This window comes from Burkholderia sp. AU18528, from assembly GCF_002223215.2.
Taxonomy (GTDB): Bacteria; Pseudomonadota; Gammaproteobacteria; order Burkholderiales; family Burkholderiaceae; genus Burkholderia; species Burkholderia semiarida.
On record NZ_NKFC02000004.1, the window covers coordinates 788,845 to 846,515 of the forward strand.

The 57,671-nt window shown below is 65.4% G+C and carries 49 protein-coding genes, 2 tRNA genes and 1 pseudogene (2 of these 52 only partly in view); 35 read left to right on the forward strand and 17 right to left on the reverse strand.

Going from position 1 to position 57,671, the window contains the following annotated elements; all coding sequences use genetic code 11:
• Positions 1–719 carry the end of an exopolyphosphatase gene (ppx, locus tag CFB52_RS06445; RefSeq protein WP_060011517.1) on the forward strand. Its footprint begins 796 nt before the window's first position, so the window shows 719 of its 1,515 coding nt (coding positions 797–1,515); the start codon falls outside the window, past its left edge; its stop codon occupies positions 717–719.
• A 103-nt stretch (positions 720–822) separates the two neighbouring features.
• Here ppx and CFB52_RS06450 read toward each other — a convergent pair whose 3' ends face one another.
• On the reverse strand, positions 823–1,260 hold the full coding sequence (locus CFB52_RS06450) for a hypothetical protein (protein WP_099316271.1): 438 nt from the start codon (positions 1,258–1,260) through the stop codon (positions 823–825).
• 927 nt (positions 1,261–2,187) lie between these two features.
• Between CFB52_RS06450 and CFB52_RS06455 the strand changes: the two genes are divergently transcribed.
• The 10 genes and pseudogenes from CFB52_RS06455 to CFB52_RS06495 all read left to right on the forward strand — a co-directional run bounded on the left by CFB52_RS06455 (position 2,188) and on the right by CFB52_RS06495 (position 11,452).
• Positions 2,188–4,953, forward strand: a complete 2,766-nt coding sequence (locus CFB52_RS06455) for a type VI secretion system Vgr family protein (RefSeq protein ID WP_099316272.1) — start codon at positions 2,188–2,190, stop codon at positions 4,951–4,953.
• Between the two features lie 28 nt (positions 4,954–4,981).
• Positions 4,982–6,697, forward strand: coding sequence for a glycoside hydrolase family protein (locus CFB52_RS06460; RefSeq protein ID WP_059573859.1), 1,716 nt, complete (start codon positions 4,982–4,984; stop codon positions 6,695–6,697).
• 19 nt (positions 6,698–6,716) lie between these two features.
• Positions 6,717–7,520 carry a lysozyme inhibitor LprI family protein gene (locus CFB52_RS06465; protein WP_230951118.1) on the forward strand — a complete coding sequence of 268 codons (804 nt, stop codon included), beginning with the start codon at positions 6,717–6,719 and terminating at the stop codon, positions 7,518–7,520.
• Positions 7,521–7,583: 63 nt separating this feature from the next.
• A complete protein-coding gene (locus tag CFB52_RS06470; protein ID WP_081066583.1) occupies positions 7,584–7,865 on the forward strand; it encodes a PAAR domain-containing protein in 282 nt (93 codons plus the stop codon).
• 330 nt (positions 7,866–8,195) lie between these two features.
• Positions 8,196–9,119 (forward strand): annotated as a pseudogene (locus CFB52_RS06475) (IS66 family transposase); the annotation flags it as partial.
• 38 nt (positions 9,120–9,157) lie between these two features.
• Positions 9,158–9,754 carry a plasmid pRiA4b ORF-3 family protein gene (locus CFB52_RS06480; protein ID WP_059573857.1) on the forward strand — a complete coding sequence of 199 codons (597 nt, stop codon included), beginning with the start codon at positions 9,158–9,160 and terminating at the stop codon, positions 9,752–9,754.
• Positions 9,755–9,850: 96 nt separating this feature from the next.
• The gene (locus CFB52_RS34155) at positions 9,851–10,084 is read left to right on the forward strand and encodes a hypothetical protein (RefSeq protein ID WP_180278193.1); all 234 of its coding nucleotides are present in this window, start codon (positions 9,851–9,853) and stop codon (positions 10,082–10,084) included.
• A 10-nt stretch (positions 10,085–10,094) separates the two neighbouring features.
• Positions 10,095–10,622 carry a hypothetical protein gene (locus tag CFB52_RS06485; RefSeq protein WP_257220027.1) on the forward strand — a complete coding sequence of 176 codons (528 nt, stop codon included), beginning with the start codon at positions 10,095–10,097 and terminating at the stop codon, positions 10,620–10,622.
• A gap of 28 nt (positions 10,623–10,650) precedes the next feature.
• Positions 10,651–10,902, forward strand: a complete 252-nt coding sequence (locus tag CFB52_RS06490; protein ID WP_081066582.1) for a PAAR domain-containing protein — start codon at positions 10,651–10,653, stop codon at positions 10,900–10,902.
• Between the two features lie 160 nt (positions 10,903–11,062).
• Complete coding sequence (locus tag CFB52_RS06495) at positions 11,063–11,452, forward strand: hypothetical protein (RefSeq protein ID WP_089464671.1); 390 nt, start codon at positions 11,063–11,065, stop codon at positions 11,450–11,452.
• A 172-nt stretch (positions 11,453–11,624) separates the two neighbouring features.
• Here CFB52_RS06495 and CFB52_RS06500 read toward each other — a convergent pair.
• Positions 11,625–11,701, reverse strand: a tRNA-Pro gene (locus CFB52_RS06500).
• 161 nt (positions 11,702–11,862) lie between these two features.
• On the opposite strand from CFB52_RS06500, the gene sixA reads away from it, so the two are divergent.
• Positions 11,863–12,324: a phosphohistidine phosphatase SixA gene (sixA, locus tag CFB52_RS06505; protein ID WP_059644263.1), complete on the forward strand. Its 462-nt coding sequence runs from the start codon at positions 11,863–11,865 to the stop codon at positions 12,322–12,324.
• Between the two features lie 170 nt (positions 12,325–12,494).
• On the forward strand, positions 12,495–13,301 hold the full coding sequence (locus CFB52_RS06510) for a GNAT family N-acetyltransferase (protein ID WP_059644266.1): 807 nt from the start codon (positions 12,495–12,497) through the stop codon (positions 13,299–13,301).
• Between the two features lie 201 nt (positions 13,302–13,502).
• On the opposite strand, the gene CFB52_RS34165 is transcribed toward CFB52_RS06510, so the two are convergent.
• Positions 13,503–13,673, reverse strand: a complete 171-nt coding sequence (locus CFB52_RS34165) for a hypothetical protein (protein WP_167351607.1) — start codon at positions 13,671–13,673, stop codon at positions 13,503–13,505.
• A 136-nt stretch (positions 13,674–13,809) separates the two neighbouring features.
• On the opposite strand from CFB52_RS34165, the gene CFB52_RS34560 reads away from it, so the two are divergent.
• Positions 13,810–13,986, forward strand: coding sequence for a hypothetical protein (locus CFB52_RS34560; RefSeq protein WP_089464674.1), 177 nt, complete (start codon positions 13,810–13,812; stop codon positions 13,984–13,986).
• A gap of 18 nt (positions 13,987–14,004) precedes the next feature.
• Here the strand turns inward: CFB52_RS34560 and CFB52_RS06520 are convergent, their stop codons facing one another.
• The 5 genes from CFB52_RS06520 to CFB52_RS06540 form a co-directional block, all read right to left on the reverse strand.
• Positions 14,005–15,384, reverse strand: coding sequence for an MATE family efflux transporter (locus tag CFB52_RS06520; RefSeq protein WP_099316273.1), 1,380 nt, complete (start codon positions 15,382–15,384; stop codon positions 14,005–14,007).
• A 10-nt stretch (positions 15,385–15,394) separates the two neighbouring features.
• Complete coding sequence (locus CFB52_RS06525; protein WP_089464676.1) at positions 15,395–15,718, reverse strand: DUF2288 domain-containing protein; 324 nt, start codon at positions 15,716–15,718, stop codon at positions 15,395–15,397.
• Between the two features lie 72 nt (positions 15,719–15,790).
• Positions 15,791–17,410, reverse strand: a complete 1,620-nt coding sequence (locus CFB52_RS06530; RefSeq protein WP_099316274.1) for an acyl-CoA synthetase — start codon at positions 17,408–17,410, stop codon at positions 15,791–15,793.
• 368 nt (positions 17,411–17,778) lie between these two features.
• Entirely contained in the window at positions 17,779–18,480 is a 702-nt protein-coding gene (locus CFB52_RS06535) for a peptidoglycan DD-metalloendopeptidase family protein (RefSeq protein ID WP_059573851.1), read from the reverse strand.
• Positions 18,481–18,613: 133 nt separating this feature from the next.
• Positions 18,614–19,525 carry an aldose epimerase gene (locus tag CFB52_RS06540; RefSeq protein WP_099316275.1) on the reverse strand — a complete coding sequence of 304 codons (912 nt, stop codon included), beginning with the start codon at positions 19,523–19,525 and terminating at the stop codon, positions 18,614–18,616.
• A gap of 479 nt (positions 19,526–20,004) precedes the next feature.
• Here CFB52_RS06540 and CFB52_RS06545 point away from each other — a divergent pair, with 479 nt between their 5' ends.
• The 18 genes from CFB52_RS06545 to CFB52_RS06635 all read left to right on the forward strand — a co-directional run bounded on the left by CFB52_RS06545 (position 20,005) and on the right by CFB52_RS06635 (position 41,567).
• Positions 20,005–20,835: an undecaprenyl-diphosphate phosphatase gene (locus CFB52_RS06545; RefSeq protein WP_060318093.1), complete on the forward strand. Its 831-nt coding sequence runs from the start codon at positions 20,005–20,007 to the stop codon at positions 20,833–20,835.
• 191 nt (positions 20,836–21,026) lie between these two features.
• Positions 21,027–21,103 (forward strand) — tRNA-Arg (locus CFB52_RS06550).
• Between the two features lie 565 nt (positions 21,104–21,668).
• Positions 21,669–22,031: an aegerolysin family protein gene (locus tag CFB52_RS06560; RefSeq protein WP_059574313.1), complete on the forward strand. Its 363-nt coding sequence runs from the start codon at positions 21,669–21,671 to the stop codon at positions 22,029–22,031.
• 799 nt (positions 22,032–22,830) lie between these two features.
• Positions 22,831–24,054: an ABC transporter substrate-binding protein gene (locus CFB52_RS06565; protein ID WP_257220030.1), complete on the forward strand. Its 1,224-nt coding sequence runs from the start codon at positions 22,831–22,833 to the stop codon at positions 24,052–24,054.
• A 43-nt stretch (positions 24,055–24,097) separates the two neighbouring features.
• Positions 24,098–27,787 (forward strand): response regulator, encoded by a 3,690-nt coding sequence (locus CFB52_RS06570; RefSeq protein ID WP_099316277.1) that lies wholly within the window; start codon positions 24,098–24,100, stop codon positions 27,785–27,787.
• 56 nt (positions 27,788–27,843) lie between these two features.
• On the forward strand, positions 27,844–30,423 hold the full coding sequence (locus tag CFB52_RS06575) for an EAL domain-containing protein (RefSeq protein WP_099316618.1): 2,580 nt from the start codon (positions 27,844–27,846) through the stop codon (positions 30,421–30,423).
• Between the two features lie 614 nt (positions 30,424–31,037).
• Positions 31,038–31,220, forward strand: coding sequence for a Flp family type IVb pilin (locus tag CFB52_RS06580; RefSeq protein ID WP_059573845.1), 183 nt, complete (start codon positions 31,038–31,040; stop codon positions 31,218–31,220).
• 87 nt (positions 31,221–31,307) lie between these two features.
• Positions 31,308–31,790 (forward strand): prepilin peptidase, encoded by a 483-nt coding sequence (locus CFB52_RS06585; RefSeq protein WP_059573844.1) that lies wholly within the window; start codon positions 31,308–31,310, stop codon positions 31,788–31,790.
• 17 nt (positions 31,791–31,807) lie between these two features.
• Positions 31,808–32,836, forward strand: a complete 1,029-nt coding sequence (gene cpaB / locus CFB52_RS06590) for a Flp pilus assembly protein CpaB (RefSeq protein WP_059573843.1) — start codon at positions 31,808–31,810, stop codon at positions 32,834–32,836.
• A 63-nt stretch (positions 32,837–32,899) separates the two neighbouring features.
• On the forward strand, positions 32,900–34,282 hold the full coding sequence (locus CFB52_RS06595; RefSeq protein ID WP_059573842.1) for a type II and III secretion system protein family protein: 1,383 nt from the start codon (positions 32,900–32,902) through the stop codon (positions 34,280–34,282).
• 14 nt (positions 34,283–34,296) lie between these two features.
• Entirely contained in the window at positions 34,297–34,680 is a 384-nt protein-coding gene (locus CFB52_RS06600; RefSeq protein ID WP_099316278.1) for a CpaD family pilus assembly lipoprotein, read from the forward strand.
• Between the two features lie 21 nt (positions 34,681–34,701).
• Complete coding sequence (locus CFB52_RS06605; RefSeq protein WP_099316279.1) at positions 34,702–35,925, forward strand: AAA family ATPase; 1,224 nt, start codon at positions 34,702–34,704, stop codon at positions 35,923–35,925.
• Positions 35,922–37,340, forward strand: a complete 1,419-nt coding sequence (locus CFB52_RS06610) for a CpaF family protein (protein ID WP_099316619.1) — start codon at positions 35,922–35,924, stop codon at positions 37,338–37,340. The genes CFB52_RS06605 and CFB52_RS06610 overlap by 4 nt, the downstream gene beginning before the upstream one ends.
• Complete coding sequence (locus CFB52_RS06615) at positions 37,337–38,314, forward strand: type II secretion system F family protein (RefSeq protein ID WP_099316280.1); 978 nt, start codon at positions 37,337–37,339, stop codon at positions 38,312–38,314. The genes CFB52_RS06610 and CFB52_RS06615 overlap by 4 nt, the downstream gene beginning before the upstream one ends.
• Positions 38,311–39,255 carry a type II secretion system F family protein gene (locus CFB52_RS06620; RefSeq protein ID WP_099316281.1) on the forward strand — a complete coding sequence of 315 codons (945 nt, stop codon included), beginning with the start codon at positions 38,311–38,313 and terminating at the stop codon, positions 39,253–39,255. The genes CFB52_RS06615 and CFB52_RS06620 overlap by 4 nt, the downstream gene beginning before the upstream one ends.
• Positions 39,252–40,109, forward strand: coding sequence for a lipopolysaccharide assembly protein LapB (locus tag CFB52_RS06625; protein WP_059573837.1), 858 nt, complete (start codon positions 39,252–39,254; stop codon positions 40,107–40,109). Before CFB52_RS06620 ends, CFB52_RS06625 begins: the two co-directional genes overlap by 4 nt.
• Positions 40,106–40,534, forward strand: a complete 429-nt coding sequence (locus CFB52_RS06630; protein ID WP_059573836.1) for a TadE/TadG family type IV pilus assembly protein — start codon at positions 40,106–40,108, stop codon at positions 40,532–40,534. Before CFB52_RS06625 ends, CFB52_RS06630 begins: the two co-directional genes overlap by 4 nt.
• Positions 40,527–41,567, forward strand: coding sequence for a TadG family pilus assembly protein (locus CFB52_RS06635; protein ID WP_059573835.1), 1,041 nt, complete (start codon positions 40,527–40,529; stop codon positions 41,565–41,567). The genes CFB52_RS06630 and CFB52_RS06635 overlap by 8 nt, the downstream gene beginning before the upstream one ends.
• Here the strand turns inward: CFB52_RS06635 and CFB52_RS06640 are convergent.
• The 9 genes from CFB52_RS06640 to CFB52_RS06680 all read right to left on the reverse strand — a co-directional run bounded on the left by CFB52_RS06640 (position 41,531) and on the right by CFB52_RS06680 (position 54,061).
• On the reverse strand, positions 41,531–42,808 hold the full coding sequence (locus CFB52_RS06640; RefSeq protein ID WP_059573834.1) for a glycosyltransferase family 87 protein: 1,278 nt from the start codon (positions 42,806–42,808) through the stop codon (positions 41,531–41,533). The two genes, CFB52_RS06635 and CFB52_RS06640, sit on opposite strands and share 37 nt — an antisense overlap.
• A gap of 16 nt (positions 42,809–42,824) precedes the next feature.
• A complete protein-coding gene (locus CFB52_RS06645) occupies positions 42,825–43,901 on the reverse strand; it encodes a glycosyltransferase family 2 protein (RefSeq protein ID WP_059573833.1) in 1,077 nt (358 codons plus the stop codon).
• Between the two features lie 256 nt (positions 43,902–44,157).
• Entirely contained in the window at positions 44,158–45,975 is a 1,818-nt protein-coding gene (gene glmS, locus CFB52_RS06650; RefSeq protein WP_060011658.1) for a glutamine--fructose-6-phosphate transaminase (isomerizing), read from the reverse strand.
• Positions 45,976–46,024: 49 nt separating this feature from the next.
• Positions 46,025–47,113, reverse strand: a complete 1,089-nt coding sequence (locus CFB52_RS06655; RefSeq protein WP_099316282.1) for a hypothetical protein — start codon at positions 47,111–47,113, stop codon at positions 46,025–46,027.
• Positions 47,114–47,205: 92 nt separating this feature from the next.
• Positions 47,206–49,353, reverse strand: coding sequence for a hypothetical protein (locus tag CFB52_RS06660; protein ID WP_099316283.1), 2,148 nt, complete (start codon positions 49,351–49,353; stop codon positions 47,206–47,208).
• Positions 49,354–49,685: 332 nt separating this feature from the next.
• The gene (locus CFB52_RS06665) at positions 49,686–50,456 is read right to left on the reverse strand and encodes a hypothetical protein (RefSeq protein ID WP_060318106.1); all 771 of its coding nucleotides are present in this window, start codon (positions 50,454–50,456) and stop codon (positions 49,686–49,688) included.
• Between the two features lie 13 nt (positions 50,457–50,469).
• Positions 50,470–51,483 (reverse strand): YaiO family outer membrane beta-barrel protein, encoded by a 1,014-nt coding sequence (locus CFB52_RS06670; RefSeq protein WP_099316284.1) that lies wholly within the window; start codon positions 51,481–51,483, stop codon positions 50,470–50,472.
• Positions 51,476–52,489 (reverse strand): polymer-forming cytoskeletal protein, encoded by a 1,014-nt coding sequence (locus CFB52_RS06675; RefSeq protein WP_060965880.1) that lies wholly within the window; start codon positions 52,487–52,489, stop codon positions 51,476–51,478. Before CFB52_RS06675 ends, CFB52_RS06670 begins: the two co-directional genes overlap by 8 nt.
• A gap of 3 nt (positions 52,490–52,492) precedes the next feature.
• Positions 52,493–54,061, reverse strand: a complete 1,569-nt coding sequence (locus tag CFB52_RS06680) for a glycosyltransferase family 2 protein (RefSeq protein ID WP_099316285.1) — start codon at positions 54,059–54,061, stop codon at positions 52,493–52,495.
• A gap of 1,123 nt (positions 54,062–55,184) precedes the next feature.
• Between CFB52_RS06680 and wecB the strand changes: the two genes are divergently transcribed.
• The 3 genes from wecB to CFB52_RS06700 all read left to right on the forward strand — a co-directional run.
• A complete protein-coding gene (gene wecB / locus CFB52_RS06690) occupies positions 55,185–56,402 on the forward strand; it encodes a non-hydrolyzing UDP-N-acetylglucosamine 2-epimerase (RefSeq protein ID WP_089464698.1) in 1,218 nt (405 codons plus the stop codon).
• A gap of 453 nt (positions 56,403–56,855) precedes the next feature.
• Complete coding sequence (locus CFB52_RS06695) at positions 56,856–57,317, forward strand: (2Fe-2S)-binding protein (protein WP_059573824.1); 462 nt, start codon at positions 56,856–56,858, stop codon at positions 57,315–57,317.
• Positions 57,314–57,671 carry the 5' end (the start) of a xanthine dehydrogenase family protein molybdopterin-binding subunit gene (locus CFB52_RS06700; RefSeq protein ID WP_099316287.1) on the forward strand. It continues 1,967 nt past the right edge of the window, so only the first 358 of its 2,325 coding nucleotides appear in the window; the start codon lies at positions 57,314–57,316; its stop codon lies off the right edge, out of view. Before CFB52_RS06695 ends, CFB52_RS06700 begins: the two co-directional genes overlap by 4 nt.

Below are 57,671 nucleotides of genomic sequence, written 5' to 3' on the forward strand. Positions count from 1 at the left end.
CGCTGAAGCCCGACCGCGTGCCGGTGCTCGCGGGCGGCCTCGCGATCATGCTGGCGGTGTTCGAGGAGCTGGGTGTCGACTACGTCGATACGACCGACGGCGCGTTGCGCCTCGGCGTGCTGTACGACCTGCTGGGCCGGACGCAGCACGAGGACATGCGGGCGGTGACCGTCGAGGGTTTCACGCGCCGCTACGGCGTCGATCGCGCGCAGGCCGAGCGGATCGGTGCGCTCGCCGTGCGTTTCTACGACGAGCTCGAGGAAGGTGACGAGGAAGCGCGCGAGGAAGGGCGGATGTTCCTCGGCTGGGCGGCCGCGTTGCACGAAATCGGCCTGTCGATCTCGCACAGCGCGTATCACAAGCATTCGGCGTATATCGCGAGCAATGCGGACATGCCGGGTTTTTCGCGTACCGACCAGGCGCGGCTCGCGGCGCTCGTGCTCGGCCATGCGGGCAAGCTCGGCAAGCTGTCGCAGGCACGCGAGGTCGAGTGGCCGCTGCTGTTCTGTCTGCGGCTCGCGGCGCTGCTGTGTCGGCGCCGGACCGATGCGGGGCTGCCCGACATCTCGGTTTCGCAGATGAAGAAGGGCGGGTACGAGGTGCGTTTGCCGAACGCATGGGTCGAGCAGAACCCGTTGACCGACTATAGCCTCAGCCAGGAGGCGGCGGAGTGGGAGAAGGTCGGTATTCCGTATCGGGTCGTGTATACCGGCGCGTGAGGGGGCGATAGCGGGCCTCGGAAGGCGCTCGAGGCCCGGTGGTCGTGGGTGATCCGCGGCGGCGCTCGTCGGGCGGGCGGGCGGGGTCGTGCTGCCGATTTGCTCAATCCGACGAGCAGACGATCGCGGTCAGGAACGGGAACGCCTGCTTGACGGTTGCGTCGCTGCCGGCCTTGCGTACGGCTTCCTCCACCGAACCCTTCGTGCCGCGTACGACGACGCCGTAGGCCCAGTCGCCGATCGGCGTGCCGTCGCCCGGACGGAAGATCGGGTCGTTCGCCTGGTAGCCGAGCACGACATAGACGCCGAAGCCGTACGCCGTCAGCGGGTGCTTCGTGCGGAAAGCATTGACCGAATTCGACTCCACGTGCATCGGCTCCGACTGGATGTCGCCGGCGGCGAGCAGCGGCGCGACGAACTTGTGCCCGGTCGAATGGCAGTCGAGCGCGTCGTCGAGCGCTTTCGCCGACGCAGTGCCGGCGGTGGTCGCAAGCACGAGCAGCGACGCACACAGGGCGGTTTCGAGAATGTTGTTTTTCATGCGCGGTTGCGGGTTGTTCACACGTATTATCGCGTGTTCCAGCAAGTTCCGTGCGCGGGCTTGGGTCGGGAGGCGCGGGCGCGTCGATGCGGCGGGTGGTCCGTGCCGGGCCCTACTGCTGCGGACACGGAAAACGGGTGTGCGATTCGAGGGCCGGCAAAAAAGCGCCCCGTCAACGTAAATGGGGCTACAGCCGGAACCCCTTGATTCCTTGGTCGGAGCGAAAGGGTTCGAACCTGTGGCTCTCTGATTCCGAGTCGAACGATGAGCGATAGCGAGAAAAAGCAGCGGGCGGGCAAGGACGCTAGTTGTCGCCCCGCCAGTGCAGCCACGGGCCGTTTATCGGTAGCGGCGAGCGGCGACCGAGTCGCATTGCGGGTCAAGCGCCACGGCATCGATCGGTGTCCGGTGCGCGTGTCCCAAGATAATCGGACGCGCCCATATTCGCGCCTTCGCGTACAGGGCGTGGCGTGCCGCGACGGATACGATTGGCATATTCCGCGATGAGCAATTACTGAATTCCCCGCCCTACGTTATTGCTGATGCTCAAGCGCGACTCAGAGAATTTCTCACTAACGATTTACTGTCGCCGATTGCGTCTAAACGCGAGCCCCCGCATCTCGAGCATCTGTCCGGTGCGGCCGCCGGAATCATGATTGCACGGACACTCGACTACATCGCGATTTGGAAATGTATATGAAAGGAAATTGTGTTGAATGAGTAATAAATGGCGGCGCTACGCGCATTAAGCCCGGCCTCTCGCAGACGAGTGTATGAATTTTTGTCAGATCATATTGTTGTTTTCACGGTCAAGATACATTCTCAAGGCCTGTCGGTATCGCTAAAATTGCGGCGACATAACGGGAAGCCGTTCCTGTGAGAGCGCAGGCCATTGGGGCTTGCAAAAAACAACAAGATGGATAACGCATGAACATGACCGAAGTGGCTCAGGCAATTCGTGGCGGCCTGATCCAGCAAGATCGCCTGCTCAAGACGAGCATCCCATCGCTGCCGGAGAATGCGCTTGTCCCGCGTCGGGCGGTGACTTACTCCGAGCTTGGCCGTGACTTCGGTGTCACGCTCGACATGGTATCCACAGCAGGTGATATTGAGCTCAAAACGCTGATTGCTCAGCCGATGACCCTTTGGTTGCAGCAAGCGAACAAGTCTTATTTACCGATCAACGGATACATTCATACAGCTCGCAGACTCGGTACTGACGGAAGCCTTTCAAGCTATCAGTTGGCCTTCGCTTCATGGATGCATTTCCTAAAGTTCCGCAGCGATATGCGGTACTGGCAGGACCAGAGCGTTGACGCCATCCTCACCGATGTATTCAATGCGCATCCACAAGCGCGGGGACAATTCGAATTCGCCTTGCTGAAGACGTTACCCTCGCGCTCGTACTGCCGTCAGAGTGAAACCGATTGGAATTTTGTCCATCGATTGATGGAAGAAGAAGGCTTGTTCGGTTTTTGGCGCCAGGACAACGAGGGGAAGTCACACAGGCTCATCGTAACCGATGACATTTACTCGCTTGATGAGGTATCTCCCAATCCAGTCGAGTTCTCCAAATCGGGCGCGACTGGCGAAACGGATGCTTTTACGCGATGGGCAGGCTCGCGGACGTTGCAGAGTACCGTACATACGACGCGTACGTTTGACTACAAGGCACCATCGTCTATTGCCAACCCGAAAGGTACGATGCTGCCGACGATGGCCGGTCAGGGAAATTTGCCGGAACAGACGGAAGTCTACGAATATACCGGCGCCTACACGTATCTGAACCGGGATCGCGGTGAACATCTCTCGAAGATTCATCTAGAGGAATGGGAATCGAGAGCGAAGAGATTTCTTGGTATGGGGGGCGTTCGGGCCATTGATGCCGGCCGCCGTTTCGTACTGACTGGCCATCCTGAGCACGATCGTGATCAAGCCGGGCACCGAGAATTCGCATCGATCAAAGTGCGTCGGTACGTCGAAAACAATCTGCCGCTATCGAATCACGAAGCGAGCTTTCCATATAGCTTGCAGAGCGAACTAGCACAGGCAAAGTTTGAGCAATCGGGTGAGATCGTCACTCATGAAGATGGCTCGGCCGGTTTTTATCTGGTCGAAGTCGAGGCGCAGCGTGTCACAGTTCCGTATCGGAGTCCCTTCGAACACAAGAAGCCGACGATGGAGTTGGAGACGGCAATCGTCGTCGGGCCGCAGGGCGAAGAGGTGTATACGGACGCATTGAACCGCGTCAAAGTCATGTTCGTGTGGGACCGCCAAAGTTCGGGGGGCGCGAATGCCTCGTGCTGGGTGAGAGTCGCACAATCGGATACGGGCGGTGGTTACGGGAGCGTACACGTTCCGAGAGTCGGAGAGGAAGTGCTGGTTGGCTATGTCGGGGGTGACTGTGACAGGCCCATCGTGCTGCATCGCGTTTACAACGGGAGCGTTCAGCCGCAATGGCACAGCAATGGCATCCTGTCGGGCTACCGATCGAAAGAGTATGCAGGTGCTGGCTACAACGAGATGGTCTTGGACGACGCTACTGCGCAGAATCGTGTTCGGCTGTTCAGTAGCAGTTCGAACACGCTTCTCCACCTCGGCTATCTCATCGATCAGGATGGTAACACCCGCGGCCCCTATCTCGGCAGCGGTTTCGATTTGAAATCGGACGCTCACGGCGCAATTCGTGCGGCGCAGGGGCTTTTCGTCTCAAGCTACGACGCATCGGTCAAACAGCCCATGGATGCGCGTCACGCGACCAGCCAGCTCGTCAATGCGGAAAGCGTTGTCCAGTCGCTTTCTGATGCAAGTGCAGGGCATCGCGCTGAGAGTCTCAGCGCAGGCTATGATGCGTTGCGTGCATTTACCGACGCGACGCAGGCAAGTGTTGCCGGTACTTCTACCGGAGGTCGCACCGCCGGTGGCGGTACCGGCAGTGCGAACGGTTTCAAGGCCCCGATCATGTTGTTCGCGAGCCCGGCCGGTATCGCGACATCAACGCAGCAGTCGACGCAGATCACGGCTGACCAGCATGTAAATATCGTCAGCGGTGAAAGCACGCATCTGGCTGCAGGGAAATCATTGATCGCAAGCGTGGCCGAAAAAGTCAGCCTATTCGTTAAGAATGCGGGGATGAAGCTATTCGCAGCAAAGGGTAAGGTAGAAATCCAGGCGCAGTCGGATAATGTCGAAATAATCGCCGATCAGGTTCTGAAACTGATCAGCGCAAAGCGTCGGATCGAGATCACCGCCGCCGAGGAAATCCTGCTCAACGCGCGCGGTAGCTATATCCGAATCAGCGGTGCAGGAATCGAGCATGGTACGCCCGCGCAATGGACCGCCTATGCAGGCAACCATGCGCTGCCGGGCCCGAAGTCGCTACCTGTCGTCGTACCCGGTTTTGACATGCCCAAAGCATTCAGCAACCGACTCGATGTCTATGATATCTACTGGCAGAGAGAATTCGGCGAGGTCGAATATACGGCGCGACGGGAGAATGGTGAGGTGGTCGCTCAGGGTACTCTCGATGAGCATGGTCGCACGCCACGCTTGACGACCGACCAACCCGAGACCCTCCAGGTACTCGTCGGCACTCAAGGGTCCTGGCTAGTCGAATCGGTAGCCCCATCGTCCAGCGATTCCGGCGAAGCTACTCCAGACGATCCGGACCATTACGTCAATCACAGCGCCTGAACGCCATTCGAGCCAATCCGGAAAAATCATGACCGCCCCGAATACCAACACTGATCCTCTGTCCGCCGTAACGGTCTATTTCAAGGATCACTTTGGCCGACCGATCCAGGATTTGAAAATCGAGATCAAGGGTATGGAAGACCGCGCGAATCAGGTCTATCACGCCGCATCGACAAATGCGGAGGGTGCCATCCGGTTCTCGGTTCAAATGGGCACTGCGCTATCTGTGCATGTGAAGCGTTGGACTAGCGATACGATGAAGGAAGTCGCGCGTTTGAACGCGTCTCTGTCCCAGGCCTACTTCAATCTGACCAGTCCGAAGACCAAGCATGAGTTGCCGACCAAAGTCGACGATACGGCGAAAGGCAATTACTGGCGCGGCACTTACGTTGTCAAGTCGCACGACAATCTGACGACAATCGCGAAGAAATATCATACGAGCGTTGATTTGCTCAAGCGGGTGAACGGACTGAAATCAGACCTCATCGTCGTAGGCCAAAAATTGAAGGTCCCCCCGGCCGAGACTCGGAAATCGGATGAGCCGACGCCAAAGAAACCAAATCCACCGGGTAGCCCACCGCAGAACGATCATCCGAACAACGATAGCGGAGCGCCGACTTCGGTACCTCGTCAGGGCGCTGCACCTATAATTTTTCCGATACAAACCCGCCCGCTAAATGACGAGGGTGGCGTATACGGAACGACGTCGTCGGACTATACATGGACCAAACCTTTACATGGCGGTGGTCATGATCAAGCAAGATTTGGTGCGAATCGCGCTGGCGGTCGGAAGCATGCGGCCCGCGACCTTTACGTGCAGGCACACACTCCGATCGTAGCGATTGCACCGGGTGTTGTTATCAAATGCGAATTTTTCTATTGCCAAACTTGGCAAATCAGTATTCATCACAAGACCTCTGATGGCCGAGAGTTTATCGCTTTGTACGGCGAAGTCGATCCATCGTCCACAAAGGTGAAAATCGGAGACACAGTAAGCCAGGGGCAAGTTCTTGCTAACAGCGGAGTGCTGTTGAAGGGCAACGGTACCCCGCTGCATGTCGTCGGAAGCGAAAATGTGTCGATGCTCCATTTCGAGACGTATTCGGGCGCTCTCGGATTCGATCCCCACTCGAAACTGAACGGATCATCGTTGGCCGCTCCGTTCCAGCGTCGCAGCGACTTGATCGATTCGCTTGCGATTCTGCAGGAGGGCTACAAGGCGACATTTCTCGATGCCCCTCCGCTCAAGCCTACTGGTCAACGGATCCCGATAGCGCAATTGAAAATTTCGGATCAAGGCAAGGCATTTATCAAGGGGTGGGAGGGTGTGCACTATGACACTGCGAAGGCAAATACTTACTATTACAACGACAGTAAGGGCTACTGCACGGTTGGCTGGGGTCACCTGATTGCCGAAAGCAGTTGTGCGGCGAACGGGTACATTGCAATGTCGAGCAAGATAACCGTTGCTGAGGCTCAGACACTTTTTGACAACGATGTCGCGGTGATCGAAGGTCGTGTCAAGAATGCGATCAGTGTACCCCTCTACCAGCACGAGTACGATGCACTGGTCTCGCTCGCCTTTAACATGGGCAGTCTGAGCAAAGCGCCAAGTCTGTGTCGTAAACTGAACAACGGTGACTACACTGGAGCACCTGTCGAATTCCTGGATATCGAAAACAAGACGCGCCGCGAACGAGAGCACGACATGTTTTGCCTTGGCACTTACAATTCAAACCATTAAACGAACGATGTCTTTTTTTATGAAGAAAATCACACTGAGCTTAATCCTCCTGATGTCGGTGGTCTTTGGGCCGGCGCATGCATCGGCCGAGGAAATATATCGAATGATAGGTGCAGCGCAGTTCGAACAAGGACATGACACACACCAGTTGCCCTTTCCGGTCAATCCCCAGACCGCAGCTTTTCTCACTTTCGATGACAGTGCGTTTGCACTTCATTACACCGGGCACAGTTGCAACGTAAAGATCGACAAGAAAATGAACTTCTATGTCGACCCGGTCATCTCTCACTCGTTCGGTTCCAGAGACAAATTCAATGCCTTTCTGAGCGCGAAGTTCCATGCGAAAGGCGCGGCGCTGACTGATACCTATATTCTGGGTGATGTCGACGCACCGCTCTGCTCGGGCCTCCGATCCGCGATGATCTATCGATCGCAGGACGAGATGGTGTTGCTCGACGGTTCTTGGGCGTACGCCTTCGCGCGTCAGACCCATGCGCCAGCAAATGCGGAGCAAAGTTTCGACTGCAGTAAAGCCGCAACGAATGTCGAACACCTTATATGCAAGAATCCAGATCTGATTAAACTCGATGCGACCGTCAATCGTGGCTACGTTGCGATGATGCTGACCAATTCGAAAGAAATTTCATACCAAGATCCAGTGAGACTGAATCAAATCAACTGGATCAGGACAGTACGGAATTCCTGTAGTGATAACGCTTGTTTGATGAAAGCATATAACGGCCGCATAGCCTACATCAAAGGTAGGATAGCAAACGCCTACCCGTCTTATCCCGACGAGGAATCCAATCAAGAAGGTGATTGATGCACGCGCACCTCTGTCCAGACAACACGCAGAAACTCGTTCTCAACTTTGTTGAGGTGCAAAATGGCACTAGCTATCATCGTGGTCGGAGATATGACATCGCATGGGGGGCGCGTGATCAGCGGCTCGGATATCCATACGATTGGAGGTAAGGCGATTGCTCGTCTGCACGATCTCGTTGACTGCCCAGAGAAATATCCCGATGGCAAATCGCACGGCATTAACAAGATCATTGAAGCACATCCAACATTGACAATTGGCGGCGAGCGTGTGGCGCTACATGGCCACCACACCGAATGCGGTTGCATGTTGATTGGCAGCACCGCTACGCAGGTCGGAGACTAGTGTCACCTCGGTGATCGACTTAGCTCGGATTTACATGCCGGATTGTGGACCGTGAGCAGGCGTGCGAGCCCGATCCGGTGTGGCGTCCGGTCTGCAGTAAGCGAGTCTCCAGCACCGTCTCGACGGCCTGACCAGAAATTGCCAAAGTAGTCCCCACCACTTCAAGTAGCGGGGACTACTTTGACAACAGAAGCACCAAAGAGGATTGGCCGCAAAGGCATCCCGAATCACCCGCTCGAATTCCGGCGCGAGATGGCCAGGCTGGCATGCGAGCCCGGCGTGTCGGTCGCGCGCCTGGCAATGGAGCACGGCCTGAATGCGAATCTGGTCCGAGAAGGCGTGGAACTGGATCGCTCGTTGCTGGCGAAATGGGTGGGGCACAGTGCCAAGCTACTGCAACCGCTGGTCGATGCGCTGCGCCTGCATGTAATGGCAGCCACGAAGCTGCACGCCGACGATACGCCAGTTCCGGTGCTCGCGCCGGGCAATGGCAAGACGAAAACCGGGCGGCTGTGGGTCTATGTGCGCGATGACCGATACTCGGGCGACAAGGCGCCACCGGCAGTCTGGTTCGCCTACACCCCTGATCGCAAAGGCGAGCATCCGCAACAGCATCTGGCCAAGTTCAAGGGGACGCTGCAGGCCGATGCCTATGGCGGCTATCAGAAGATCTACGAGACCGGCAAGGTACTTGAGGCGGCTTGCTGGGCGCATGCCCGGCGCAAGTTCTATGATCTGTACGCGGCGCGGCCCAACGCGCTGAACAAGGAAGCGCTGGAACGCATCGGCGCGCTCTACGAGGTCGAAGAAGCGATCCGGGGGAAACCGCCAGACGAGCGGCAAGCGCACCGGCAGACGAACGCCAAACCATTACTCGAACAGTTCCATGTGTGGCTAAACCCCGCGCTGGCAACACTCTCGCGCAAATCGGACACGAGTCAGGCCATCCTCTATGTCCTGAACCGGTGGGAAGCATTGACTCGCTACTGTGACGACGGACAATTGGAAATCGACAATCTGCCGGTCGAACGGGCACTGCGCGGCGTTGCCCTGGGCCGACGAAACTACCTGTTCGCCGGCGCGGATTCCGGCGGCGAACGTGCGGCCGCGATTTACAGCCTGATCGGCACGGCCAAGCTCAATGGTATCGATCCCGAGGCGTACCTGCGTCATGTCCTGGCGCGCATCGCCGCTCACCCGATCAACCGAATCGACGAACTGCTGCCCTGGACGGTGACCCCTCCCACGCCGTGAAGGGATAATGCCACTGATGCCCAGACCTCGGAGATCAGATGGCCAAGTCGTTCCAGCGCTATACCTTGCACGTGCAATTACTGTATATCCAACCGCCTATCTGGCGCCGGATCACAGTCGAAGGACCCGACTCGCTGCGCAAGTTACACCACATTCTGCAAGCAGCCTTCGGATGGGAAAGCACACACATGCACGACTTCCTGATCGACGGCAAAACCTACGCCATGTTCGATGTCGATGCGGCACTAGAGTTCATGGATCGATCGAAGACATTCGACGACCGGAAAACCAAACTGAACAAAGTCCTGCGACCTGACTCGCGCATTCTCTACCGCTATGACTTCGGAGACGGCTGGGATCACGAGATCGTGGTCGAAAGCGTTGAGACGATTGCAGACGAGTCGTGGGGCGAGTCCAGGGTGATCGATGGTGCTCGCGCTTGCCCACCGGAAGACGTCGGCGGTGCGCCAGGGTATGAAACGTTCCTGACCACGTTGCGCGACAGTCCTGACAGCGAAGAAGCGGATAACTATCGTCAATGGGTCGGCCCAGGATTCGACCCGGAGCTATTCGATTTGCGTGCTGCCAACGCCGCGTTGATGCGACTCGCGACCAATCGATGGGGTAATCGATAACTCCGTCACGACGGTGCTGGTGACGCGCTTACCAGAAGATTGGCAAAGGTTAAAGATTTCTCTCCAATTTCTCAAGATAGATATATTGTTGCGATCATGAAATACAAAAGAAATTGTCTTGATGACGTGAAAAATGCTGATTTGGAGCGAGCAATCTTCACGCATCATGCTAATAACGAGTGGGCCAGCCTGCCAGGCGATCAGTATGGTCAAGGCGGCGTCAACATGAAATCAGTGAGGGAGCATTTTGAAAAATATGTGACGGACGAGCTAGCGGGAAATAGTGATCTGGCAGTTCCTGTTGGTGGTCTTGATGATTTGATTAAATAAAAAACGAACAATGAAGAGCGATATTTTACTGAAATTTGCCATTGTAGTTGCAGCAATGAGCCATGCCTTGTGCTGGGGGCAGGATGTCGATTTCGCAAATCATCCTTCCACTCTTTATCGAGGTGCCCTCCATATACCGAAGTATTACAAAAAAACCGATTCCGGCTGGCGGGATGATGATGGCAAGCTAGTGGGGCCTCCTGTAATAAATTTCGCGGGAAAATATCACATCGGGGTCCATAGTTGCGGCATGGAGTGTCGTTACTACACTTTATCAGACATTTCGACGGGAAGGGATTTAAACTCCCTGGATATGTTTTCGTCAAACGGCAAAGCGCCTAACAAAACCCAGGATGGCAGATCATATATCACCGAATTGCTAAGCAAGGCAGAGAGCAAGATGCTTGTCGCAAAATACTATATCGACGCATCAAACGGAAAGCCTGCCGAGTGCCGGCAGCGGAAATTCATTGTCGACGACAATATTAAGATAGTCGCCATCCCAAATTCATTCTCCTCTTGCAAAACAGAAAATTAGAGTCATTTCTTCGTCACGACGAAATATCATGATAAATTTAATCCGCCTTCACGATGACACTGATCACGAAGGCAAGGTCATTACAGCCTCTTCGACAATGTCTTTTGACGGCCGTTACGTCGCGCGAAAAGGCGACTATGTGTCGTGCCCTCGGCATCCTGACGTATCACCCAACGTCATCGAAGAGGGTGGCGGATCGATGATGGATGACGGCCTTCCAATCGCGCGTCACGGCCATCGCGCCACGTGTGGCTGCCATCTGATATCGAGTCTCGTATGACCGCTACTGAACAAGGCACGGATCATTGGAGGTATCTCCGGGATGTGCGCGAACTAGGTAGCGCCGGGCGAGGATCCGGGCCAGAGCGATCAAGATCGACAGTTTTCGGGGGCCGTACCACTGCACGCCGTGGAAGCCGCAGATCCGTCAGGACTACGACGTGCCGATCGTCGGCTACGTAGACGACCAGTTCAAGCCGCTGATCGCCAACTTCGGCTTCCTGCCGCGCGCGATCCAGAGGGAGCGGATTGAAGCGGCCAGGGCGGCCGGCAAGACGCCAGGCGTCATGCGCACCGTGATGAACGTGCGGGACGACAACGTGGGGAAGTCGCGGCTATTCGCTCCAGCGTGGCGAGCCGGGGGCCGTTGTTTAATCCCAGCCAAATACGTCGGCGAGCCGTCGTATCCGGAGGCGTGTCAAGACGAGGATGGCGAAGGGGCGCTCGGGCCATGCGTGTGGCGGCACATCGGCATGATCTGCGGTCAGTATCTTTGGCGTCGCAGCCCCCGGACTGCACTCTGGTGGCAATCGGAGTTTCCGGCCCCATAAACGCTGGAATCACATCGAAAACTTGGCTGGATCGTTCCGAGAGGAGGAGAGCAGGGAGGAAATTGGCCGGGCCGAAATGGATCAATGTAGATTGACCTAGGCTGGATCGGGTTACCTAGCGTGGACCGAGTAAAGAAAAAGGGGTTAGCTTACGCTAACCCCTTGATTCCCTTGGTCGGAGCGAAAGGATTCGAACCTTCGACCCTCTGATCCCAAATCAGATGCGCTACCAGGCTGCGCTACGCTCCGACGAGCCAGAGATAATAACGTTGAACGACTGATTCGGTCAATCACGATATGCGGGTAAATGCCGCGGCGGCGAATCTGCCACGATTTGCGACAATTCCCTTGATGATCGGCCGCCCCGCAGGCATTCGCGTGCGGCCGCCTGCCGACGCAAGGAGAACATCATGATGAACCTGATCCTGTGGCGCCACGCCGAAGCCGAAGACTACGCGACGAGCGATCTCGCGCGCCAGTTGACCGTGCGCGGCCGCAAGGACGCGCAGGCGATGGCCAAATGGCTGCGCGGCCGCCTCGAGACGAATACCGTGATTCTCGCGAGCCCGGCGGCGCGCACCGTGCAGACCGTCGAGGCGCTGACCGACCAGTACCGGACCGTCGACGCGCTCGCGCCGGGCGGCAGCGTCGACGACGTGCTCACGGCGGCCGGCTGGCCGGAAGGCATCGCGCCGACGGTCGTGATCGTCGGCCACCAGCCGACGCTCGGCAGCGTCGCCGCGCAGCTCGTCGCCGGCGGCGACGACGGCTGGAGCGTCAGGAAGGGCGGAATCGTGTGGCTGGCGAGCCGCACGCGCGACGGCAGCCCGCAGGCCGTGCTGCGGGCGGTACTGACGCCCGAACTGGTGTAAAGCCCGACTGAGCAGGTTTGAAGGGATTGGTCATACGGTTTTGCAAGCTTTCTGCTAAAGTCAATTCGGCGACACGTCATTGAAAGGACACGGTCGTGCCACATAACGGTCACGGCCGGTTACTACATTGGCGGGCATGTCGTCCTATTCCTTACGATCAGGAAAGCCTAATGCGAGAACTGCCGACGCCTACGCTCCCTTTTGCCTCGCTGCCCCTCGACACGTCGCGGCGCCATCTGCCGCGCGCCAGTGAAACCGTCACATCGGAGTATCGCCTGCGCGCCGCATGGGCGCGTACGGAAGACGAATTGCGCGAAGCCCAGCGCCTTCGCTACAGCGTGTTCGCTGAAGAGATGGGTGCGCAGGTCAGCGGTCCGTCCGGTCTCGACGTCGATCCGTTCGACGCGTATTGCGATCATCTGCTGGTCCGCGATCTCGACACGCTGAAAGTCGTCGGCACGTACCGCGTGCTGCCGCCGCACCAGGCGGCGCGTGTCGGCCGCCTGTACGCGGAAGGCGAATTCGACCTGTCACGCCTTACGCATCTGCGCGGCAAGATGGTCGAGGTCGGCCGCTCGTGCGTGCACACCGACTACCGGAGCGGCGCCGTCATCATGGCGCTGTGGGGCGGCCTGGGCGCATACATGATGCAGAACGGCTACGAAACGATGCTCGGCTGCGCGAGCGTGTCGATGGCCGATGGCGGCCACTATGCGGCGAACCTGTACCAGTCGCTGTCGGCAGGCGCGCTGACGGCACCCGAGTATCGCGCGTTCCCGCACACGGCGTTGCCGGTCGACGAACTGCAGACGGGCACCGTCGTCGCGCCGCCGCCGCTGATCAAGGGTTATCTGCGTCTCGGCGCGAAGATCTGCGGCGCCCCGGCCTGGGATCCCGACTTCAACTGCGCGGATTTCCTGACGCTGTTCCGTCTGTCGGACATCAACGCGCGCTACGCCCGCCACTTCCTGGGCTGAACGGTCCGAATCGCGTCGCGCCGGTCAGGTGCGGCGCACGCAAGCGAACGCCGTCGCACGTTAGCCGCGCGACGGCGTTCGTGTGTCCGGTCCATGCATGCATGTCCGGCCCCGATAATTTCGGCGGCACGCAGCGATCACCGTGCCGCAGAGCGGCACGTTCGCGACGACCCGAGGCGGGACCGGCCGGCAGCGGCGCGCTCAGTGCTTGCGCCGCCAGTCGAGCAGGTGGTGTTCCGTCATCCAGTGGTGGATCATCCCTTCGCCTCCGTGGCTGCGCTTGTATTCGCGCGATTCGAAGTACGACAGGGCGACCAGCACCATCAGACCGATGATCAGGCCGATCAGGCCCGCAATTTCCTCAGACGACATGGCAGCCTCCTTTCGACGGCACAGCGCCATGCGTACATAGTAGGACATGCGCGGCGCAACCCCGAAACCGGATTTCCGCTAGACTCGGCGCGGTTCCGGCGCGCGATGGGCGCGCCGTTTTCCGGAGCCCTCCCTGATGACCCGTTTCCTGCTGGCCGTGCTGGCCGCATCCCTCCTTGCCGCCTGCAGCAGCGATCCTCGCCAGGCGCGCCGCGGCCACCCGCCGGAAGACCCGGCCGACTATCACGGCGTGCCGACCGACATGACGCCGCCGTCGATGCTCGACGCGCCGCCGCCGAAGCCGGTGCAGTAACGGCCGGCGGGCCCGCCGTCACGCACGGGCCGCGGAAGCGACCGCCGGGTCGGCGCCAATGCGCCGCACCAGCGCCGGCAGGTGGCGCGCGAGCGTCGCACCGCGCGCCGCCATGAACAACAGTAGCGCGAACCACAGGCCGTGATTGCCGAACGGTCCGACGGCGGCGAGCGTGGCCACGATGAAGATCGACAAGGACACGACCATCGCGCGCATCAGCGATTGCGTCTGCGTGGCGCCGATGAACACGCCATCGAGCAGGAAGCCCCAGACCGACACGATCGGCGAGATCGCGGCCCACGGCAGGTAGCGCAGCGCGACGGCGCGGATCTCGGTCTGATCGGTCAGGCGCGCGACGATCCAGCCGCCCGCCGCCCAGTAAACGAGCGCGAACAGCAGCGCGCCGAGTGCCGACCAGAACAGTGTGACGCGTACGGCTTGCCGAAATGCGCGGCGGTCGCGCGCGCCGGCCGCCGCGCCGACGAGCGCCTCGGCCGCATGCGCGAAGCCGTCGAGGCCATACGCCATGAACGTCTGGAAATTCAGCAGCAACGCGTTCGCGGCGAGCGTCGCGTCGCCCTGTTTTGCGCCGAGATGCGCGAACCACCCGAAGGCGCCGAGCAGGCACAGCGTGCGCAGGAAGATGTCGCGGTTGAGCGCGATCAGCCGCTTGAGCGCGACGCGGTCGGCAAGCGCGCGCATCGCGAGCGGCGCAAGGCCGCTCGGCCGCAGCCGCCACAGCATCCACGCGCCGAGCGCGAAGCCGCATGCGTCCGCGGTGGCGGTCGCGGCGCCGATGCCGGCGATACCCCAGCCGAAGCCGTACACGTAGAGCAGCACGGCGCCGATGTTCACCGCGTTGATGAACACCTGCGCGACGAGCGCGAGCCGCACGCGCTGCACGCCGAGCAGGTAGCCGAGCACCACGTAGTTCGCGAGCGCGAACGGCGCGCTCCAGATCCGCGCGTGGCTGTACGCGAGCGCTGTCGCGCGGACGGCATCGCTGCCGCCGAACGCGGACAGCGCGAACGACAGCAGCGGCACCTGCAGCGCAAGCACCGCGGCGCCGAGCGCGAACGCGACGATCAGCGCGCGCAGCAGGTTCAGGCGGATCCCGGCGGCGTCGCCGGCGCCATGCGCCTGCGCGACGAGCCCGGTCGTCCCCATCCGCAGGAAGCCGAAGCCCCAGAACACGAAATTGAAGAAGAGCCCGCCGAGCGCGACGCCGCCGAGATACTGCGCGCCGTCGAGGTGGCCGGCGACGGCCGTGTCGACGGCGCCGAGGATCGGCTGGGTCAGGTTCGCGACGACGATCGGGAACGCGAGCGCGAGGACGCGCCGATGCGTGACGGCGGCCGACGCGCTGCCGGCCCCGTGCGGTACCGCGGATCCGGACATGGCGGACGCGTCAGGCGCGTTCCTGCACGCACACCCACGGCGAGACGACGACCGCCCACAGCTCCGGATTGCGCGCGGCGTAGTCGGCAGCCGTTTCGGCCGGCATGCGCGCGACGAGGCCGGACGACAGCCAGCGCGTGACCTGTTCGGCATCGTCGTTGGCGACTGCTTCGGCGACGCTCACGAGATCGAGGTCGCGCGCGATCGACAGCAGCTTGCCCTGCGCGAAGAAGCGTTCGAGATCGCACCAGTCGATCTTGGCGGTTTCGCCGAGGAGTTTGGCGTAGAGCGGGCTGTGTGACGCGCCCGCGACGGGGTGTTGATCAGAGGACATCGGTTTCTTGGAAAGACTGCGTGGCGCCACTATAAACCATCCGGTCGGGAGGGCCGAGCGCGGGCGGGCGGCTCATGCGTCGCGCAGCGCGCGGCGCACGATCTTGCCGGTCGCGGTCATCGGCAGGCTGTCGACGAACGCGATCGCGCGCGGATACTCGTGCGCGGCGAGCCGCGTGCGCACATGTGCCTGCAGCGCGCTCACGAGAGCGTCGTCGCCGACGTGGCCGGGGTTCAGCACGACGAACGCCTTGACGATCTCGGTACGCGTGGCGTCGGGCACGCCGACGACGGCCGCCATCCGCACCGCCGGATGCGTGAGCAGGCAGTCCTCGATCGGCCCCGGGCCGATCCGGTAACCGGCGCTCGTGATCACGTCGTCGTCGCGGCCGACGAAGCGCACGAAGCCGTCGGCGTCGATGGTGCCCGTATCGCCGGTGAGCAGGTAGTCGCCCGCGAACTTGTCGCGCGTCGCGGCGGGGTTGCGCCAGTATTCGAGAAACATCACAGGGTCGGGGCGGCGCACCGCGATGCGGCCCTCGACGCCCGGCGGCAGCGGCGTGCCGTCCGCATCGACGATCGCGACCGTGTGACCGGGCACCGCCTTGCCGATCGCGCCGGGCTGCGCATCGAACAGCGCCGCGCACGACGACAGCACCATGTTGCACTCGGTTTGCCCGTAGAACTCGTTGATCGTCACGCCGAGCGCGTCGCGGCCCCACGCCGTCAGTTCGGTGCCGAGCGATTCGCCGCCGCTTGCGACCGATTTCAGCGACAGCGCGTAGCGTTCGCGCGGCGCCGCGACGGCACGCATCAGCTTCAGCGCGGTGGGCGGCAGGAACGCATGGGTGACACCGTGCCGCGCCATCAGCGCGAACGCGGCTTCGCCGTCGAATTTCTCGAAGCGACGTGCGAGCACCGGCACGCCGTGATGCCATGACGGCAGCAGCACGTCGAGCAGCCCGCCGATCCATGCCCAGTCGGCGGGCGTCCAGAACAGGCGTGCGTCGCGCGGGAAGCACTGCTGCGACATCTCGACGCCCGGCAAGTGGCCGAGCAGCACGCGATGCGCGTGCAGCGCGCCTTTCGGTTTGCCCGTCGTGCCGGACGTGTAGATGATCACGGCCGGATCGTCGGCGGCCGTATCCGCCGGCACGAAATCCGGCGCTTCGGCGGCGAGCGCCGCGTCGTAGCGGAGCACGCCGGGCGTGTCGGGCGCGTCGTCGCCGATGCAGTAGACGGTATGCAGCGCCGGCAGCTGCGCGCGCAGCGGCGCGATCTTCGCGTAGCCGGCCGCGTCGGTGACGAGCGCGGCCGCCTCGCTGTTCGCGAGCCGGTACTCCAGTGCGTCGACGCCGAACAGCGTGAAGAGCGGTACCGCGATCGCGCCGAACTTGTACGCGGCGAGATGGGCGACGGCCGTTTCAGGGCCTTGCGCGAGGAAGATGCCGATCCGGTCGCCGCGCCGCAGGCCCGCGCGCGCAAAGCTGTTCGCGAGCCGATTAGAAGCATGCTTCAGTTCGTCGAACGTGAGGCGGGAAACGTCGCCTTGCGCCGTTTCGTGGATCAGCGCCATGCGTCCGCTGCCGTCGGCCCATTTGTCGCACACGTCCACGCCGATGTTGTAGCGCGCCGGAATGTCCCACCGGAAGCGGGAGAGGAGCAGGTCGTAGCGGTCGGCGGCGGGCAGCATCGCATGGTCTCCTGGGTGTCGAACGTGGCGCTGGGTGAACGGCTTACATCAGGATTTCACTCGGACGCATCCACAATGGTGTTTGCTGATAGGGAATGTTCGGACTCGTCCAATAGGCGGGGCTCAGTGCACGATTCCACAATGACGCATAAGATCAAGACAAAACAGTGGTGTGATCATGGATTTGCTTCTGATAGCTGCGGGGTTCAGCCTGATTGGAATCGGCGGGCTGGTGGCGTTTGCCCGCCACGTCGATCCGTTGTCCGGCCGTTTCACCGGACGTCTGCGCAAGCGCTGACTCGATTTTTTCCGTTTTCGCCGTGACGACACGCGATGCGCACCGGTATCGTGTGTCGTCTGTCGTGCGCTCAACGCGCCGGCAGGTAGCGTGACGGATCGATCGAGCGGCCGCCATAGCGCAGTTCGAAATGCAGCGCGACGCGATCGCTGTCGCTGTTGCCCATCTCCGCGATCGATTGCCCTTGCGTGACCGACTGGCCTTCCTTCACCAGCAGCGCGCGGTTGTGCGCGTAGGCCGTCAGGTAATCGGCGTTGTGCTTCAGGATGATCAGGTTGCCGTAGCCGCGCAGCCCGTTACCGGCGTAGACCACGACGCCCGGCGCGGCCGCCACCACCGGCGTGCCCGGCGAGTTCGCGATGTCGATGCCCTTCGATTTCGAGCCATCGAACGTGCGCACCACGTTGCCGGCCGCCGGCCAGATCAGCGCAATGCTCGTGGCCGGCTTCACCGCCGATTCGACCGGCGCGGACGGAGCCGGCCGCGCGCGACCCGCGCTGCCCGTGCCGGTGGTCGACGGCGTCGATGCGGTGGCCGAGCCGGGCGGCGGCGCGACGCGCAGCACCTGCCCGACTTCGATCGCATCGGGGTTCGTCATCTGGTTCCAGCGCACGATGTTCTGGACCGACGTGCGGTTCGCGCGCGCGATCTTGTACAGCGTGTCGCCACGCTCGACGCGATAGAACCCGGGGCCGACGGGTGCGGAGCCGCACGCGACGAGCAGGGCGGCGCAGGCGGCTGCGAAGAGTCGCTTCGTTGTTGTTCCGAACATTGAACCTCGCAAAACCCTGCCGCGCGTGACGCGGCAGGCAACACAAAACGTCCGATTTTAACGGGTTCGACCCGCACGCCGCAGTTTCGGCTGCGGGCGCGGCCGTAGCGGCCCCGGTCCGATGCGTGTCGAATCAGCCGGCGAACGGGATCACGCGGATCCGCAGCGTCGCCGTTTCCGTCGCGCCCGGCGCGAGCATGCGCAGCCCGCGGCCGTTGTGGATCGCATCGGGCAGACCGAGCCACGGCTCGACGCAATAGAAGTCGGAATCCGGTTTTTCGGTCCACGTCGTGACCGCGTACCACGGGATCGAGCCCGGCAGGTCCAGCGCGATCTCGATCGTGCGGCGGCGGCCCGGCATCACGATGCGCACCGGCGTGGACGGTTCGCCGTCGAGGCAGTGGAAGCGGTCGAGGATGTCCGCATCGTCGAGACGGTAACGGGCCTCGCCCGGTTCGAGCGGGCTGATCGAGCCGTCGGCACGCTGGTGGCAACGGTGGGTGGGCGGCAATTCGAGGAGGGTCTCGGCCCGCTCGCCGTGCGGCAGCGCAAAGTAGAAATGGTGGCCGGCGTAGTAAGGCAGCGGCGTGTCGCCGCGATTGGTCGTCGTCAGCGCGACGTCGAGCGTATGCGCGTCGGCCAGCCGGTAGGTCGTTTCGAACCGGAAATCGAACGGGTAGCTCGCGCGCAGCGCGTCGTTCGCGTCGAGCGTCATCGACAGCGCGGCGCCGTCGGCCGACGGGTGTGCATCGAACGGCAGATCGCGGGCGAAACCGTGCATCGGCAGGTCGCGGACCACGCCGGCGGCATCGCGCCAGCGGCCGATTTCACCGTCGACGCGGTGGCGGCCGAGGAACGGGAACAGCAGCGGATTGCCGCCGCGCACGCGGGCGAGGTTGCTCCAGTCGGCGGTTTCCGGCCAGAAGATCACCGGTTCGCCATCGACGTGCCAGGACAGCAGGCGGCCGCCGAATTGTGGGGCGACCCGGACGAGCGACGGGCCGGCATGAAGTTCGTGAATGTCGTGTTGCTGGAAGATCGGCATGGCGAATCGGGTTGGGCGGGTGAGGGGAGCAACGTGCATTCCATTATCGGGCCGCGGGCGGTCCGGGAAAACCCTTCTCGGGAAATTGCGAGTTTTTAACGCTGTCAACCGTCGGGATAATGCCTCTAAACCGGTGATGTTGCCGGGTCATGACACTTCGTGGAGGGGGCCATGGATCTGGCAATGGCAATGGGAATCGCACTGTTCGGCATGTTTACCGGCAGCACCGTATTATTTTTCTATCAGCTCGGCCGCTGACGGCAATTTCTGCCGAAACCGACAGGCCCGCCATGCAAATGGCGGGCTTTTTGCTTTCTGAGTGCTTACAAATTGCAAGCGTTTGTGTGCATTGCCGCAATATCCTGCCAAATGCCTTGGCGCGGTAATCCTGGCTCGGCATAATCGGGGCGCGTTTTTCAGGACGCGCATCGCGTCGTCCGCCTTCCTTCCCGCTTAATCTTCACTGAAAGGACCGACGCGTGAGCCTCTGGTTTCTGGTATTCCTGAGCGTCCTGCAGGGCGTCACCGAACTCTTCCCCGTCAGCAGCCTCGGCCATACGCTGCTCGTGCCGGCGCTGTTCGGCATGCACATCGACAAGCATGCGCCGCAGCTGTTGCCATTCCTCGTCGCGCTCCACCTCGGTACCGCGTTGGCGTTGCTGTGGTACTTCCGCGCGCGGTGGATCGCGCTGATCGGCGGTTTCTTCGCGCAGCTCGGCGGTCGCAAGAACGACGACGGGCACCTGATGTGGGCGCTGATCATCGGCACGATCCCGACCGGTATCGTCGGGCTGCTGCTCGAGAAGCGCATCGAACGCGTGTTTCACGACCTGCGGATCGTTGCGATCGCGCTGATCGTCAACGGCGTGTTGCTGTGGCTCGGCGATCGCATCCAGCGTAGCCGCGCGCACCAGCCGCCCGAGAAGATGACGTTCAAGCAGGCGTTCTTCGTCGGGCTCGCGCAGATCGGCGCGCTGATTCCGGGCTTCTCGCGCAGCGGGCTGACGATGATCGCCGGCAACGCGGCCGGGCTGACGGCGGAGAAGGCGGCGGAATTCTCGTTCCTGCTCGGCACGCCGATCATCTTTGCCGCGGGCGTGCTCGAACTGCCGAAGCTGTTCCATGCGCGCGACCAGCTCGCCGATGCGCTGCTCGGCGGGGTGCTGACGGCGATCGCCGCGTACCTCAGCGTGCGGTTCCTGATGCGCTATTTCGAAGGGCGCGGCCGGCTCGCGTCGTTCGGCGTGTATTGCGTGATCGCCGGGGCGGTCTGCCTCGGCTGGTTCATGCTGCATCCGCAGCCGGTTTGATGCGGCGGGCGCCGGTATCGCGTGATCCGGCGCGATGATCGGGTATAATTTCGGGCTCGGCTTCGTGCCGGGCCCGTTTTGGTTTCGGGATTTGAGTTGTCGTGGGGCAGTGGGCGGTGTTGCTGCTGCTTCGTTACTCAGAGCCCGATGCCGAATGCCGGTCCGTGTCCGGCCGTGTCTTTTCTCCCCGACCGCCCTTAGCTCAGTTGGATAGAGCAACGGCCTTCTAAGCCGTAGGTCACACGTTCGAATCGTGTAGGGCGGGCCAATGAAATCAGCGCGTTGGCTGATGGCTTTCAAATTTCCCATCGTCGTCTGTCGGTATGCTCTTGTAGGCAGCGTGTAGATGTTTGCAGTCAGTCCGGAACACAACAAATCCATGTGAGACCGGGAAGTTTTCACTGAAAAATGCTTATTTTGATGGCGCCGTACGCCGCAATGTCGAGCCGGTCGCACGACACCACCAAGACAGGGCCGCAGATTTCGTATCCACAGGGCGGGATTGTCACGAAAGTGGAGCTGGGCCAGCCACATGCTCTCAACGCGGCGCGGTGTCGTTGTCATGAAACCGTGGTGTTTCGTGCGATTTTTAAGGAAGCAATGCGGTTAATTTTGCGAATCAAATGCTGCTCGATTCTATTTTTGTGGTTTTTACGTTGTGATTTTTGATGTCACAATTGTTTGAATAATTTCTTAAACTATTCCATAAAATTCGGCTGTCATAAGTATCAGCTTTCGGTGCTGATGTTCGCGTTCTATGTTTGAAATGCATTGCGGGGTATGCATTCAAAAACGGCTGCGATGCGTAATCACACTTTATTGTGGAGAACGAAATGTCCGCACGAAGCACTGTTGTGAAGCTGCAAAACAACTCGGGCAGCACGTTGTTTCTGGACTCGGCATCGATCAATCTGCTGCATGGCGAATGGGTCACGTACCCGCCGGAGAAGATCCCGAATGGACAAACGGGGGAATGGGAGAGCGATTCCGACGGCTTCATGACCGGAACCGAGGGGAAGCTTCAATATCAATTTGCCGACGGTGGCGGTATCGAAAACTTGCGGATCTACTGGGACAACCCGTATTACGGCGGAAACGGATACTCGATAACCGTGAGCGCTGCCGGTTACAAAGTCGGTTACGACGGAGGCTCAGGAGACAATGCGACGGTCACTTTCTACATCAAGCAGGCCTGACTTGGTGTGATCGGCTCGCGCCCATTCCGATGGGCGCGAATGACGGCCAGGAGTCTGTATCCCAGGAGTAGGCTGACGGAGTGCGGGGGAAGCCGATGATCAGTATTAAGCGGAGCGCGCGGCCTCTGAAACTTGACGCACGAGTTGAAGGATCACGGCTTGAGAGCGGGAGATTGCATCGGAAACCGATGTCATATCCAAGGTAGATGAACTCCATTGCTACCGTCGTGCCGGAAATCATCCCATCGGTCGATAGACACCGCACGGACGAACCGCATCAGCCTCGTCCATTTGTTTTGCATTCCTTTGCTTATTCCAACTGGACCGAATCGCGGCAGTCAACCCGAAACGCTGGCGCGTATTCATCCATCGTCACGGACACGGCACAGCGCACTAGTTGTCGAGGACATCGACATCGAAGTGCGCGCCCCCGAAATCCGCTTGCCGCTCGGGCGGTCCGGACACGACAAGGCCACGACGTTCACGATGCTCGCAACGCGCGAGATGATCGCCGCGCCGTGCCCTGACGCATCGATTTCCGCAACAAATCACCGCACTGACGACTGTATCGAAATGCCGGAAGGCGATCCCGCCCGATCGCGTCCACCTGCATTCCGTCGCCCCAGCGAAACGATTCGACAAACGGCGTCGATCCGCTCCTCTGGCTTGCAGTCGCAAGGGATGCCACCTATATATATGACTAATTGACTCGTACCACGGCAGCGGTGCGGCATGCGGCGGGGCGCACCATCGAATCAGAACAACCGGTGCCGAACGGGAGCCCAACATGGACGAGGGTGTGTCAGTCACACGGATGTGTTCCGGCATCTGGTTCTCGAACGTACTGCACGCGCTCGCGTGTCCCGGCGGCCGGCGCGTGCTGGTGCTGTTCGCGTGCTGCACCGCACTGAGCGGCCAGGGCGCGGGCTTTGCATCGGAACCCGGCGTGACCGACGACACGATCCGCCTGGGCATGGTCAACGCGCAGTCGGGCAATTCCGCCGGCCTCGGGCGCGGGCTGTTGATCGGTGCGCAAGCCGTATTCGACGACGCGAACGCTCACGGCGGCGTGCACGGGCGGAAAATCGATCTCGTCGTCGCCGACGACCGCTACGAACCCGACCGGACGGTGGACAACACGCTGGAAATGATCGAGCGGGGCAACGTCCTCGCGCTGTTCGGCTACGTCGGCACGCCGACAACCACCGCGGTGCTGCCGATGATCCGGGACGCCGGCATCCCGCTCGTCGGTACATTCAGCGGCGCGATGGCGCTGCGCAGGCCGGTGATTCCGGAGGTCTTCAACATCCGGGCGAGCTATGACGACGAAACGCGCGCGCTGGTCGATCATTTGATCGCGCACGACCGCGCAAAGCGTTTCGCGGTGTTCTACCAGGACGACGGCTTCGGGCTCGCGGTGCTGGCCGGCACGCAACTCGCACTGCGCCGCCATGGCCTCGACGTCGTCGCCACCGGCACGTTTCGCCGCGGCACGACGGCGGTCGACACGGGGCTCGCTGCCGTACTCGACGCGCGGCCCGACGTCGTCGTCATGGTCGGCCCGTATACGCCGGTCGCCGCATTCATTCGCGCGGCGCACCGCGAAGGCTTCGCGGCCCGTCTCGCGGCGGTGTCGTTCGTCGGTACCGACGACCTGTTGCGCCTGATCGGCGACGAAGCGAACGGCACGGTGATTTCGCAGGTCGTGCCGCTGCCGCAGAGCGAGCGCCCCGTGATCCGGGACTGTGCACGGCTGATCGCGCGGCGCTTTCCGGACGAGCACATCGGCGTGGTGCACATCGAGGGTTGTCTCGACGCGAAGGTCGCGCTGATCGGGCTGGAACGCGCGGGGCCGGCACCCACCCGGGCGACGCTGAAGCAGGCGCTCGAGTCGATCCGGCATCTCGATCTCGGCGGTCTGGTGGCCAATCTGAGCACCGACGATCACCAGGCGCTGAACGACGTGTTCCTCACCGAAATCGCGCACGGCCGCGTCACGCCGCTCGTCGTGCCGTCGCAATGAGCGGACGGATGGCCGCCGAGCCATCCCGATCCTGGAGGGCTGCATGGACATCAAGGCGAAACTCGTCACCAGCACCAGCCTGATGCTGCTGGGGGCGGTGGCGATTTCGGTGACCAGCCTGATCGCGGTGCACGGCATCGCGTCCGGCGTGCGCACGCTGACGACGGAATCGCTGCCGCTGCAGATGCGCAGCAACGAACTCCAGCGCGCCTATGCGGAACTTGCGGTGGAGTTCGGCCGGCTCCAGCACGCGCAGGATGCGTCGGAGCGACAGCAGTCGTCGTCGGAGATCGAAACGCAATTGCAGCGGATTGCCGGCATCACGGCCGCCGTGCGCGCGATCGACGGGCACGGCATCGCCGAACCGTCCACCGACCTGCGGACGATGTTCCGTTCGATGAACGAAGGGATCGACAAGCGCCTGCGCGGCGATGCGCAGCTCGTCGCCGAGCGCCGGCTGATCGAACGCCTGCAGGCACGGGGCGCCACGCTGCTGACCGAGATCGGCAAGGAAATCGAGCGGCTGGACGACGATGCCGATGCGGCGGTGAGCGGCGCGCTCGCGGCCAACACCGCCTACAACCGGACGATTCATGCACTCGATCAGGTTCGCACGAACGTCAAGGACATCATGACGATCGCCGGCCGCGTCGACGTCGCGCCGAACCGGTACCGGCTCGCGCCGCTGCGCGAGCGCATGCAGGCGTCGCTCGACGGCGCACGCAATGCGCTCGCGATCGCGGCGCCGAACCTCGATGCCGCCACCGCACAGGGGGTGACGAGCGCGCTGGGGCGCGTGGCGGCCGACATCCTCGACGGTCAGGACGGCCTCGTCGCGCTGCGCGGCGCCCTGTTCGCCGAATCCTCCGTCGCGCCCCGCTACCGCGCGAAGGAGGACAGGGTGCTGCGGTCGCTCGATGCGCTGGACGCGAAGCTCGCGGAGATCGCGGACCCGTTCGCGTTGCAGATCGTCAAGGCGCGACGGCGCCTCGACGACGCGATCGAATTCCGGCGGCGAGCCGCGCGGGTTGCATCGCTGTCGGCGGTCGTGAGCGGCGGCATCAACGCATTGGCGTTCGACCTGCGCATGATCGCGCAAAGCGACAGCGCCGACCGTCTGAAGCCCGCCGATGACGAACTGCGCAAGAGTATCGGCGCGCTGACCGCATCCGCCGGCGCGCTGCGCGAGGCGCTCGCCGCGGACGGACCGGGCAACGCGAAGCGCGCGCAGGATGTCGTCGGGCTGACCACGGCGCTCGGTGGATCCGCGCGCCGCATCCTCGCCGTGAAGTCCGACATGCTGTCCAACGACGTGGCCATGCAGCGCATCGTCGCGGACGTCGACACGACGGCCAATCGCCTCGCGGCCTACACGGAGCAGGAAGCCGTGCGCGTCGATCTTCAGCAGCGCGGCATCGTATCGGACGTCTACCGGGCCGTGGCGACCGCGATCCTGATGATCGTGGGCGTATCGTTCCTGCTCGCGATCGGCGGGCTGGTGATCAGCCATCGGCTCGGCACGTCGATCTCGCGGCCGCTGTCGAACCTGACGCGCACGATGGCCCGCATTCGCAGCGGCAGCGACCTGTCGTTGCGCATGACGCACAAAGGCAGCGACGAAGTCGCCGTGCTGATTGCCGGCTTCAACATGATGCTCGACGAAATCGAGCGCCGCGACGTCGCCTTGCAGGCGGCGATCGCCACGGCCGAAGCCGCGAATTCGGCGAAATCGGAGTTTCTCGCGCGGATGAGTCACGAGATCCGCACGCCGATGAACGGCGTGCTCGGCATGACCGAACTGCTGCAGCGCACGCGGCTGACGTCGAAGCAGCGCAAGTTCGTCGACACCGTGTATCGATCGGGCCAGACGCTGCTCGTCCTCATCGACGACATTCTGGATTTCTCGAAGATCGAGGCGGGCAAGCTGACGCTGGAGCGCATCGATTTCAATCTGCATCAATTGCTCGACGATGTCGTCGCGCTGCTGGAGCCCAACGCGCAACGCAAGGCGCTTGCGCTCGAGTTCCGGCGCGGCGACACCGTTCCGGAGTGGATGCGCGGCGACCCGGTGCGGTTGCGCCAGGTGCTCACGAACCTGCTGGGCAACGCGATCAAGTTCACCGAGCACGGGCACGTCGCGCTCGGCGCATCGTATTCGGACGACGGCCGCATCGTGTTCACGATCGCCGACAGCGGCATCGGCATCGCGCCCGAGGTGGCCGCGCAGTTGTTCCGGCCGTTCCAGCAGGCCGACAACTCGATCGCGCGCAAATACGGCGGAACCGGGCTCGGTCTGGTGATTTCCCGCCAGCTGGCCGAGATGATGGGCGGCGAGCTCACGCTCGAATCGACGCCCGGCAAGGGTTCGGTGTTTACCGTGACGACCCGGTTCGAGCCGGCATCCGGCGAGGTCGGCGTGGCAGCCGATGCGCGACCGTCGCTCGCGGGCTTGAAGGTGCTGATCGTGGACGACAGCGAGACCGATCGCAGCGTGCTGCTCGAACACGCGATCGAATGGCAGCTGTGCGTCGCAACGGCGATCGGCGGCGACGACGCACTGTCGCAGTTGCGCGCGGCGGTCGCCGACGGCGCGCCGTTCGATCTGGCGATCGTCGACGTGCGGATGCCGGGCATGGATGGCATCTCGCTCGTGCAGCACATCCGCCGCGATCCATCGTTGCGTGCGCTCAGGATCATCACGCTGACCGCGTTCGAGATGATGGACAGCGTCCTGGTCGCGCACGAACTCGACATCGCCGCCCGGCTGACGAAGCCGCTTCGTGGCGCCGATCTCCATACGGCCATCGCGTCGGCGATGCACGTGATGCCGCCGCGGCTGACTTCGCCGGAACCGCTATCCGACGACGCCGGCGCCGGCCCGGGCCGGCCGCTCGATGCGATTTCGGCGCGCGTGCTGCTGGTGGAGGACAACGTCGTGAATCAGCAGATCGCGCTCGCGATGCTGGAGGACACCGCCTATCAGGTGGCGGTGGCCGACGACGGCGAGCAGGCGCTGAATCGGCTGGCCGACGACGTATTCGACGTCGTGCTGATGGACTGCCAGATGCCGCGGCTCGACGGCTTCGAGGCGACGCGGCAGTTGCGCCGTCGCGAAGCCGAAGCCGGCGCGCCGCGCATGCCGGTCATCGCGTTGACGGCCAATGCGCTCAGCGGCGACCGCGAGCGCTGTCTGGCCGCCGGCATGGACGACTATCTCGGCAAGCCGTTTCGCCGCGATGCGTTGCTGCAGATGCTCGCGCGCCATGTCGGCGGCGCGGCGTGCGCGCCGGCTACCGGAACCGATGCGGCAACGACGGGCGGCGGCGTCGAAGCGAAGCCGGAAGCGACGGGGGGCGCCGCCATCGATCCGGATGACGAAGCAAGCGTGATCGACCATAAGGCGCTCGATGCGTTGCGCGCGCTGCAGCGGCCGGGCCGCCCCGATGTCCTGACGCGGATCATCGATCAATTCACGGCGGATGCGCCACGGCTGATCCGCGACATGCATGCGGCGGTCGAAGCGGGCGACGCCGATGCGCTGAAGCTGGCCGCCCATACGCTGAAATCGAGCAGCGCGAACGTCGGCGCGCACTTGCTGTCGGCGCGTTGCCGCGAGATCGAGCGGCTCGCGCGCGCCGCCGACGTGGACGCGGCGGTGGAACTGGTCGCCGGCACGGAAGCGGAGTTCGGGCACGCGCATGCGGCGTTGATCGCGGAGCGCGTGGACGGTTGAAGGGACGCCGGCCGATCGCCATGACGATCGCGCGGCAGTACAACAGGAGGACGGTCGTGAACGACGAGCATGCCGATGTACCGACGATTCTGATCATCGACGACGATGCAATGACGCGCCTGCTGGTCGTGGAAACGCTCGAACAGGAAGGCTTTCGCGTCGAGGAAGCGACGGGTCCGCAGGCGGGCATCGATGCGTTCCTGCGTCATCGTCCGGTCGTCGTGCTGCTCGACGTCGAAATGCCCGGCGGCGACGGATTCGACTGTTGCCGGGCGCTGCGCGCGTTGCCCGAGGGCCGCCGCGTGCCGATCGTCATGCTCACGGGCAACGACGACGACGCGTCGATCGCCAGCGCGTTCGACGCCGGCGCGACCGACTTCGTGTCCAAGCCGATGCGGTGGAAACTGCTCGGCTATCGGGTCCGTTATCTGTTGCGCGCGGCCGCGGCGGTCGAAAAGCTGGCGACGACCGAAGTCAGCCTCACGCATGCGCAGGCGCTCGCGCACCTCGGCAACTGGGAATACCAGGCGGGGCGGACCGACGGCTACTGGTCGCCGGAGCTGTACCGGATTCTCGGGCTCGACGCCGCCCACACGCCGCCGACGTTCGAACGCCTCGTGCAGGCCGTTCCGCCCGACGAGCAGCCGCTCCTCGTGCAGTCCTACGCGAGCCTGCGCACCGAAGGCGTCGCGTTCTCGATCGAGCATCGGCTGATCCATGCGGACGGCACCGAGCGCTACGTGCTGCATCAGGCGGAGTCCGGCCGCGATCCGAATCACGCGATCATCCTGCGCGGCATCGTCCAGGACATCACCGAGCGCAAGATGCAGCAGGGCCGCATCGAATACCTCGCCAATCACGACGCGCTGACCGGCCTGCCGAACCGCAACCTGCTCGGCGACCGGATGGAGCAGGCGATGTCGCAGGCGCGGCGCACCGGGCAACTGATCGCGGTGATGGTGCTCGACCTGGACCGCTTCAAGCACATCAACGACAGCTTCGGCCACTCGGCGGGCGACGGGCTGCTGCGGGTCGTCGCCGCGCGGCTCAAGAGTTCGGTGCGCGACGGCGACACGGTCGCGCGGCTTGGCGGCGACGAGTTCGTCGTGATGCTGGTCAACCTGTCGACGGCGTCGGACGCGGACGCGATCGCCCGCAAGATCCTGGACACCTTCTTCGCGCCGTTCGTGCTCGACGGCCACGACCTGCACGTGACGACGAGCGTCGGCGTCAGCCTTTACCCGACCGACGGCACCGACGCGGAGACGCTGCTGAAGACGGCCGATGCCGCGCTGTATTGCGCGAAGGAACACGGACGCAACTGCTACAGCTTCTATACGCGCGAACTGGGCGCGCGCGTCGAGGAGCACGCCATCCTCGAAAACGCGCTGCACCAGGCCGTGTCGAATGGCGAACTCGAGCTGTACTATCAGCCGAAGGTCGATCTCAAGACCGGCCAGATCAGCGGCGTCGAAGCGCTGATTCGCTGGCGACGTCCGGGAATCGGCGTGATTCCGCCCGACCGCTTCATCCCGATCGCCGAAGAAACCGGGCTGATTCTGCCGATCGGAGAATGGGTGTTGCGCACCGCGTGCGCCCAGGCCGTCGCGTGGCGCCGGGAAGGGCATCCGCCGATCCGGATTGCCGTCAACCTGTCCGCGCGCCAGTTCCGGCAGCAGGACGTGGCCCACCTGGTGCGCACCGCGCTCGCGGAAACCGGTCTCGAGCCGGACTCGCTCGAACTGGAACTGACCGAAAGCGTGTTGATGGAGGACTCCAATGCGATCGCCCATACGCTGCGCGAACTGAAGGCGCTCGGCGTCGTGCTGTCGCTGGACGATTTCGGCACCGGCTATTCGAGCCTGTCCTACCTGAAGGAATTGCCGATCGACGTCGTCAAGATCGATCGTTCGTTCCTCAGCGACGTCACCACCAGCGCGGAAGGCGCGTCGTTGACGCGCTCGATCATCGCGATGGCCGAGTCGCTGCACATGGAGACGGTGGCCGAGGGCGTGGAGACGGAAGCCCAGCTGTCGTTCCTGAACCGGCATCGCTGCCATGCGATGCAGGGCTACTACTTCAGCCATCCGGTCACCGGCGACGAGATCGCCGACATGCTGTCCGCCGGCTCGGAGCTGCCCGAGCACTGCCGGCAGCGCGAACTGCTGCACCGCACGCTGCTGCTGGTGGACGACGACCGCGCGGTGCTGCAGATGCTCCGGCAGGCGCTCGGCCGCGACGGCTACGAGATTCTCGACACCACCGATCCCGACGAAGCGCTCGACCTGCTGGCCCAGCATCGCGTCGGCGTGATCGTGTCGGACTTCCGGATGTCGAGCGTGTCCGGGCTCGACCTGCTGCAGCGGGTCAAGGCGCTGTACCCGGACATCGTGCGCATCCTGCTGTCCAGCTACGGCGACGGCGCGTCGATCGCCGACGCGTCCGGCAACGGGTCCGTTCAGAAGCTGCTGATCAAGCCATGGGACGTCGCGCTGCTGCGCAAGCACATTGCCGAGTCGTTCCAGCGGTTCGAGCACACGTCGCTGAGCGGCGGGGATCTCGGGGTGGCGCGTCTCGGCATTCGCCGGTCTCCGCCGCGGTCTCTCGACGTGGCGGAACCGCGCAATCGCCCTTGACCGGAAGGCGCCGCCGCGCGTTATTGTCCGCAGTCGTGACGGCACGTGAATGGACCTGGAAAGTGCAATCGTGGATCACGCCGTGCGACGCCGATCGAGCAGCACGTGGTGCCCGGATCGATCGCCAAGGATCGATACCCAGGTAATAAGGAGGATTGCGCGGCGGTCAAAAATTGAACAAATGCGTAAATTGTTCCCGGTTCCGGAAATCGCCCATCCGAAGCAGTAAGGATTCTTAATCGGGCTCACGATGACATCATGGAGGGCGCAGTAATTACCCCGCGCGTCGAGTTCCGGATTCACTTGTGCACGGGCATTTTCATAAATACATTTCGACGCTAAATTATTTGAAAACGCCGAAAAAATTGTCTATACCCTAGACGAATCAGGCTGATCCGCATCATGCCGATGCGGGCACGCAACAAGCGGGCGCTGGCAATGGCCGTTGCCGACGTCCGCGCGTTGCAGCGATCGAATGGATTCCGGGGGATGCGAACGGCCCGTTGCCAGGCTGTCGCATGAGTCATGAATGGGCGAACGCAGTGCGCCACCGAAGCAACACCGCGTCTTTACATTCAACGGTCGATCAACGACCCCGTCACACGGAGGTTGGCATGCTGCACTACGTCAAATCCCTGCTGCGTGATGAACGCGGCGTCAGCTCGCTCGAATACGCGGTACTCGCCGGCATCGTGGTCGTCGCGCTGGCGGCGGTCGGGGTGATCCTGAGCAGCAACACCGGTGGCCTGCCGGCCGTGTTCACGTCGCTGATGAACAAGGTCACCGCGCTGATCTGACCTCCCTGAACCCGCGCGCCGCCGACGAATACACGGATCCGCAGCGGTACCGTATCCAGCCGGGGCGCGCCGACGGACGGCTCTCCGATGCTCCATCTCGTACAGTCGGCGGCGACGCTCGTGCTGGTGTCGCTCGTGCTGCAGGACGTGCGCACGCGGCGCTTGTCGAACCGCACGGTGCTCACGTTCGCGATGCTGTATTTCGTCGCGGCCGCGCTCGCGCGCGACGGGCTCGCGCAGCTCGCCGCTCACGTGGGGACCGCGGCGGCGATGCTGCTGCTGTTCGCCGGACTGCGTCACGCCGGCTGGATCGGCGGCGGCGACGTGAAGCTGGCGGCGGCCGTCTTCCTGTGGGCCGGGCCGGGCCTCGCGCTGCCGGTGCTGACGATCGTCGGCGCGAGCGGCGCGGCGTGCGGTCTCGCCGTGCTCGCGGCCGTCGCATGGCAGCGCTGGCGCATCGCACCGGCGCGCACGATCGACACGCGCGGCGTGCCGTACGGCGTCGCGCTTTCGCTCGGCGGCGCACTGGCCGTCTGGGCGCCGTTTCCACACGCGGTTTCGCTCACCTAGCGGGGACGCACGCCGCCATGCCCAAACCTCTGAGAATGGCCGTGCTGATCATCGCTGCCGCCGTCGGTGCGTTCGTCCTGCGCCAGCTCTATGTCGCCGCGTCGACGCCGGCGGCGCCCGGCGCGGCGAGCGACGTCAACGTGCGCGTCGCGGCGGCCGACCTGCCCGAAGGGCTGCTGCTGCGCGACAACGATCTCGCGTGGAAGCGCATCCCGAGCGCGCAGGTGCCGGCCGGTGCATTCGTCGAGTCCCAGCCGGGCGCGGAGCTCAAGGGTGCGCTGCTGCGCAACCGCGTCGACGCCGGTACGCCGATCCGCGCGGACAACGTGATTCCGGCTGGCGCGCCGGACTTTCTCGCGGCCGCGCTGCAACCGGGCATGCGCGCGATCTCGGTGCCGGTCGACGACGTGTCGGGCAACGCAGGGCTGATCCAGCCGGGCGACTTCGTCGACGTCGTGCTCACGCAGCAGATCGGGGGGTCCGCGACGACACCCGGCACGTTCGAAGCGGAGACGGTCGTGCGCCGTGCTCGCGTGCTCGCCGTCGGCTCGGAATTCCAGCGCGCGAAGGCGCCCGCGAGCGCGCCCGATGCACCGGTGCGCGCGCGCACGGTCACGCTCGAGGTCGCGCCGCGCACGGCGCAGGTCGTGCTGGTCGCGACGCGCCTCGGTTCGCTGTCGCTCGCGCTGCGCAGCTTCGCGACGAGCGACCGCCGCGATGCGGCGGGCGGCGCCGAACAGGAGCCCGATACGCCGCCGGTGTGGGCCGGCGACGTATCGCGCGCGTTCCGCGACGCGGCGCGCTCGCCGTCCGCGAAAGCCGACACGGGCGCGCGGCCGGCACCGCAGGGCAATACGGTGGTGATCTATCGCGGTTCATCGGTGGATGACGGCTCGCGTGGCGGCGGCGGTGGTGTCGGTACGCCGGGCCTTCCGCCGTTGCCATCCGGCTGGCCGGGCACGCCGGTTGCGCCGGCTGCGCCCGCAGCGGGCACTGCCGCCGCCGACGCGACGGCGCAGGTGCCGCGGGCGGCGGTCGCGCAGTGACGCGATGACGAGGTGTCGATTCGGAACCGGCCGCCCGGCGGCCGGCATTTGACGGGAACACGAATGGTGCGCACGGTTCGTTGGATCGCTTTCTGGTGCGTGGCCTGCGTCGTCGCGCCGGGCGCCGCGCTCGCGCAGCGCGCGCAGGCGGCGGACGCCGTCGCGGCGCTGTCGATCGCGACCGGCAAGGGCGAGATGCTGTCGTTGCCGGAACCGGCGACCGCGATGTTCGTCGCGGACCCCAGCATCGCGGACATCCAGGTGCCGTCGCCGCGCACCGTGTTCGTGTTCGGCAAGAAGGCCGGCACGACCTCGCTGATCGCGCTCGGCGCGAATCATCGGCCGATCCTGCGCCGGACCGTGATCGTGCAGGTCGATACCGCATCGCTGCAGACGGTGCTCGACAGCCGCTTCCCGCAATTGAAGCTGTCGGTGTCCGGCGCGCCCGGCTCGCTGATGGTGTCGGGCAAGGTGCCGAGCGCGGCCGACGCGGACGCCGTGATGCAGTCGCTCGCGCCTTATGTGAGCGACAAGGAAAAGATCGTCAACCGGCTCACGCTGTCGCGCCCGATCCAGGTGAACCTGCGCGTGCGCGTGACGGAAGTGAGCCGCAACATCACGCAGCAGCTCGGCATCAACTGGAGTTCGCTCGGCGCGGCAGGCAACTTCGTCGGCGGGCTGTTCAACGGACGCACGCTGTTCGATCCGACGAACAAGCTGTTCAACCTGTCGCCGAGCGGCGCGTATTCGGTGCTCGGCGGCTTCCATACGGGGCGCTGGTCGATCGACGTCGTGCTCGATGCGCTCGACCAGGAAGGGCTGATCACGATGCTCGCGGAGCCGAACCTTACCGCGATGTCCGGGCAGACCGCGAGCTTCCTCGCGGGCGGCGAGATTCCGATTCCGGTCGCGCAGGCCGGCAACACGACCGGCGCGATCACGGTCGAGTACAAGCCGTTCGGCGTGTCGCTCGACTTCACGCCGACCGTGCTCGCCGACAACCGGATCAGCCTGAAGGTGCGCCCGGAAGTGAGCGAGGTCGATACGAGCAACAGCGTGACGACTGGCAGCATCACGGTGCCGGGGCTCTCCGTGCGGCGCGTGGAGACGACGGTCGAGCTGTCGAGCGGGCAGAGCTTCGCGATCGGCGGCCTGCTGCAGAGCCAGACCGCGGATACCGTGTCGCAGGTCCCGGGGCTCGGCCGGCTGCCGATCATCGGCCGGCTGTTTTCATCGAAGAACTTCCAGGACCACAAGACCGAGGTCGTCGTGATCGTGACGCCGTACATCGTGCAGCCGACCGGGCCGGGCCAGCTCGAGCAGGCGCTCGACACCGTCGCGCGGCCGAGCAGCGACCTCGAGTTCGCGATCCAGCGCAATCTCGGGCTGGACCTGTTGTCGGGCGACACGCCGCGTCTCGTCGGCGCCGCGGGCTTCGTGTACTGAGCCAAGGAGCGCGCATGCGAGTTCGAACCCTGTTCACCGCACCGTTGCCGCTGGCGCTCGCGGCCTGCCTGTCGGCGCCGCCGCCGATCAACCTGCCCGATGCGCGCGCGATCGGCTTCGACGGCGTGCGCGCGGTGCCGCCCGACTGCGCGAAGCTGATGCAGCCGTCGCATCTCGTCGATGCAGGGTTCGGGCGGCCCGGCGTGCCGTTCGGCTGCGCGACCTACACGAATCTCGCGACGATGCTCGCGCGGCCGGAAGACCTCGTCGCGCCCGTGCCGTACGGCGGCGCCGATGCGCAAGTGGCGGCCGACGCGGTGCGCCGCTACGTCGAGGACCGCGTGAAGCAGCCCGCGCCGGGCAAGACGCTGACGACGACCGGCTCGTCCGGTCATTGACCCACTGACGATGCGATCGCGATGCCGCCCATGAACGTCCTCGACCGCCAGAACGCCAAGCGCGCCGCCTCCGCCGGAGCGGCGGATCTCCTCGCGGTCGTGTCCGATGCCGGCAGCGAGGACGTGATCCGCCGCGTCGCGCAGGATCTGTCGATCGCGCGCGCCCACGTGCACCCGGGCGACTGCGACGACGCGATCCGGTTGCTGCAGCAGCAAGAGCGTTCGCCGCGCCAGTTGATCGTCGACGTGTCGGATTCGGTGCTGCCGGTGTCGGACCTGATGCGGCTCGCGGACGTGTGCGATCCGTCGGTGCGGGTCGTCGCGATCGGCACGCAGAACGACGTCGGGCTGTTCCGCAACCTGCTCGGCATCGGCGTGCAGGACTACATCGTCAAGCCGCTGACCGTCGAGCTGATGCGGCGCGCGCTGACCACGACGGAGTCGGTCGTGCAGGTGCGTACCGGCAAGATCGTGAGCTTCGTCGGCGCGCGCGGCGGCGTCGGCGCGACGACGATCGCGGTCAGCCTCGCGCGCTGCCTGGCGGGGGAGAAGCGGCGGCGCGTCGCGTACGTCGATCTGAACCTGCATGGCGGCGCCGCGAACTCGATGCTCGGGCTGTCGAGCAACAACGGGCTGATCGAATTGCTGAACATGGAACGGCGCCCCGACGACGCGTTGTTCGACCGCATGTTCGTCACGAAGGGCGACCGCCTGCACGTGCTGTCGGCCGAACTCGCATACGGCGAAGACGCGCTGCTGCGCGACGATGCGATCGCGCAGCTCGTCGACATGCTGAAGGACCGCTTCCATTACGTGCTGTTCGACGTCGGCTACCGCGCCGGCAAGCTGTTCGAGGATGCGCTGACGGCGTCCGATCTCGTCTATATCGTCGCCGACCGGTCGGTGCACGCCGCGTACGAGGCCGCACGGCTTGCGCGCTTCGTGAAGGAAATGCCGGGCGAGCGGCTGCTGTCGATGGTGCTGAACAATCCGCTCGAGCCGGTCAAGGGGCGCGTCGCGCAGTCGGATTTCGAGGATGCGTTCGGCGGTGTGCAACTGCGCGAGCTGCCGCACGAGGCACAGTCGCTCGCGATCGCCGAGAACCTGGGCGAGCCGATCGAACGCTCGAAACGCCGCGGCTTCCTGGACGAGATCCGGCTGCTCGCGAACGGCATCACCGGCGAATCGATGGCCGTCGCCGAGCCGTGGTATGCGCGCTTCATCAAATGGAGGAAGGGATCGTGACGTTCGGTACCCGCAAGCAGCCGACACCGGACTCTGCGCCGGCGGGTTCTCGCCCCGCGCCGCACGACACTGCGCCCGCGCCGGCCGTAAGCCCGGTGCCGGCGTCCATGTCCACGTCGGCGCGTGCGGCCGCGACGGCCGATACCCAGGAGGCGCTCATCCGCTCCGGCAAGTTCGACGCGATCCGCTCGGCGGTGTTCGCGTCGATGAACATGTCGGCCGCGCTGATGAAGACGCGCGACGAAGTGCGGGCCGGCATCGAACAGGTGGCCGCGCACACGGTCGAGCGCGAGCGCCTGAAGATCACCACGGGCGAGCAGGTGCTGATCGTCGACGCGATCCTGAACGACATGTTCGGCGTCGGGCCGATCGAGCCGCTGCTTGCCGACGACACCGTGTCCGACATCCTCGTGAACGGCCCCGACCAGGTGTACGTCGAACGCGCGGGGCGGCTCGAGCTCACGCCGCTGAAGTTTCGCGACAACGCGCACGTGACGAGCGTCGCGCAGCGGATCGCGGCGGCGGTCGGGCGCCGCGTCGACGAGAGCAGCCCGATGGTCGATGCGCGTCTTGCCGACGGCAGCCGCGTGAACGTGGTGCTGCCGCCGATCGCGATGCGCGGCGCGTCGATCTCGATCCGCAAGTTCGCGAAGCGCGACATCACGCTCGCGCGGATGGCGCATCAGGGCAACATCTCGCACGGGATGCTGCAGGTCCTGAAGATCGCATGCGCGTGCCGGCTGAACATCGTGATCTCGGGCGGCACCGGGTCGGGCAAGACGACCCTGCTCAACGCGCTGTCGCAGCACATCGAGGAGCACGAGCGGATCGTGACGATCGAGGACGCCGCCGAGCTGCAACTGCTGCAGCCGCACGTGGTGAGCCTCGAGACGCGGCCGGAGAACACGGAAGGGCTCGGCGGCATCTCGCAGCGCGATCTCGTGCGCAACGCGCTGCGGATGCGGCCCGACCGCATCATCCTCGGCGAAATCCGCGGCGCGGAGGCATTCGACGTGCTGCAGGCGATGAACACGGGCCACGACGGCTCGATGACGACGATCCATGCGAACTCGCCGCGCGACGCGATCAGCCGGCTCGAAAGCATGGTCATGATGGCGAACGCGAACCTGCAGCTGCTGTCGATCCGGCGCCAGATCGCGAGCGCCGTGCATCTGTTCGTGCAGGTCGAGCGGATGCGCGACGGCGTGCGCCGCGTGACGCGGATCACCGAGATCGTCGGGATGGAAGGCGAAGTCGTGATCACGCAGGACCTGTTCGCGTTCCGCCAGGAAGGCGACACGACGCGCGACGCGGTGAAGGGCGTGTTCGAGGCGTCGTCGCTGCGGCCCGCCTTCGCGCCGCGCGCTGCGTACTACGGCGTCGAGGACGCGCTTACCGAGGCGTTCCGGCAATGAGGACGGCGGACCTGTTCGCGCTCGGCGCCTTCGTCGTGATCCTCGCGGTGGGGCTCGGCCTGTCGGCGTTGCTGGACCGTGCGCGCCAGACGCCGGAGCAGCGCATTCGCGCGCGGATGCAGCGCATTGCGCCATCGCTGACGGGCCGGGCCGCCGGTGCGGCAGCCGGGGCCGGTGTCGCGCTGTTCAACCTGCCGCGCCGGCAGACCCGCGTGCGGGCATGGGTGCAGCGCTACGTGACGCGCGTGCGCGCGGTCGGCGGCGAGCGCGGGCTGCGGATCGTCATCGCGAGCACGATCGCCGGCGCGGTCGCGGGGATCGTCGTGGTGAAGCTCGTGGCGCTGCCGCGCGTGGTGCATCCGGCGATTTATGTCGGACTGCCGCTGATCGCGATGCGCGCGAGCTATCGCGCGCTGGTCGAGCGCTTCCGGCTGCGCTTTCTGGAGGGGTTCCCCGACGCGATCGACCTGATCGTGCGGGCGGTGCGCGCGGGCATTCCGGTCACGCAGGCGATCAGCACGGTCGGCGATAGCGCCGCCGAGCCGGTGCGCTCGACCTTCCGCACGATGGGCGACAGCCTGCGCGTCGGCGCGGATCTGAAGGACGTGCTGACGCACGCGGCGGACCGGCTGATGATCGCGGATTTCTCGTTCTTCACCGTCTATCTGCTGCTGCAGCGCGAGACCGGTGGCAGCCTCGGCGAGACGCTCGACGAGTTGTCGAGCATCATCCGCACGCGCCGCGACATCCGCCTGAAGACGCGCGCGCTGACCGCCGAGGGGCGGATCACGACGAAGATCATCTCGGCGGTGCCGTTCGTGATGATCGGCGCGCTGTTCCTCGTGAACCGCGCATACGTGATGCTGCTGTTCGATACGCATGCCGGACGCGTGATGCTGACGATCGCCGCGACGCTGCTGACGATCGGACTGGTGACGATTCGCAAGATCTCGAAACTGGATACTGCACGATGACGATGTCGATGCTGGCCGCCCGCGGCCTCGAACTGTTGCTGCTGCTCGCGTGCGTCGCGGCGGCGCTCGCGACGCCGGGCGGCGGCACGCGCCGGCGCATCGCCATGCGCGTGCAGCAGGCCGCCGGACAGCGGTCGCCCGCGCTGGGAACGGGGCGCCTGCAGCCGGGCGACGTGCGTCGTGACCTGACGCGGCGGCTCGCGCAGCTCGGCGAGCGGCTGCCCGTGCTCGATCCGATGCAGCGCGCGAAGCTCGCGCTGCAACTGGCGCGCGCGGGCTTTCGCGAACGGCGCGCGGTGTCGTCGATGATCGGCATCAAGCTCAGTTGCGGCGTGCTGTTCGCCGGCGTCGCGATGGTGTTCAGCCCGTATATTCCGCGCTTCGGCGAATACTTCGTGATCCGGGCGGTGGCGATGGTCGCCGCGTTCGTGGTCGGCGTGATCGTGCCGGAATACGTGCTCGGCGCGATGATCCGGCGGCGCCGGCGGATCATCGCCGCATGCTTTCCGGATGCGCTCGACCTGCTCGTGATCTGCACGATGGCCGGCAACAGCCTCGTGTCGGGCGTGCGGCGCGTCGCGCGCGAACTCAAGCGTATCTGCCCGCCGCTCGCCGACGAGCTGACGGTGTGCGCGGACGAGCTGACGCTGAGCGGCAACGTGTCCGAAGCGCTCACGCATTTCGCGATCCGCGTCGACTTCGCGTCGGCGCGGTCGCTCGCCACGACGCTCACGCAATCGCAGCGGTTCGGCACGCCGATCACGCAGGCGCTGCGAACGCTGTCGCGCAGCGAGCGCACCGAGCAGATCGTCGCGCTCGAGGAGCAGGCCGCGAAGCTCGCGCCGAAGATCACGCTGCCGATGATGCTGTTCATCCTGCCGACGGTCGGCCTGATCGCGGCGGGCCCGGCGGCCATCCGTTTGCTCGAGGTGTTCAAATGACAGGCCCCGCGCTCCGTGCGTTCGCCTTCGCGGCCGTGCTGCCGCTGCTCGCCGGCGGCTGCGCGCCGGGTATCCAGACGCGGCCGGCGCTGTCGCACAAGAGCGACGACCCGCAGGCCGAATTGCGCATCGCCGACAGCGCGCTGGCCGGCGGCAACGTCGATCTCGCGTCGACGCTGTACGCGAAGGTGCTGGCGCGGCATCCCGATTCGCTCGCCGCGCAACTGGGGCTTGCCGACGTGAACTATCGCGCCGGCGATCTGGAGCGCGCGCGTATTCTGTACGAGCAGGCGCGGCAGCTTGCGCCGGCCGAACTGGGCCCGCAGGTCGGGCTCGCGCGCGTCGCGTTGCGACAGCGGCGACTCGACGAGGCCGCGCGCCGCTATCGCGACTTGCTTGCCGCGCAGCCAAACCTGCCGCTCGCGGCGCAGGGGCTCGGCACGGTGCTCGATCTTCAGGGCCGCCACGAGGACGCTCAGACCGTGTACCGGGACGCGCTGAGCGCGCATCCGGACGCGCAGGGGCTGCGGGTCGACCTCGGGCTGTCGCTCGTGCTGAGCAATCGTCCGCGCGAAGGCGTGAACGTGCTGCTCGACGTGGCCGGGCTGCCCGATGCGCCGTGGCAGGCGCGCCAGAACCTCGCGTTCGCGTACGGCGTGCTCGGCAACACCGATTCGGCGAAGAAGCTGCTGTCCGCGGACCTGCCCGCGTCGGCGGTGGCCGACAATCTGCGCGTGTACCAGGCGGTGCGTACGCAGCTCGCGGCGCGTCCAGTCGGCGATGCGTCGCGGCCGTCGAAGGGCGCCGCGCTCGAGCCGCGCGCCGTGCCGCCCGCCGCGGGGGCCGTAAAATGACACGCGGGGCGACGGGCGCCCGCCACGCGCGCGGCGTCGTATCCCTCGAATTCGTATTGATGCTGCCGTTCCTGCTGATGGTGCTGATCGGCATCATCGACACGAGCCTGCTGCTATGCGACAAGGCCGTGATCACGAACGCGAGCCGCGAAGCCGCGCGGGCCGGCGTCGTGCTGCGCGTGCCGATGCTGACCCCGACGCAGATCGCCAACGTCGCGCTGAGCTATACGCAGAACAGCCTGATCACCGGCGGCACGCCGACGACGCCGACAGTGACCGTGACGCAGGCGAACGGCACGACGGCGGGCACCGCGCTGACGGTCACGGTGACCTACACGTATGCGGGGCTGGTGCTCGGTTCGGCGTTCAGCGCGCTGACCGGCCCCGTGACGATCTCGGCTACCTCGGTGATGCTCTATGAATGACGCGGCCGGCACGCGATGCATCGGCGCCGCGCGCGAACGCGGTTCCGTCGCGCTGTTCTTCCTGATGTTCCTGATCCCGCTGCTGTCGTTCGGCGCGCTGGCGATCGACATCGCGTGGATCGCCACGGTGCGCAACCAGTTGCAGAATGCGGCGGACGCGGCCGCGCTCGCCGCGGCCGACGCGATGATGTCGCCGACGGGCGGGCCGCTGAACTGGTCGCAGGCCGCGCCGGCGGCGAACGGCGTGATCGCGCTGAATTCGGCGGCGGGTGCGCGGCTCGCGAGCGGCACCGTGACGACCGGCTACTGGAACGTGACGCGCACGCCCGCATCGATGCAGCCGACCACGATCACGCCCGGCCCGTACGACGTGCCGGCGGTGCAGGTGACCGTGTCGCGCGCGCCGGGCATCAACGGCGGCTCGATTCCGCTGCTGCTCGGCGGGTTGCTCGGCATCGCCGGCGCATCCGGCGGCGCGACCGCGATCGCGGTGCTCGCCGCGCCGGGCGGCGTCGCGGCGGGCGGGCTGTTTCCGATCGCGATCGACCAGTGCGTGTACAACCAGTACTGGAACGCACAGACCAACCAGCCGCTGATCAATCCGCTCACGGGTCTGCCGTACCAGTTTTCGATCACGAACGGCCAGACGTATGGCGCGCTGTGCATGGGCGGTCAGTGGACGTCGTTCCAGTCGACCGCGACCGACACGACGACGATGGGCGGCCTGATGGTGACCGGCAACCCGACGACGCTCAATATCGGCGACAGCATCTATCTCGCGACCGGCGTGAAGGCGACGCTCTACACGTCGGTGCCGGTCGGCGCGACGGTCGTGCTGCCGGTCGTCACGCAGACGTCGAGCAGCACCTACGTGCCGATCGTCGCATTTGCCGCGTTCCACATCGACGTGTCGCTCGGCGGCGCATACAAGTACATCCAGGGGCACTTCGTCGCCGGGGTGAAGATGACCGGCGTCGCGACGGGCGTCGGGCCGTACTACGGCGTGTACGTGCCGCCGCGGCTTGCGTTGTGACTATTGCGAGCATCGTGGCGGGCGCGGCGCAGCAGCACCAGCAGCGCGAAGAGCGTCACGGCCGGGCCGATCTGCGGCAGTTGCAGCCACGGGTTCAGGTATTCGACGATCGGCAGCGCCCACATCAGCGCGATCGCGGCCTGTTCGCCGCGCAGCCAGCCGTCGCGCCAGCCGATCGACAGCATGCACGCGATCGCGATGGCGAGCCATGCGAGTTCGTAGTGCCACACGTACGGGTTCGCCACGAGCGTCGCGACCGCCAGTACGGCCGCACGCACGCGGGTGTCGCGCGACTGCATCCATACGATGCAAGCGGCGGAGATCGCGATCGCGGCGATGCACGCATGCGCGGCATACGCGGCGCCGAGCGGCACGTCCGCGAGACGAAACGCCGCGAACGGCGTGGGCGACGCGAGCCAGAACCCGACGCCATGCTCGAGGACGATCGAGCGGGCGATGCCGGCGCTGGCGACGAACAGGCGCGGCGACTCGACGCCGCAGACGAGCACGCTCGACGCGGCGAACGCGCCGGTCGCGAGCGCGGCCCACATGATCGTGCGCCATGCGCGCGCGGCGACCAGCACGAACGGGAACATCAGCGCCAGTTGCGGCTTGACCGACAGCAGCGCGATGCACAGGCCGGCATATATCGGCCGCCGATCGGCCCAGTAAACGGCCAGCGCCGCGCACGAGGCGGTCAGGAACGTGTTCTGCCCGAGCGTCGCGGTGACGAACACGCATGGCGCGGCAACCAGCGCGAATGCGCCGGCGTGCGATGCGCCGGGCATCGCGCGGAGGCCGGATACGCACCACGCGGCGAGGCCGAGCATGAGCACGCCGAACGCGACGAACAGCGGATAAGCAAGCGCGAACGGCAGCAGCGCCAGCGGCGTCACGAGCAGCAGATAGGTGGGCGGGTACAGCCACGGTGCGAAGACGTCGCGGGGAAGGGTCGGAAACAGCCCGGTCGTCAGCCGCGAGAATGCGGAAAAATCGTATGCGTGCGACGGCGTGCCGTGCAGCATCACGTACGACGCGGACCAGAACACCGAGAAGTCCGCCCCCGGGCGGGGTATGACGCCGCCGCTGCCGGACGCGTGACGAACGACCGCGATCCAGATCGACATGAACAGCGCGTACGACACCAGCATCAGCGCGCTGTACAGGACGACGCGTCGCGACGTCAGCCACGCGGCGACGGGCCGCGCCGTCGGCCGCGTCGATTGCCGGAGGATATCCAATTGACGTGGCCCGGGCTTACTTGAACGACGCCTTGCGCGCGGCGATGCCCGCGGCCGCCGGCGTCGCGGCCCGGCGGCGTGCCGGGTGCGTGCGCTTGAGCGGGAACTGCAGCAGCTTCGATGCCGGTCGCGCGGCCGCATCGCGCTCGGCGCGGTAGCGCCGCCGCACGAGATAGACGGGGCGCTGCTTCGATTCGTGATAGATGCGGCCGAGATATTCGCCGATCACGCCGATACCGATCAGCTGGATGCCGCCGACGAACAGCACGACGGAAATCAGCGACGGATAGCCGTGCACCGGGTTGCCGTACAGCAGCGTGCGCATCACGATGTACGCTCCGTAGACGAACGACAGCGCGGCGAACGCGAGGCCGACGTAGGTCCACACGCGCAGCGGCACCGTGCTGAAGCTCGTGATGCCCTCGAGCGCGAAATTCCAGCGCCGCCAGCCGGAGAACTTCGAGCGGCCGCCGCTGCGCGGCGCACGCGCGTATTCGACGATTTCGGTGCGAAAGCCGACCCACGCGAAGAGCCCCTTCATGAAGCGCCGCCGCTCGGGCAGCGCGCGCAGCGCGTCGACGACTTCGCGGTCCATCAGCCGGAAATCGCCGACGTTTTCGGGCATCTCGACTTCGGAGAGCCGGTTGTGCACGCGGTAGTAGAGCGAGGCCGCCACGCGTTGCATCAGCGGATCGCACATCCGGTCGGTGCGCTTCGCGGCGACGACCTCGGCGCCCGCGTGCCAGCGTTCGAGCATCGCGGGAATCAGGGCCGGTGGATCTTGCAGATCGGCGTCGATCAGGATCACGGCCGCGCCGGCTGCTTCGTCGATGCCGGCGGTGAGCGCCGCCTCCTTGCCGAAGCGGCGGGTGAGATCCACGACGTGCACGCGCCCGTCGCCGGCGGCGACCGAGAGCAGCCGGTCCAGCGTGCCGTCGCGGCTGCCGTCGTTGATGCAGACGATCTCGAAGCGCACCGAGCCGACCGACTCCAGAACGGGCAGCGTTTCGGCAAAGAATGCGTCGATCGTTTCTTCTTCGTCATGAAAAGGCACGACGAGCGATATCAGCGGCTTCCTGGCATGCGTCGACACGTTGCGGCCCCCGGAGAGATTCGGCCTGCGTTGCGCGGTAGGTTTCCGTTGTCGTTCGCCGAACGGGGGTTACCCGATTCGGGGCGAAGGCGGTCCCGGCCAGCCTTTCCACGGTGGACTGGCCGGCATAGGGTTTAAGTATTGTACGAAGTATTCGGGATTCGACAAGGCACGAATCGACGGCGAATCGTGCAGGGCGGGCCGGCTCGATCGGTTGGCGATCTTCACCGGCCCGCGCGCGTCGAGCAACCGCCCGTCACTCCACCGTCACCGATTTCGCCAGATTCCTCGGCTTGTCGATATCCGCGCCCCGCAAGCACGCCGCGTGATACGCGAGCAACTGCAACGGCACGACGTGCAGAATCGGCGACAACAGCCCGTAGTAATCCGGCATCCGAAGCACCGACACGCCTTCGCCGTTGTCGATCCGCGTATCGGCATCCGCGAATACGTAGAGCTGCCCGCCGCGCGCGCGCACTTCCTGCATGTTCGACTTGAGCTTTTCGAGCAGCGCATCGTTTGGCGCGATCGTGGCAACGGGCATCGTATGCGTGACGAGCGCGAGCGGCCCGTGTTTCAGCTCGCCGGCCGGATACGCTTCCGCGTGGATATACGAGATCTCCTTCAGCTTCAACGCGCCCTCGAGCGCGATCGGGTAGTGCAGCCCGCGCCCGAGAAACAGCGCGTTTTCATGCTGCGAGAATTCCGCTGCCCAGCGCGCGATCTGCGGCTCCAGCCCGAGCACGTCCTCGAGTGCGCCGGGCAGGCGCCGCAACTGCAGCGCATAGCGCGCGAGCTGCGCGTCGTCTACGTAGCCGCGCAGCCGCCCGAGCGTCACGGCGAGGATGAACAGCGCGACGAGCTGCGTCGTGAACGCCTTGGTCGACGCGACGCCGATCTCCGGGCCCGCTCGTGTCAGGAAGCGCAGGCTGGTCTGGCGCATCATCGCGCTGGTCGGCACGTTGCAGATCGCCAGCGTGTCGATGTGGCCGAGCGCCTGCGCGTACTTCAGCGCGGCGAGCGTGTCGGCGGTCTCGCCGGATTGCGACACGCTGACCACCAGCGTGTTCGGCGTCGCGAGCGCGTCGCTGTAGCGGTATTCGCTCGCGATCTCGACCTGCGCGGGGAGGCGCGCGATCGTCTCGAGCCAGCGGCGTGCGGTCAGGCCCGAGTAGTGGCTCGTGCCGCACGCGAGAATCAGCACGTTGTCGATCTGTTCGAACGCGCGCGCGGCGTCCGGGCCGAATACGGCGGGGTCGAACAGCCCGGCATCGGGAATGGTCGCGGCCACGGCCTGCGGCTGCTCGAAGATTTCCTTCTGCATGAAGTGCCGGTACGGCCCGAGCTCGACCACGCCCTGCGTGGACGAAACGGTCTGGATCGCGCGTTCGATCGGCGCGCCGTTGCGATCGAGCACCCGTACGCCGCCGGGCGTCAGCTCGACGATGTCGCCTTCCTCGAGGAAGATGAAGCGGTCGGTGATGCCGGCGAGCGCGAGCGCGTCGGACGCGAGAAAGCATTCGCCGTCCTTCACGCCGACGACGAGCGGCGAGCCGGCCCGCGCGCCGATCAGCCGTTGCGGCTCGTGCTTGCTGAACACCGCGATCGCATAAGCGCCGTGCAGTTGCGAGGTCGCGTCGCGCACGGCGGCGAGCAGGTCGCCGCGATACTTGCTGTGGATCAGGTGCGCGACCACCTCGGTGTCGGTCTGTCCGTCGAACTCGTAGTGTTCGTCGGCCAGTTGCCTGCGCAACGTTTCGTGGTTCTCGATGATGCCGTTGTGTACCAGCGCGATCTCGTCGCGCGAGAAGATCGGATGCGCGTTGCAGGTGGCCGGCGCGCCGTGCGTCGCCCAGCGCGTGTGCGCGATGCCGGTGCTGCCGGCCAGGCCGGCGCTGCGCACGTGGGCGTCGAGGTCGGCGACGCGCGACACGCTGCGCTCGCGGCGTGCCTGGCCGTTGACGACGGTCGCCACCCCGCATGAATCGTAGCCGCGATATTCAAGGCGGCGCAAACCTTCGATCAGAATCGGGACGATGTCCCGTTGCGCGACCGCGCCGACGATGCCACACATGACACGTCTCCTTCCCTGTAGATTCCCCCGGACCGTGCGCACGCGTCGATCAGCGTGACGCGGTCTCCGTTGTCGCCGCCGTCGTGAAGCCGCATTGAGCGGGCGCGACCGGGTCGGCCATCCGGCTTTCGAATGCCAGGTAAAGTGCTTCCTCCAGTACGTTCCAGTGTGCGCCGTGCCGGTACGGGCCCGATCGTGCATGCCAGCACGCGACCGTGTTCCTGTCGTTCATCTTGAGTGCGACCAGTGCGATCAAGCCCCATGGATAATCGGAGCCGGCGAGTTGCAGCCAGGTCTTGCCGTACTTCTGCATCCACTGCGCGTAGATCGTGTCGTTCGACTGTTCGGGTACCTGAATGCCGGACAGCAGCGGAAAGATCTGCGCGACTTTCGCGGGGTAGAACGTCGTGTCGCTGATGCGCTGCGTGCTCGCGCGAAAGCCGGACTGCGTGCCGCGCCAGAACACCTTCAGGATCGCGGCCGCGAGCCGGTCGGCGCGCTGGCTCCACGGGCCGGCGTGCGTGGAGTCGGCATGCCGGACGTAGTACGCCGCGAGCGCCTGGAACGCGCTGTGTACCTCGACGTTGTCCATCAGCAGCGCGACGCGCAGCGTCGACGAGATCTGATAGACGCCCGTGGGCTTGGCGAGCAGCGTGTCCAGGTGCGCACTGGCGCGATTCAGGCTGAGCTCCCATGCGGCGGGCAGGCCGTCGGGCGGCGCGAAGCGGGCGAGCAGTTCGATCCAGGTCGCCATCATCGCGTCGTCGGCATCGGCTTCGGCGCATGCGCTGTACTGGCCGCTTTTCATGCAGTAGCGATCGAAGCCGCCGTCCGGACGCTGGCGCGGCAACAGCCACGCGATCCACGCGAGCGCGGCCTGATGGGCGTCGAGCCCGGCGTCGGCGGCGGCGAGCAGCGCCTTCGACGCGAAGTAAGGATCGATGCCGGCGCCGTTCAGGCGCACGGTGATCGCGCCGTCCGGGCGTTGGTAGAGTCCGTTGAGCTGGAGTTCGGCGGCGCTCGCGTGCAGCGCGACGCCGCACGCGGCGACACAGCACGCGACGCACCACAGGCGGCATAGCCGGGCGATGGCCGTCACGCGTGCGCGTGCGGCCGGGAACAGCGCGGGCCGGTTCATGATGGGGGGCTCCTGCGCGGTGGTCCTGCGCAAATCCCGCCGGGCGCGGCGTTGGCCGCGTCGCGCGCCGGCGGGTATGTCGATGTCGCGGCTCAGTGCACCTTGGCGCTGGTGAACTTGAGACTGGTGCCGCTGTTCGCGGTCACGAGCCAGTACGTCGAGTCGGTGATGACGACGCTGCCGAAGCCTTGCGTGATGACCGGCAGTGCGAAGCCCTTCTTCGGCAGCAGCCACGTCATGTTCGCGAGGCTCGTCGGGTGGCTGGCGGCGAACGCCCAGCCGCTGCCGGTGTCGGTGGCCGACCACGTGACGTTCAGGCGTGCACGATCGAAGGTCGTGATGTCGCTCATCGTGTACCACTTGAACTGACCCGTCAGTTTCAGCGTATTGGCTTGCGAGAAGATCGCGGACAGCGTCGACGTATAGGACGACGCGCCGAGCGGGTGCGCATAGATCAGCCGGCTCGTGCGGTTCGCGACGACGAAGTTCATCAGCGATGCATACCAGTTGTTCACGTCGGCCGTCGGCACCGCGTACTGCTGGAACTCCTCGAACGTCGCGTACTTGCCGAACGGCATCACCGGGTAAGCCCACAGGCCCGGGTTCAGCAGCGCGCCGTTGCGGTATGCGCGGGTCGGCGCCGAGCCGGTGTGCCCCGTGAAGTAGTAGCCGTTGAAGCCGTTGCTTTCGAGCCAGTTGACCGACCAGGTCGGCGTGTTGCCTTCCGGCGCCGCGTACTCGACATCCGGCACGGCCGTCACGGCCTGAACGGCCTGGTGATTCATCACCAGGTACTGCGTGAACGTGCTCGCGTTCGTTTCGCTCGCATTCGCGCCCCAGTAGTCGTGAATCCAGCCGCCGTGGCTGCCGACGCGATGGCCCTTGCTCACGAAATACTTGAGGAGATTCTGCGCGGGCGGGTTGTTGGCGAGATTGAGGCCGCCACCGTCGCCGAACGCCGCTTCATCGGGGCCGGCCGTGACCACGAGCGAGAACGGCCCGTTGTTCCACACGCCGAGGCTCTTCAGGTAGAGCGCCGGCTGGAGCTGGTCGCCCGCGCAGAAGTGCCAGTTGAATACGAGGCCGGCCATCGCCTTCGGCAGCGGCGACAGCGACGGCAGGTTCAGCATCTGCGTGCCGAAATAATGCAGGTAGCCGTGGATCAGCATGCCGTCGGTCTGGCCGTCGAGGTAGGCGAGCGGCAGGTTGACGAACAGCACGCCGCCGTTGCCGTACGTGTTGTAGCCGGACACCAGCCCGAAGGTCGGCGAGGTCAGGATCGTCGTGCCGGTGTACGTGCCCTGCGTGACGAAGCTCGGATAGGTGAGGAAGCCGTACACGTAGCCGGAGATGCCTTCGAGCGTGTCGGTGGTGGTGGCCAGCGTCGACGCGAGCGTGTTGGCCGTCTTGCCGGTCGACGTGCTCAGCAGCGAATTGGCGGTGTACGTCGTGGTCTTCTTCAGCTTGCCGGTCACCGTGCCGGTCAGCTTCGGAGCCGTCTGGTTCAGCACGCCGCTGCCCGTGGATGGCGTCGCGTACTGGAACCATGCGCCGTGGTTGTAGTTGGCGAGGCCGCCCGGGTTCGACGGGCTGGCGGCCAGAAACTGTGCGGTGCCCGACGTCGAATTCGTCGACGTACCCGACGTACCCGACGTGCTCGTCGATGCGAGCGCACTCGCGGTCGTGGTGCTCGACGAAGCCGTGGTCCACGCCATCGACTTGCCGGGGGGCACCTGAAGCGTGCGCAGCCAGCTGCTCATGCCGGTCACGTTGCCGAGGCCGATCATGTTGCCGCCGTATTGGTCATACAGCACGTAGTCCACGCCCACCATGCTGCTGAAGCGCGATTTCGGGCTGACGTAGAAGCCGGCCGAATTCAGCACGCCGAAATCGTAGACGAGCATCACCTTGCCGCCGTTCAGCGCATAGTTCTGGATCGCCGTTACCAGCGTGTCGGCCGCGGTCGTATGTACCTGATCGGGCAGGATCAGGCCCGGATACTGCGACAGCGACGCGCCGGCCGCCATGAACTGGCTGTCGGTCATCACCTTGATCTGCAGCCCTTCCTCCTGCGCACTGTCGAGCCATGCGGATACGCGCGGATCGGGCAGCGTCAGCGTGTCGGGCACCAACAGCAGAAGCTGGTTGGTGGCCGCCTGAGCGCCGCCCGGACTGAATGCGAACGCGAGCGCGAACAGCGCGAACAGGATCCGCAAGAACTTGCCTGACTTTGCCAACATGGTGTGCTCCTCGCTCAAGGAATGGGGGCGTGCGGCAGCGTGATCCGCGTGCCGCCAGGTCGACCAATCCAGCCCCGTAGGTGTGTGCGGCTGTCCGGTTCGTCGGGTATCGAGCGGTGCGTGTCGACGGCAGCCGGTTGCGCACATGCGTCGGTGCGCGGCGCTGCCTTCGCCGACGAGAGGACTCGATGCGACGCATTGAAAGAAGCGAACAACGTGCCATTGGCGCAGGAGGCCCGGTCCTGCTGGCTTCCTGCGATGCACGTCGCACGGCGCGGTCGCAAACGCGGCGGATTCGTTTCATCGCTGATACGGCGCGTTTGACGGCGCTATCAGCAGACGGAATCGCGATCGCGCGTCAGTGCGCCGGGCCAGCTCGCGCAGTAGGTATAGAGCGTGACGAGCAGCCCGATCAGCAGCGGCCCGCCGAGCAGGAAATAGCAGAACGGCAGAAACAGCAGCGAGCCGTGATGGATGATCGTCGCATGCAGCAGCATCACGAACGGCAGCGCGACCACGAAGTAGCCGAGCACCAGCAGCGATGCGGCGGCCTTTTGCAGCAGCGAGAAATCGAGCGGGTAGTACAGCGCGGCCATCACCAGCGGGATCAGCGCGATCGCCGCGCCGTGCAGCACGAACATGTCGCGCAGATGCAGTTGCGGGACATACGGGAACGTGCCCGGCGCGAGCCAGAAGTACGCGCAAATCAGCAACTGGGTGAAGCTCGCGATACGTAACAGATATGCAACAGGCAGCCAGTTCGCGCGCCGGATGAACGATGCGGCGAAACCGATCGCACAGAGCGCGGCGGTGGCGGCCAGCAGCATGCCGCCCGGCAAGCGGGCCGCCACGTCGATCGACAGCAGCGGCACGCGGGGCGCGTCGGGCGGATAACCGATCACGATCACGTGAAGCGCCGGATCGATCTCGCGCGCGCCCCACGCCATGACCGCGCGCCAGTAGCGCCACGCCAGCGGCAATCCGAACCACAGCGACGCGTACAGCGCGGGCGTCAGCAGCGCGATCGACCACAGCCAGCGCTGCGGATGCGCGTGGATGCGCAGCGAACGATCGACGGGAGGACGGACGGGATGCGTGTGCACGGCGTCCGCCCGCCTACCAGCGATAGAACACGCTGAGCTCGCCGCCGATCCGCGAGTAGTACGGGTTGTGGTAGTAGGCGAATTCGAGCTGCGTTCCCCACTTGCGCGTGAACCAGTAGCGCCATTTCGCGGTGATCTCGTGGCTGCGGAAATCCGCGATCTGCGTGCCTGAGCCGGTGACCTGATACGCCTCGCGGCCGACCCCGCCGCGCAGCACGATCACGCTCTTGCCGGCTTCGCCGTAGGTGACGGCGCCGTAGTAGCCGGGCGCCTTCACCGATCCGGGCGAATCGACCGTATAGTTCGCGCCCGCCTCGAAAATCCACTTCGGCAATGCGTACCAGATCACGCCGGCGTGATAGAGCTGATCGCGGTGTCCGCTGCGGTTCCATGCGTAGCCTGCGCCGAGCGATACGACCAGCGAACGATCGGGCAACAGCTTGCGGTTGATCGACGCGTCGATGCGCGCACTCGGCAGGATCGTGCCCGACGTGGTGCCCGAAAAGCCGATCCCGCCGAACCAGTCCGGCCCGAGATCCTGCACGTAGGTGAGCGCGCCGAGCTGCGTGTTCTCGCCGAAGCGGTGCAGTTGCGCCAGTTCGCCGAGGATGGTGCGGCCGCCATCCTGATAGACGCCGCGCAGGTGGACGCCGTACCAGTCGCCGTAGCCGTGCGTCAGGTGCGCGCTCGAATAGCCGAGCGTCAGTTCGGTATGCGTTTCCCGCGGCGCCTGCACATGGGCGACGACGGCATCGGGCAGCGGCGGCCGGGTCGTATCCTCGGGCGTGAACTCGGCGAGCGGCACGCCGTCCGGTAGGCCTTCCGCGTCCACGCGCACGAACATCGACTCGTCGCGCATGCGTGGGGTGATGACGGTCGCGGGGGCCGGAGGCTGCACGGCGGGCACGGCGGTGGCATCTTCCGGCTGCTCCGCCAGCGCCGCGGGCGTGCCGAAGGCGACGCCGCACAGCATCGCGAGGGTGGCAACCGGCGCGCGCGGGCCGCGATGGCTGGGGCGATCAGACATGAGGCGCTCCTTGACGGGATGTATGGAACCAGCCGCTGCGCCACGCGACGAGGTCACCATGCACGCAGGCATGATTGACGATCGACACGTCGCGCGCGCACGCGCTGACCGGATGACCGGCGACACCGATGCGCGCACCCGTGAGCCGCAGCAGGCCGCCGGCCGACACGACGCCGTCGATGCAGCTCGCGCTGGCGAGCAACACGTCGTCGCGCGCGAACACCGCGCCGTGCAGCAACGCGTGACGTTCGAGCTCGACGCGATGCGCCTTGACGCTGCCGCGCAGCACGCAGCCTTCGCCGAGGACGAGCGTCCCGTCGACGATCAGGTTGCCTTGCACGACCGTATGCGCGGGCAGACGAACGTCGCACGGCAGCAGGTAACGACCGTGCAGGAAGCGATGCGGCAGCGACGCGAAGTGGCGGGTGAGCGAGATCGCGCGGCGCGGAGCGGCCGCCGTGTCCGCGGGCCGCGCGTCCGGCGCCGCGCCGAAGACGATCGGCTCGCCGTACAGGCACGCGAAGCCGCCGGCGCCGCGCAGGCGCACCGTGCCGCCGACCACGACGCCGCGCAGCACCGCGCCGTCGACGTCCACCAGCGGCGCATGCGCGAGCGTGCCGATCGTCGCGCCGGCGTGGATGTCGATGCGCTCGTCGGCGAATGCGTACGCGGCCCGCGCGCCGTCGTCGAGCGTGATCGTGCGATCGGCGTGGAGCACGTCGTCGCGATGCGCGTCGCGTGCGACGTGAATCGCTTCCGCATGCTGCACGGCCAGCCCGAGCGCTTGCCACGGTGGGGCGAAGGACGCATCCGCCGGCGGCGCGCCGGCCGCGTGCGCGCGCAGCGCGTCGTGCCAGCGCGCGGCGAGCAGCGCCTGATCGACGAACGGCCCGTCGCCGATCGGCAGCGCCGCGACGTCGCTGCGCCGGATCAGTTCATGCAGCAGCGGCAGGAACGGCAGGGTGAGCACGCCGGCCACCGGCACCATCACGTTGAAGGTCGTCATCGCTCATCGCTCCGGTTTCAGTTGCCGGCGAAAACGCTCGGTCTTGTCCCATTTCAGTTCGCGGCGCAACGCGGCGTCGAGCAGGAGCCCCCAGAGCGCGGAGACGACCGCCGCGATCGTCACGCAAAAGCCGACGACGTTGACCGGCACGAGCCGCAGGCGCGTCGCGCGGCCGTCGAGCCGCGCGGCGACGACGATCTCGAAGAACACGCCGAAGTTGCCGAAGGTACTGAACGAGAACAGCGCGAACAGCGACAGCAGCAAACCGAGCGCGGTCGAGTTGACGCCGTTGAACAGGTAGAGCGCGAGCGCGGCGCTCCAGGCGATCGCGAGCAGCGCGGGCATCGCGAATACGCCGAGCAGCAGCGCGCCGTCGAGCCGGCAGCGCCGCGAAATCAGCGGATTGCGCAGCACCGGCAGCAGATAGCGCAGCATCGTCTGGTTGTGGCCCTTCGCCCAGCGCGTCAGTTGCCGGGCGCGGACGGCCCAGCGCTCCGGCACTTCCTCGTAACATTCGGCGTGGTTCAGATAGACCGTGCGCCAGTCGCTGAGCAGCAGGCGGTAGGTCATGTCGGTGTCTTCGGCGAGCGTGTCGTCGCACCAGCCGCCCACGGCGTCGAGCGCGCTCTTGCGGATGCCGCCGACCGTGCCGCCATATTGCGGCACCAGATCGAGATTGTTGCGGGCTTGCTGGTTGACCTGGTAGCCGCCCGCGCGCTCGAGATCGAGCAGCCGCGCGAGCAGGTTGCTGTCGGCGTTCTGCGGCACGACGCGGCCCATCACCGCGCCGACTTCCGGGTCGAAGAACGGCGCGACGAGTTCCTTCAGCAGCCCGGGGCGCGGCAGGTAGTCGGCATCGAATACCACCATGATGTCGCCGCGGATGAAGCGCAGCGCATCCTTCAGCGCGGCCGCCTTGCCCGGCTTGCCGGTCTCGCGGTGAAACGGCTGGATCAGCTCGGGCGCGAGCGCCCGGACTTCCTCGATCAGCGCGCGCGTGTTGTCGGTCGAGCGGTCGTTGACCGGAATGATCGTCAGCCGGTCGCGCGGGTAGGTCGTGGCCAGCAGCGCCATCAGGCAATCGACGATGACGGTTTCCTCGTTGTGGGCGGCGACGAAGACCGTGAGCCGCGGCCAGTCGCCGTGGGTCATCGTCCGGTAGGGCGCATGCTGCGGCTTGAACAGGCGGTCGATGCTGAATACGTAGTGCCGTGCGGCATACGCGCACGTCAGCAGCGTGAACAGCCACAGGTAGGCAACGCACGGCATCAGCAGCAACTTGGGATCGAACGTGAGGTCCGGCGGGGTGGCGGGCGGCGGCGCGAGCGACGCATCCGGATCGGGCGACGCCTGCGCGGAGACGGACAGCGTCACGCTGTCGAGCGCGGCTCGCTCCACCGCGATCGCGATGTGTGCGGCGTTCGCGGCGTTGACAGCGGGCGCGCCGAACCGGGCGGGTTCGGCAATTGCCTGCGAGGCGGTGTCGGTATCGCGCACGATCAGCGAGCAGGCAAGCGCGATCAGCAGCAGGATGACTTGCTCGCAGAGTGACGCCGTGCGCGTTTTCTTCATGTCTGGTCCCCGGTCCCGCAACGACGACCGGTGAGCGCCGAAGCGCTGCGTGGATCGCGCGGATGTCAATGGAAAGCGGCGGCGCGTCCGTCGCGCAGGGGCCGTGGTCGGGTGCCCCGGACGGACGCGTTGCGTCGCCTCCCGGCTTCGTTGCCTTGGCGTCCCCGTCCGTCTGCTGCCGTGCGAGTGCTTCGGGACACCTGTCCGACATCAAGCAAGGCGTGAGCCATCTGCCCGGATGCCCCGTGCGGCAAGGCGCCGTACCCGGGAAGCGGATCCGGGACGCGCGTGGGCGGCGCGTTTTGATTCACTGACGAATCAGCGTGCACGGATCGCATTCAGCCCGCGCGGCGCCGGCGGCAAGCGTTGCGCATTTCGCGTGGCGGCCGGTTCGTCCCGTCCATTGGGGCGCAGGCGGCGGTATGGCGGTCGCAACGCGCGCCGGTTTCGCATGAGGAAAATGGAACGCACTCCGATGTATTTGCCGGATTCGGTGCCGCGTTACACATTCGCAACATTTCCCGCGCACCGATTCGTGTGACGCAAGCGCCGTCTCGGGCCGGAGAAATTCCGTACGCGCGACGGCGGCCGACGGCCGCGCGCGCGCCACGCGCTGCACCGACGAAAGGGGCGAATCGCGGCGACGCAACGCGCGTCGAAAGATGCGCGCGCTTCGATGCGTCACGCGTGACGACAGGCATGCGCGATTCGTCGGACGACGTCGTGTGACGGATCGCGCGTGCGTCCCGCTGTTTGTCGTTGTCGCGGGGGCCGGCGATGCGGGCGCCCGTAGCAGTTGTGAAACATTCCGCAACGCGCCGCGTGCACACGATCGCCGTGAAACGAAGCGGGCCGGGATGCGGGCCGGCTGGTTTGAATATTGCTGTAGCAGGAGGACCTGACACTCGACACGGCGAGGAGCTGCTCATGACGTGATGGATCCACCGCAACCGGCCGGTAGTACGACGATTCGCGCGGCCCGGACCGCGCGGACGAGGTGGCCCGCTCGCCCCGCAGCACCACGGCATGTCGATCGCGCGCGAGTACGGGGTGCGCCGCCCGAATACATGCTTCGCGCCACGTGCAGGATCGCCACGCGCGAAGCGGCTAAACGAGGACAACGATGAAGAAGATCTTGCTTGTGTTCGGGACTCGGCCGGAGGCCATCAAGATGGCGCCGCTGGTGCGCGCGCTGAAGGCGCAGGCGGGTGTCGACGCCCGGGTATGCGTGACCGCGCAGCATCGGCAAATGCTCGACCAGGTGCTGACGCTGTTCGACATCAAGCCCGACTACGATCTCAACCTGATGCGGCAGGGCCAGACGCTGACCGACGTGACGACCGGCATTCTTCAGGCGATCGGCATGGTCTTCGACGAATTGCGTCCGGACGTCGTGCTGGTGCACGGCGATACGACGACCACGCTCGCGGTGAGCCTCGCGGCGTTCTATCGCTATCTGCCGGTCGGGCACGTGGAGGCCGGGCTGCGCAGCGGCGACATCTGGTCGCCGTGGCCGGAGGAACTGAATCGCCGCGTGACCGATGCGGTGTCGTCATGGCATTTCGCGCCGACCGGGCAGGCACGCGACAATCTGCTGAGCGAGGGCGTGCCGGGCGGGGCGGTCTCGCTGACCGGCAATACCGTGATCGACGCGTTGCACGAGGTCAAGCGCATGCTCGATCGCACCGCCGCGCTAACGGACCGGATCGCCGCGTACTTCCCGTTTCTCGAACCGTCGCGGCGCGTCGTGCTGATCACCGGCCATCGCCGCGAAAGTTTCGGCGAACCGTTCCGGAATTTCTGCGACGCGCTCTGCACGCTGGCGAAACGCTATCCGGATGCGCAGTTCGTCTATCCGCTGCACCTGAATCCAAACGTGAGGGAGCCGGCGCGCGCGCGGCTCGGCGGCGTGCCCAACATCTACCTGATCGAGCCGCAGGAATATCTTTCGTTCGTATTCCTGATGTCGCGCGCGTATTTCATCATCACGGATTCGGGCGGCATTCAGGAAGAAGGGCCGGCGCTCGGCAAGCCGGTGCTCGTCACGCGCGAGACGACCGAACGGCCCGAGGCGATTCAGGCCGGCACCGCGCGGCTCGTCGGGACCGACCAGGACAGGATCGTGTGGGAGGCGTCGCGGCTGTTCGACAGCGAGAGCGCTTACGAGGAAATGTCCCGCGCGAGCAATCCGTATGGCGACGGCCATGCGAGCGAGCGGATCGTGCACGCGTTGATGCGAACGCCCGGCGTGCCCACGAAGACGACGAGTTTCGCGATGGGTGCCGCCGAAATGCCGTTCAACGCGCTCGCGCTCGGGTTGCAGGCGTTGCGCTCGCCGTGAGGAAGACCATGCGGTAACGCGTTTCGACGCGTTCGCGCGCATCCATCGAGCATCCGGTCCGGCCGCGAGGTCGGCCGGATGTTTGCACGTGTGCGCCCCCACACGAATCGCGCCGTTGCATTCGCCAGCCATGCCGCCGCCACGCCCCGTTCCCGGCCGTGTTTTCTTCCCGCTTGCCTAAAACTCCGAATCGCCCCAATCCGACGTCAAATCCGAAATGGTTCGATAATGCCGACGGCGATCCATGCGGACGAGCGGCCGGCCGGCGTTCGGTTGAAAGGTTGCACGGGCAACGGCCGACAGCATCGTTCGCGGCATCCGCCCGGCCGTGCCTGCACGGGACACGGCCGACGAAACGGCGCCACGCCTGCCTGATCGTTCGGAATGTGCGCCGCGCCGTTCGAATCCCCACCCGATGCCTGCCCGGCGGGCATCGCAACCAGGAGGTGAACGATGATCACGCTGACCGTCAACGGTAGCGAGCAGCACTTCGACGGCAATCCCGACATGCCGTTGCTCTGGTATCTGCGCGATGTCCTCGGCCACACCGGCACCAAGTTCGGCTGCGGCATGGCGCTGTGCGGTGCGTGCACCGTCCATCTCGACGGCGTGGCGATCCGGTCTTGCATCACGCCGGTCGCGGCGGCTTCCGGCAAGCGCGTGACGACGATCGAGGGGCTGTCGACGGACCTCACCCACCCGCTGCAGCAGGCATGGCAGGAATTGAACGTCGCGCAGTGCGGCTACTGCCAGTCCGGGCAGATCATGCAGGCCGCGTCGCTGCTGAAGACGAACCCGCATCCGAGCGACGCCGACATCGACGATGCGATGTCCGGCAACATCTGCCGCTGCGGCACCTATACGCGCATTCGCGCGGCGATCCGGCTGGCCGTGCGCCGCGGAGGTGCTGCATGAGCGCATCCGAACTCTCCGTCCACAACGAAAGCCGCCGCGCGCTGCTGCTCGGGTTCGCGTCAGGCGGGCTGCTGCTCGCGTTCGGCGTGCCGTCGCTCGCGCAGACGGCCGCGCCGGTGCAGCCGCCCGTCAGCGCGAATCCGCGGTACGGCGGCGCGGGCATGCCGCACGGCTTGCGCGACGATCCGAACCTGTTCGTTGCGATCGCAATGGACGGCACCGTCACGGTGACCTGCATCCGCTCCGAGATGGGGCAGGGCGTGCGCACGAGCGTCGCGCTCGTGGTGGCCGACGAGCTGGGCGCGGACTGGGCGCGCGTGAAGGTCGCGCAAGCGGTCGGCGACGAGGCGCGTT

Bases quoted from the DNA above. Each gene is read 5' to 3' on its own strand.
- CFB52_RS06480 (WP_059573857.1), top strand. From the start codon at position 9,158: ATGGCCAAGTCGTTCCAGCGCTATACCTTGCACGTGCAATTACTGTAT.
- CFB52_RS06520 (WP_099316273.1), bottom strand. From the start codon at position 15,384: ATGTCCGGATCCGCGGTACCGCACGGGGCCGGCAGCGCGTCGGCCGCC.
- CFB52_RS06585 (WP_059573844.1), top strand. From the start codon at position 31,308: ATGCTCCATCTCGTACAGTCGGCGGCGACGCTCGTGCTGGTGTCGCTC.
- CFB52_RS06660 (WP_099316283.1), bottom strand. From the start codon at position 49,353: ATGTTGGCAAAGTCAGGCAAGTTCTTGCGGATCCTGTTCGCGCTGTTC.
- CFB52_RS06675 (WP_060965880.1), bottom strand. From the start codon at position 52,489: ATGACGACCTTCAACGTGATGGTGCCGGTGGCCGGCGTGCTCACCCTG.
- CFB52_RS06620 (WP_099316281.1), top strand. From the start codon at position 38,311: ATGACGATGTCGATGCTGGCCGCCCGCGGCCTCGAACTGTTGCTGCTG.
- CFB52_RS06615 (WP_099316280.1), top strand. From the start codon at position 37,337: ATGAGGACGGCGGACCTGTTCGCGCTCGGCGCCTTCGTCGTGATCCTC.
- CFB52_RS06695 (WP_059573824.1), top strand. From the start codon at position 56,856: ATGATCACGCTGACCGTCAACGGTAGCGAGCAGCACTTCGACGGCAAT.
- CFB52_RS06560 (WP_059574313.1), top strand. From the start codon at position 21,669: ATGTCCGCACGAAGCACTGTTGTGAAGCTGCAAAACAACTCGGGCAGC.
- CFB52_RS06530 (WP_099316274.1), bottom strand. From the start codon at position 17,410: ATGCTGCCCGCCGCCGACCGCTACGACCTGCTCCTCTCCCGCTTCCGG.
- CFB52_RS06525 (WP_089464676.1), bottom strand. From the start codon at position 15,718: ATGTCCTCTGATCAACACCCCGTCGCGGGCGCGTCACACAGCCCGCTC.
- CFB52_RS06670 (WP_099316284.1), bottom strand. From the start codon at position 51,483: ATGTCTGATCGCCCCAGCCATCGCGGCCCGCGCGCGCCGGTTGCCACC.
- CFB52_RS34155 (WP_180278193.1), top strand. From the start codon at position 9,851: ATGAAATACAAAAGAAATTGTCTTGATGACGTGAAAAATGCTGATTTG.
- CFB52_RS34165 (WP_167351607.1), bottom strand. From the start codon at position 13,673: ATGTCGTCTGAGGAAATTGCGGGCCTGATCGGCCTGATCATCGGTCTG.
- CFB52_RS06465 (WP_230951118.1), top strand. From the start codon at position 6,717: ATGAAGAAAATCACACTGAGCTTAATCCTCCTGATGTCGGTGGTCTTT.
- CFB52_RS06595 (WP_059573842.1), top strand. From the start codon at position 32,900: ATGGTGCGCACGGTTCGTTGGATCGCTTTCTGGTGCGTGGCCTGCGTC.
- CFB52_RS06635 (WP_059573835.1), top strand. From the start codon at position 40,527: ATGAATGACGCGGCCGGCACGCGATGCATCGGCGCCGCGCGCGAACGC.
- CFB52_RS06460 (WP_059573859.1), top strand. From the start codon at position 4,982: ATGACCGCCCCGAATACCAACACTGATCCTCTGTCCGCCGTAACGGTC.
- CFB52_RS06600 (WP_099316278.1), top strand. From the start codon at position 34,297: ATGCGAGTTCGAACCCTGTTCACCGCACCGTTGCCGCTGGCGCTCGCG.
- CFB52_RS06450 (WP_099316271.1), bottom strand. From the start codon at position 1,260: ATGAAAAACAACATTCTCGAAACCGCCCTGTGTGCGTCGCTGCTCGTG.
- CFB52_RS06470 (WP_081066583.1), top strand. From the start codon at position 7,584: ATGGCACTAGCTATCATCGTGGTCGGAGATATGACATCGCATGGGGGG.
- wecB (WP_089464698.1), top strand. From the start codon at position 55,185: ATGAAGAAGATCTTGCTTGTGTTCGGGACTCGGCCGGAGGCCATCAAG.
- CFB52_RS06490 (WP_081066582.1), top strand. From the start codon at position 10,651: ATGATAAATTTAATCCGCCTTCACGATGACACTGATCACGAAGGCAAG.
- CFB52_RS06630 (WP_059573836.1), top strand. From the start codon at position 40,106: ATGACACGCGGGGCGACGGGCGCCCGCCACGCGCGCGGCGTCGTATCC.
- CFB52_RS34560 (WP_089464674.1), top strand. From the start codon at position 13,810: ATGACCCGTTTCCTGCTGGCCGTGCTGGCCGCATCCCTCCTTGCCGCC.
- CFB52_RS06605 (WP_099316279.1), top strand. From the start codon at position 34,702: ATGCCGCCCATGAACGTCCTCGACCGCCAGAACGCCAAGCGCGCCGCC.
- CFB52_RS06510 (WP_059644266.1), top strand. From the start codon at position 12,495: ATGCGAGAACTGCCGACGCCTACGCTCCCTTTTGCCTCGCTGCCCCTC.
- CFB52_RS06580 (WP_059573845.1), top strand. From the start codon at position 31,038: ATGCTGCACTACGTCAAATCCCTGCTGCGTGATGAACGCGGCGTCAGC.
- CFB52_RS06680 (WP_099316285.1), bottom strand. From the start codon at position 54,061: ATGAAGAAAACGCGCACGGCGTCACTCTGCGAGCAAGTCATCCTGCTG.
- cpaB (WP_059573843.1), top strand. From the start codon at position 31,808: ATGCCCAAACCTCTGAGAATGGCCGTGCTGATCATCGCTGCCGCCGTC.
- CFB52_RS06540 (WP_099316275.1), bottom strand. From the start codon at position 19,525: ATGCCGATCTTCCAGCAACACGACATTCACGAACTTCATGCCGGCCCG.
- sixA (WP_059644263.1), top strand. From the start codon at position 11,863: ATGATGAACCTGATCCTGTGGCGCCACGCCGAAGCCGAAGACTACGCG.
- CFB52_RS06535 (WP_059573851.1), bottom strand. From the start codon at position 18,480: ATGTTCGGAACAACAACGAAGCGACTCTTCGCAGCCGCCTGCGCCGCC.
- CFB52_RS06455 (WP_099316272.1), top strand. From the start codon at position 2,188: ATGAACATGACCGAAGTGGCTCAGGCAATTCGTGGCGGCCTGATCCAG.
- glmS (WP_060011658.1), bottom strand. From the start codon at position 45,975: ATGTGTGGCATCGTCGGCGCGGTCGCGCAACGGGACATCGTCCCGATT.
- CFB52_RS06485 (WP_257220027.1), top strand. From the start codon at position 10,095: ATGAAGAGCGATATTTTACTGAAATTTGCCATTGTAGTTGCAGCAATG.
- CFB52_RS06655 (WP_099316282.1), bottom strand. From the start codon at position 47,113: ATGAACCGGCCCGCGCTGTTCCCGGCCGCACGCGCACGCGTGACGGCC.
- CFB52_RS06570 (WP_099316277.1), top strand. From the start codon at position 24,098: ATGGACATCAAGGCGAAACTCGTCACCAGCACCAGCCTGATGCTGCTG.
- CFB52_RS06625 (WP_059573837.1), top strand. From the start codon at position 39,252: ATGACAGGCCCCGCGCTCCGTGCGTTCGCCTTCGCGGCCGTGCTGCCG.